The organism is Pseudomonas sp. NPDC087817 (assembly GCF_044742875.1).
Taxonomy (GTDB): Bacteria; Pseudomonadota; Gammaproteobacteria; order Pseudomonadales; family Pseudomonadaceae; genus Aquipseudomonas.
Genome location: NZ_JBIUVJ010000001.1, coordinates 113,731 through 162,043 on the forward strand (window position 1 = coordinate 113,731; position 48,313 = coordinate 162,043).

The 48,313-nt window shown below is 59.3% G+C and carries 31 protein-coding genes and 1 pseudogene (1 of these 32 cut by a window edge); 24 read left to right on the top strand and 8 right to left on the bottom strand.

Features of this window, described 5'->3' with window-relative positions; genetic code table 11:
- The 3 genes in view from ACIONG_RS00555 to ACIONG_RS00565 are tightly spaced (at most 4 nt apart) and all read left to right on the top strand, a layout consistent with a single transcriptional unit that may run on beyond the window.
- A protein-coding gene (locus ACIONG_RS00555) for an FUSC family protein (RefSeq protein ID WP_401295922.1) crosses the window boundary here: on the top strand, positions 1-1,994 show its 3' portion. 142 nt of this gene lie to the left of the window's left edge; 1,994 of the gene's 2,136 nt are visible here — the last part of the coding sequence; the start codon falls outside the window, past its left edge; the stop codon is at positions 1,992-1,994.
- Positions 1,984-2,184 (top strand): DUF1656 domain-containing protein, encoded by a 201-nt coding sequence (locus ACIONG_RS00560; protein ID WP_103304977.1) that lies wholly within the window; start codon positions 1,984-1,986, stop codon positions 2,182-2,184. Before ACIONG_RS00555 ends, ACIONG_RS00560 begins: the two co-directional genes overlap by 11 nt.
- Positions 2,185-2,188: 4 nt before the next feature.
- Positions 2,189-3,130 carry an HlyD family secretion protein gene (locus ACIONG_RS00565; RefSeq protein WP_315445341.1) on the top strand — a complete coding sequence of 314 codons (942 nt, stop codon included), beginning with the start codon at positions 2,189-2,191 and terminating at the stop codon, positions 3,128-3,130.
- Positions 3,131-3,243: 113 nt separating this feature from the next.
- Here ACIONG_RS00565 and ACIONG_RS00570 read toward each other — a convergent pair whose 3' ends face one another.
- From ACIONG_RS00570 to ACIONG_RS00585, 4 genes are all read right to left on the bottom strand, one after another.
- On the bottom strand, positions 3,244-4,665 hold the full coding sequence (locus ACIONG_RS00570; RefSeq protein WP_401295927.1) for an efflux transporter outer membrane subunit: 1,422 nt from the start codon (positions 4,663-4,665) through the stop codon (positions 3,244-3,246).
- On the bottom strand, positions 4,662-7,853 hold the full coding sequence (locus ACIONG_RS00575; RefSeq protein ID WP_315445343.1) for an efflux RND transporter permease subunit: 3,192 nt from the start codon (positions 7,851-7,853) through the stop codon (positions 4,662-4,664). The genes ACIONG_RS00570 and ACIONG_RS00575 overlap by 4 nt, the downstream gene beginning before the upstream one ends.
- Before the next feature lie 15 nt (positions 7,854-7,868).
- On the bottom strand, positions 7,869-9,122 hold the full coding sequence (gene mexE, locus ACIONG_RS00580; RefSeq protein WP_401295932.1) for a multidrug efflux RND transporter periplasmic adaptor subunit MexE: 1,254 nt from the start codon (positions 9,120-9,122) through the stop codon (positions 7,869-7,871).
- A gap of 273 nt (positions 9,123-9,395) precedes the next feature.
- Complete coding sequence (locus tag ACIONG_RS00585) at positions 9,396-11,135, bottom strand: dipeptidase (protein WP_401295935.1); 1,740 nt, start codon at positions 11,133-11,135, stop codon at positions 9,396-9,398.
- A gap of 309 nt (positions 11,136-11,444) precedes the next feature.
- Between ACIONG_RS00585 and ACIONG_RS00590 the strand changes: the two genes are divergently transcribed.
- Positions 11,445-12,644 (top strand): sugar transporter, encoded by a 1,200-nt coding sequence (locus tag ACIONG_RS00590; RefSeq protein WP_401295938.1) that lies wholly within the window; start codon positions 11,445-11,447, stop codon positions 12,642-12,644.
- Positions 12,645-12,701: 57 nt separating this feature from the next.
- Here the strand turns inward: ACIONG_RS00590 and ACIONG_RS00595 are convergent, their stop codons facing one another.
- Entirely contained in the window at positions 12,702-13,616 is a 915-nt protein-coding gene (locus tag ACIONG_RS00595) for a LysR family transcriptional regulator (protein WP_315445352.1), read from the bottom strand.
- Between the two features lie 269 nt (positions 13,617-13,885).
- Here ACIONG_RS00595 and ACIONG_RS00600 point away from each other — a divergent pair, with 269 nt between their 5' ends.
- The 4 genes from ACIONG_RS00600 (at position 13,886) to pgm (ending at position 20,114) form a co-directional block, all read left to right on the top strand.
- A complete protein-coding gene (locus ACIONG_RS00600; RefSeq protein WP_103304969.1) occupies positions 13,886-14,908 on the top strand; it encodes a zinc-dependent alcohol dehydrogenase family protein in 1,023 nt (340 codons plus the stop codon).
- A gap of 549 nt (positions 14,909-15,457) precedes the next feature.
- Positions 15,458-16,912, top strand: coding sequence for a hypothetical protein (locus ACIONG_RS00605; protein ID WP_315445353.1), 1,455 nt, complete (start codon positions 15,458-15,460; stop codon positions 16,910-16,912).
- 49 nt (positions 16,913-16,961) lie between these two features.
- A complete protein-coding gene (locus ACIONG_RS00610) occupies positions 16,962-18,362 on the top strand; it encodes a PLP-dependent aminotransferase family protein (RefSeq protein ID WP_401295943.1) in 1,401 nt (466 codons plus the stop codon).
- Between the two features lie 105 nt (positions 18,363-18,467).
- Entirely contained in the window at positions 18,468-20,114 is a 1,647-nt protein-coding gene (gene pgm, locus ACIONG_RS00615; protein ID WP_401295946.1) for a phosphoglucomutase (alpha-D-glucose-1,6-bisphosphate-dependent), read from the top strand.
- Positions 20,115-20,185: 71 nt separating this feature from the next.
- Here the strand turns inward: pgm and ACIONG_RS00620 are convergent.
- Positions 20,186-20,880 (bottom strand): annotated as a pseudogene (locus ACIONG_RS00620) (pirin family protein).
- Positions 20,881-21,159: 279 nt separating this feature from the next.
- Here ACIONG_RS00620 and ACIONG_RS00625 point away from each other — a divergent pair.
- Positions 21,160-23,634: a UvrD-helicase domain-containing protein gene (locus tag ACIONG_RS00625; RefSeq protein ID WP_401295949.1), complete on the top strand. Its 2,475-nt coding sequence runs from the start codon at positions 21,160-21,162 to the stop codon at positions 23,632-23,634.
- A 51-nt stretch (positions 23,635-23,685) separates the two neighbouring features.
- Here ACIONG_RS00625 and ACIONG_RS00630 read toward each other — a convergent pair whose 3' ends face one another.
- On the bottom strand, positions 23,686-23,958 hold the full coding sequence (locus tag ACIONG_RS00630; protein ID WP_103305046.1) for a DUF1652 domain-containing protein: 273 nt from the start codon (positions 23,956-23,958) through the stop codon (positions 23,686-23,688).
- Positions 23,959-24,221: 263 nt separating this feature from the next.
- On the opposite strand from ACIONG_RS00630, the gene ACIONG_RS00635 reads away from it, so the two are divergent.
- The 15 genes from ACIONG_RS00635 (at position 24,222) to ACIONG_RS00705 (ending at position 46,835) form a co-directional block, all read left to right on the top strand.
- Positions 24,222-25,037, top strand: coding sequence for a nuclear transport factor 2 family protein (locus tag ACIONG_RS00635; protein WP_103304963.1), 816 nt, complete (start codon positions 24,222-24,224; stop codon positions 25,035-25,037).
- A 52-nt stretch (positions 25,038-25,089) separates the two neighbouring features.
- A complete protein-coding gene (locus ACIONG_RS00640) occupies positions 25,090-26,496 on the top strand; it encodes an NAD(P)/FAD-dependent oxidoreductase (protein WP_401295953.1) in 1,407 nt (468 codons plus the stop codon).
- Positions 26,497-26,550: 54 nt separating this feature from the next.
- The gene (locus tag ACIONG_RS00645) at positions 26,551-26,895 is read left to right on the top strand and encodes a cupin domain-containing protein (protein WP_093431317.1); all 345 of its coding nucleotides are present in this window, start codon (positions 26,551-26,553) and stop codon (positions 26,893-26,895) included.
- A gap of 58 nt (positions 26,896-26,953) precedes the next feature.
- Entirely contained in the window at positions 26,954-28,039 is a 1,086-nt protein-coding gene (locus ACIONG_RS00650; protein WP_401295957.1) for a polyamine ABC transporter substrate-binding protein, read from the top strand.
- A gap of 467 nt (positions 28,040-28,506) precedes the next feature.
- Complete coding sequence (locus ACIONG_RS00655; RefSeq protein ID WP_315445365.1) at positions 28,507-29,970, top strand: serralysin family metalloprotease; 1,464 nt, start codon at positions 28,507-28,509, stop codon at positions 29,968-29,970.
- 93 nt (positions 29,971-30,063) lie between these two features.
- The gene (locus ACIONG_RS00660) at positions 30,064-30,486 is read left to right on the top strand and encodes an AprI/Inh family metalloprotease inhibitor (RefSeq protein ID WP_401295961.1); all 423 of its coding nucleotides are present in this window, start codon (positions 30,064-30,066) and stop codon (positions 30,484-30,486) included.
- Between the two features lie 208 nt (positions 30,487-30,694).
- Positions 30,695-32,473 carry a type I secretion system permease/ATPase gene (locus tag ACIONG_RS00665; RefSeq protein WP_315445367.1) on the top strand — a complete coding sequence of 593 codons (1,779 nt, stop codon included), beginning with the start codon at positions 30,695-30,697 and terminating at the stop codon, positions 32,471-32,473.
- Entirely contained in the window at positions 32,470-33,819 is a 1,350-nt protein-coding gene (locus ACIONG_RS00670) for an HlyD family type I secretion periplasmic adaptor subunit (RefSeq protein WP_103304955.1), read from the top strand. The genes ACIONG_RS00665 and ACIONG_RS00670 overlap by 4 nt, the downstream gene beginning before the upstream one ends.
- A gap of 2 nt (positions 33,820-33,821) precedes the next feature.
- Positions 33,822-35,183: a TolC family outer membrane protein gene (locus ACIONG_RS00675; RefSeq protein WP_401295965.1), complete on the top strand. Its 1,362-nt coding sequence runs from the start codon at positions 33,822-33,824 to the stop codon at positions 35,181-35,183.
- Positions 35,184-35,537: 354 nt separating this feature from the next.
- The gene (locus ACIONG_RS00680) at positions 35,538-38,489 is read left to right on the top strand and encodes an autotransporter domain-containing protein (protein WP_401295968.1); all 2,952 of its coding nucleotides are present in this window, start codon (positions 35,538-35,540) and stop codon (positions 38,487-38,489) included.
- A 238-nt stretch (positions 38,490-38,727) separates the two neighbouring features.
- Positions 38,728-41,814, top strand: coding sequence for an autotransporter domain-containing protein (locus ACIONG_RS00685; protein WP_401295971.1), 3,087 nt, complete (start codon positions 38,728-38,730; stop codon positions 41,812-41,814).
- Positions 41,815-41,878: 64 nt separating this feature from the next.
- A complete protein-coding gene (locus tag ACIONG_RS00690) occupies positions 41,879-43,567 on the top strand; it encodes a polyurethanase (protein WP_401295974.1) in 1,689 nt (562 codons plus the stop codon).
- Between the two features lie 215 nt (positions 43,568-43,782).
- Positions 43,783-45,636 (top strand): polyurethanase, encoded by a 1,854-nt coding sequence (locus tag ACIONG_RS00695; RefSeq protein WP_401296345.1) that lies wholly within the window; start codon positions 43,783-43,785, stop codon positions 45,634-45,636.
- Positions 45,637-45,876: 240 nt separating this feature from the next.
- A complete protein-coding gene (locus ACIONG_RS00700; protein ID WP_103304950.1) occupies positions 45,877-46,251 on the top strand; it encodes a hypothetical protein in 375 nt (124 codons plus the stop codon).
- A 230-nt stretch (positions 46,252-46,481) separates the two neighbouring features.
- Positions 46,482-46,835, top strand: coding sequence for a hypothetical protein (locus ACIONG_RS00705; protein ID WP_249412126.1), 354 nt, complete (start codon positions 46,482-46,484; stop codon positions 46,833-46,835).
- A 14-nt stretch (positions 46,836-46,849) separates the two neighbouring features.
- Here the strand turns inward: ACIONG_RS00705 and ACIONG_RS00710 are convergent, their stop codons facing one another.
- Complete coding sequence (locus ACIONG_RS00710) at positions 46,850-48,145, bottom strand: OprD family porin (protein WP_401295979.1); 1,296 nt, start codon at positions 48,143-48,145, stop codon at positions 46,850-46,852.
- Positions 48,146-48,313: the final 168 nt, after the last annotated feature.

Here is a 48,313-nt window from a genome sequence, read left to right on the forward strand (position 1 = left end):
TCATGGCCGTGGTCATTGTCAGTCAGCCGCTGGCCGGCATGGCGTTGGCACGCAGTTTTGGCCAGGTGATCGGCACCACGCTCGGTGCAGCGGTAGCGGTCTTGATCATGGCCATCTTTCCGCAGGCGCCGCTGCCGTTCATCACGACGCTGGCCCTGTGGCTGGCGCTCTGTACGGCGGGCGGCACGTTGTTGCGCTACACCAGTTCCCAGGCGTTTGTGCTCAGTGGTTACACCGCCGTGGTGGTGGCACTACTGGCCATTCCCGATCAGGACGGCACTTTTCTGCTGGCTGTCACCCGCGTCACCGAAACGTTGCTGGCCGTGGCCTGTGTCTGCGTGGTCAGCCTGCTCACGGCGCGTCCGGAAGCCGTCGCCAAAGGCTATTTCGCCAAGGTCGATCAGGTGATCAAACTGGTCGCCAGCCATTCCGCTGCGGTCATCCGCACACAAGAGAGCGAAGCCGACTTTCAACGTCGGCAAATGCAATTGCTTGGTGAAATCAGTGCCCTCGAAGGGCTGCGCCGTCACCTGTATTTCGATGCGCCACGGTTGCGCAGCGCCAATAACCTGGTGCTGTTACTGGGTAATCAGTTGATGCTTTTGACTTCGCGCCTGACCGCGCTGAGGCATCAACGCGAACTGCTGACCGAGCGCTGGGAGGGCGATTTGCCGCCCGACGTCCAGCGCCTGCGTGCCGATGAGCTGGCGCTTCTCGACCAGTTGGCGGAGCAGGGCCGCTCGCTCCCCGCCGAGCAACGGCATCACTTCGTGACGCTGCAACAGCAGTTCGAAGCCTTGGCTTATGAGGCCGAACAACTGACCGAAGATATGAGCGCAACCCTGCGTTCACTGGCGTGGGCATTACGCTGGGAGCAGGCGCGTCTGTTGCAGCAACTGGAACAGATCCTGGAACTGAGCGATGCCATTCAGGAGGGGCGCGAGGCCAGTTGCCTTTATCGTGGCCAGGCCAGCCCCTTGCATCTGGATTTCACTCTGGCTTCGATGAACGCCATTCGCGCCTTTACCGCGCTGCTGGTTGCCGGGTTGATCTGGATCGAAACCGCCTGGGACGGCGCACGGGGCGGGATGATTCTGGTGGGGATTCTCTGTTCGCTCATGGCGACGTTTCCGCGTCCGTTGATGGCGGCGCAAAGTTATGCCCGTGGGTTGGGATTGGCGCTGGTGGTATCGGCGCTTTATCAATTCATGCTGGTGCCGGCGATCAGTGACTTTGAGTGGCTGGCGTTGTTGCTGGCACCGCTGCTTTATGTGATCGCGGTCGGTCTGGCGAGCCCGGCGACGGCGGGGATCGGCATGGGGTTGGGGTTGTCGAGTTTCCTCATGCTGGGCCCGCAGAATGTCGGCACCGGGCAGAACACGGCGATCCAATGGTTCGAATTTGCCGGCGCCTATGTCAGCGCGGCAATGCTCGCCCTGATCGTCTACGCGTGGATTTTTCCGTTCCGCCCGGTCTGGCGCCTTCGTCGCTTGTACAACGAAGCGCGTGAACAGGTGTATGAGCTGACTAAAAAACCAGCCACCGATGAGCAGCAATTCGCTTTCGAAAGCCGCATGGTCGATCGCTTGACCAGCATGCTTGGCTTGCTGCCGGCGGCGAATGACCGCGCCATGCAGCAACTGTACGAAATCAGCCTGGCCAGCGTGGCACTGGGTGTGGCGATGCATCAGCTCAGGCAGCAGGCGCAGAACAATGCATTGCTCACCGACGTATTCAGTCAGCGCTTGTCCTCGGCCTTGCGCAAGACCGGGCGCTTTGTCGCCGGGCGACAGGATGCGCAACTGACGCCGTTGCTGTCCACGCTGCATGCACTGGGCGATGAGCTGGATGATCTGCACGTCGCCAGTCATGAACATCTTTGGTCGGTGTTCCGCATGCGCGTGGCGTTGCTGATCGTTGTGTCATTTCTGCAGCGCCACGGCGAGTACCTGCAACGTAATGCCCCGGAAGGAGAACCGGCCCTTGCCCATTGATTTCGAGATTGGCGGCGTTTATCTGCCACCCATTGCTCAGGCCCTGTTGCTGGCCATACCGATATTCATGCTGCTTGACTGGGGCTTGCGCCGCTTGGGCGTATTGCGTCTGGTCTGGCATGAGGCGCTGTTCGAAGGGGCACTGTATGCCTGCGTCTGTGCCACGCTGCTTTTGCTGATGGGAGCCTGATGCCTTGAAAGTGTTACTCGCTCGATCAATGACGTTGGCCGTGGTGGCACTGGCCATCGTGCTCGGCTGGTTTGCCTGGGAGCATTACACCCGTGCGCCATGGACCCGGGATGCCCGGGTGAGGGCGGACGTGGTGACGCTGTCGGCCGACGTTTCCGGACGTATCGTCAGCCTGGCTGTGCAAGACAACCAGCACGTTGACAAGGGGCAACTGCTGATGGAGATCGATCCGGCACGCTACCGGTTGGCGGTAGAACACTCGCGGCGCTCGGTTGAAGTGGCAAAAGCAACTCTGGGGCAGTCGCAAGCGGCCATCGTCGCCAGTGAAGCACTGCTCAAACAGCGTCAAAGCGAAGAGCGCCGGCGCCGTACGCTCAAGCAGGGTTTCGCGATCTCCGGGGAAGAATGGGAGAAATCCAGTACCGACGTGGCTGTGGCTCAGGCTGATCTGTTGCGCAATCAGGCCAATCTCGGCCTGGCGCAGGCGAATGTGCAATTGGCGATTGCGGCACTGACTCAGGCCGAACTGGATTTGCAGCGTACCCGTGTCGAGTCGCCGGTCAGCGGCTATGTCACCAATCTGCTGACTCGCGAGGGCGATTACGCAGTTGCCGGTGGCGCACTGTTGGCGTTGGTCGACAGTGATTCGTTCTACGTCAGCGGTTACTTCGAGGAAACCAAATTGCCACGGATCGAGGAGGGCGACCGAGTGCGAATTCAGTTGATGAGCGGGGAAACCTTCGGCGGTCGCGTGCAAAGCATTGCCTTCGCCATTGCGGACAGGGAAAACGCCCCGGGCAGTCGTCTGCTGGCGAATATCAACCCGAGTTACACCTGGGTGAAACTGGCACAACGGGTACCGGTGCGGATCGACATCGATAGCGACTATGCCGGCAAGAACCGCTTGCGCGCCGGCACGACCGCCACCGTCACTATCCTTGAATAAGGCAGCTCCAGGGGTAAGACACCAGGCACAAAAAAGCCCCGCGACCGAATGATACGCGGGGCAAAAAATTGGTTGGTTGCGGCCAACCAAAGGAGCTCTTTAAAAACTGGAAGTTACTTGCTGGCGACGGTCTCTGGCTGCCAGCCACCGCCAAGGGCCTTGTAGATCGCGACAATGCCGCGATAGAGATCGACTTCGGCCTGGGCCTGGCTGTCTTCAGCATTCAGACGCTCACGCTGTGCATCGAGCAGCACGAGGAAGTCAGTGGTGCCTTCGCGATAGCGAATCTCTGCCAGATCGGCAGCCTTGCGGCTCGATTCGCTCTGGCGGATCAGCGAGATCAGCCGTTGCTGACGTTTGCCGTAGTCGCTGAAGGCGTTTTCCGATTCTTCCAGGGCCAGCAGCACTTGTTGCTCATAGGTCGCCAGTGCGCCTTCGGCATCGACATCGGCGCCGCGTAAACGGGCACGGACGCTGCCAAGGTCGAACGCTGCCCAGGTAATGCTCGGGCCGAGCGCCCAGGCGTTGGCCGCCGAGGAACCGATCTGCGAACCGCGTCCGGCCGTCCAGCCGAGGAAACCGCTGAGGCTGACCCGTGGGAACAGATCGGCCTTGGCCACACCGATGCGCGCCGTGGCGGAAGCCAGTTTGCGTTCAGCGCTGAGGATGTCCGGACGACGTTGCAGCAGTTCGCCCGGGTTACCGATTGGCAAGGCCTTGGCGATTGCTGGTAGCTCCTTTGGACTCAGGTCGACGGTCAGTTTGTCCGGACGCTCCCCCAAGAGGGTGGCGATGCGGTTTTTCTGTCGGACCTGTTCCGCCTGCAACTGCGGCACGCTGGCTTCGACTGAGGCCAGACGCGCATCGGCACGTTCGACATCGAGCTGATCGCCAACGCCGGCATCACGCAGGCTGATGGTGATCTTGCGCGACTCCTGCTGGTTGTTCAGGTTGGCCACGGCGATTTTTTCGCGTAGTTGCGCGCCGCGCAGTTGGCCATAAGCATCGACCAGTTCGGCAATCATGGTGACTTGCAGTTGGTACAGATCGGCTTCGGCCGCTTGCTGGTCGGCGTCGCTGGCTTCCAGGTTGCGCTGGATGCGACCGAACAAGTCCAGTTCCCAGGCCATGTCCAGACCGAGGTCATAGCGTTCGCTATTGACCCGTTTGGTGGTCTGGCCAGGGATTTGCCCCTTGGCCAGATCGCTGCTGGCGCGGCTGGTGATGGTCGGCATCGCATCGTTGCTGACGTCGTCGCGGATCGCCCGGGCGGCTTTCCAGCGAGCGAACGCCACGCGCAGTTCACGGTTGCCTTGCAGCGATTGAGTCACCAACTGATTGAGGGTCGGATCGTCAAACTGCTGCCACCAGATGCCTTCGAATTTCGAACGGTCGAAGTTCTTTTGCCCGGCGGCGCCGTCGGTGGCGGTCGTGATGTTGGCCGCCTCCGTGGCTGGGGTCTTGTAGTCGGGGCCGACGGCGCAGGCGCTGAGGGCCAGCACCAGCAGACTCGGCAGGAAGACTTTCAGACTCATTGGTGCGCCTCCAGTGGCTTTTGAAGAGTGTGCGCCTTGGCCGCTTTACGCTGCTCGCTGCGTTCGACGAAGTTACGGATCAGTACGTAGAACACTGGTGTCAGCAGCAGACCGAAGAAGGTCACGCCGAGCATCCCGGAGAACACCGCCACACCCATGGCGTGACGCATCTCGGCACCCGCACCGCTGGAGAACACCAGTGGCACCACACCCATGATGAATGCAAAGGAAGTCATCAGGATCGGCCGCAGACGCAGACGGCAGGCTTCCAGTACCGCAGCAAGCGGGTCGAGACCTTCTTCCTGTTTGTCCTTGGCAAACTCGACGATCAGAATCGCGTTCTTACAGGCAAGTCCCACCAGTACGATCAAACCGATCTGGGTGAAGATGTTGTTGTCACCGCCCGAGATGATCACGCCGGTGATGGCCGACAGCAGGGTCATCGGTACGATCAGGATCACCGCCAGTGGCAGGCTCCAGCTTTCGTATTGAGCAGCGAGCACCAGGAACGCGAGCAGTACGCAGAGCGGGAACACGAACAGCGCGGTGTTGCCGGACAGAATCTGCTGGTAGGTCAGGTCGGTCCACTCGTAGGTCATGCCGTTCGGCAGTTCATCCTTGAGCAGTTTCTCGATGGCTTTTTCTGCTTGACCGGAGCTGTAGCCAGGGGCTGCCGCACCGTTGATTTCTGCGGTGATGAAGCCGTTGTAGTGCATCACGCGATCCGGCCCAGAGGTGTCGCTGACCTTGATGAAGGTCGCCAACGGGATCATTTCGCCTTTGTTGTTACGCACTTTCAGCTGGCCGATCTGGTCGGATTCGAGGCGGAACTGTTGCTCGGCCTGAACGTTGACCTGATAGGTGCGGCCGAAACGGTTGAAGTCGTTGGCATACAGCGAACCCAGGTAGATCTGCAGGGTGTCGAAGATGTCGCTGACGGCCACGCCGTGGGTTTTGGCTTTTTCCCGGTCGATGGCGGCATCGACCTGCGGCACGTTCACGGTGTAACTGGTGAACAGGCCTGCCAGTTCCGGCACGTTGTGGCTCTTGTTGATGATGTTCATGGTTTCTTTGTACAGCTCGTCGTAACCCAGGTTGCCCCGGTCTTCGATTTGCAGGCGGAAACCACCAATGGTGCCCAGACCTTGTACCGGCGGTGGCGGGAAGATCGCCATGTAGGCTTCCTGAATGTTCGCGTACTGGCCGTTCAAGGCACCGGCGATTGCACCGGCCGACATGCTCGGGTCTTTACGTTCGTCGAACGGTTTCAGGGTCACGAACACGATGCCGGCGTTCGGGCTGTTGGTGAAGCCGTTGATCGACAGACCCGGGAACGCTACGGCGCTTTCCACGCCTGGCTGTTTCAAGGCCAGGTCGGACATGCGCTTGATCACGTCTTCGGTGCGATCCAGGCTCGCGGCGTCCGGCAGTTGCGCGAAAGCCACCAGGTATTGCTTGTCCTGGCCGGGTACGAAACCGGTCGGCGTGTTGGAGAAACCGAAGAAGGTCAGCACCATCAGGCCCGCGTAGAGGAACAGAGCGATGCCGCTGCCACGGATAACCCGGCGCACGGTGCCGACGTAGCCATGGCTGGCACGGTCGAAAAAGCGGTTGAACGGACGGAACAACCAGCCACCGAAGATCTTGTCGAGCACCTTGGAGAAACGGTCTTTCGGTGCGTCATGGCTTTTCAGCAATACAGCGGCCAGTGCTGGCGACAAAGTCAGCGAGTTGAACGCCGAGATCACGGTCGAGATCGCAATGGTCAGGGCGAACTGTTTGTAGAACTGTCCGGTAAGGCCGGAGATGAACGCTGCTGGAATAAACACCGCGCACAGCACCAGCGCCGTGGCAATGATCGGGCCGGTCACTTCACCCATGGCTTTTTTGGTCGCATCGAAAGGGTTAAGCCCCAGTTCGATGTTCCGTTCGACGTTCTCCACCACCACGATGGCGTCGTCCACCACAATACCGATGGCCAGTACCAGGCCGAACAGCGACAGGGCGTTGAGCGAGAAGCCAAACAAGTGCATCACCGCAAACGTACCGATCAACGATACCGGCACCGCCACCAATGGAATGATCGAGGCGCGCCAGGTTTGCAGGAACAGGATCACCACCAGCACCACGAGGATCAGCGCTTCGAAGAGGGTGTGAACCACCGCTTCGATCGAGCCGCGCACGAAGATCGTCGGGTCATAGACGATGCTGTAGTCCATGCCTTGCGGGAAGCCTTTCTTCAGCTCTTCCATCTTGCCGCGAACTTCGTTCGAGATGTCGATGGCGTTGGAGCCAGGACGCTGGAAGATCGGGATCGCCACCGCCGGCTGATTGTTCAGCAACGAACGCAAGGCGTATTGGCTGGAGCCCAGTTCGACGCGAGCGATGTCTTTCAAGCGAGTGATTTCACCGTTATCGCCTGCGCGAATAATGATGTTTTCAAACTCTTCCTCAGTCACCAGACGGCCCTGAGTGTTGACCGACAGCTGGAAGCTCTGCGCATTCGGGGCAGGGGGCGCGCCCAACTGGCCGGCGGCCACTTGACGGTTCTGTTCACGAATCGCGGTGACCACGTCAGTGGCTGTCAGATTGCGCGAAGCGGTCTTGTTCGGATCAAGCCAGACACGCAGCGAGTAGTCGCCCATGCCGAACAGTTGCACATCACCGACACCACCGAGGCGAGCGAGCTCATCCTTGATGTTTAGGATCGCGTAGTTGGACAGGTAGAGCATGTCGTAGCGCTTGTCTGGCGAGGTCAAGTGCACAACCATGGTCAGGTCAGGCGACGCCTTGTCGACGGTGATACCGATACGCGTCACTTCCTCGGGAAGCTTCGGCTCGGTACGAGTCACGCGGTTTTGCACCTGCACCTGCGCGTTGTCCAGGTCAGTGCCCAGAGCGAAGGTGATGGTCAGGGTGATCTTGCCGTCAGCGGTGGATTGCGAGGACATGTACAGCATGTTCTCGACGCCGGTGATGGCCTGCTCCAATGGAGCTGCCACGGTTTCACCGATGACTTTAGGGTTGGCACCCGGGAAGTTGGCACGTACCACCACGGTGGGCGGCACGACTTCCGGGTATTCGCTGATCGGTAGCTGGAACAGCGAGATCGCACCGGCGATCAGGATCAACAGCGACAGCACCGCTGCGAAGATCGGCCGTGAAATGAAGAATTGGGAAAAATTCATCGGAGTTGTCGTCCCTTAACCGCGTGGGGTCGTAGCAGCCAGCTTCACAACCGCACCGGACGCGCCTTTGGCAGGGGCGACTTTAGGCAGGTTGCTGGCTTCCAGCGCTTGACGTTGTTGAGCGAGTGCCGCAATGGTTTGCTCGCTGGCCATCGGCACCACTTCAGGAGTGACCGGTGAGCCAGGACGTACCCGTTGCAGACCCTTGACGATGATTGTGTCGTCCTTGTTCAGGCCGGTACGGACGATGCGCAGACCTTCGATTTTCGGACCGAGTTCGACGGCGCGGTAAGCGGTTTTGTTGTCCGCGTCCATCACCAGTACGAACTTCTTGCCGAGGTCGGTGCCGACCGCTTCGTCGTTGATCAGCATGGCGTTGTAGGTGCCGCTGCCCACCAGCTTCAGGCGTGCATACAGACCCGGGGTGTAGGTGCCGTCGCTGTTGTCGAACACCGCGCGACCACGGATGGTGCCGGTTTTCGGATTGACCTGATTGTCGACGAAGTTCATCTGGCCCTGGTGCGGGTTACCGTCTTCGTTGGACAGGCCCATGTACACCGGCGTGGTGGCGCCGCGCTGACCCTGACGGGCGAGTTGAGTGTATTTGAGGAACACACGCTCGTCGGCGTCGAAGTAGGCGTAGACCTTGTCGGTGGAAACCACGCTGGTCAGCGGCGTGGTGTCGGCGGTGACCAGGTTGCCGGCGGTGATCTCGGCACGGCTGACACGGCCGCTGATCGGCGCGGTCACGCGGGTGAAGCTCAGGTTCAGTTTGGCCAGGTCCAGTTGCGCTTGCAGGGCTCCGACGGCGGCGCGGGCTTCTTGTGCAGCGCTGGTGCGCGAATCGGCCAGTTCGGCGGAAATCGCGTTGCTGGCACGCAGACGTTCGCCACGGCCAGCTTCGTTTTCACTGCGGGTGGCGTTGGCGCGGGACTGGGCTACCAGAGCTTCGAGGCGGCGCACCTCAGCCTGGAACGGACGAGGGTCGATCTGGAACAGCAGGTCGCCTTTTTTGACCAGCGCACCTTCAGTGAAGGCGACTTCGTCGATCTGGCCGGAGACTCGTGGACGGATTTCAACGGTTTCCGGGGCTTCAAGGCGCCCGGTGAATTCGTCCCACTCGTTGACCGGTTGTTCCAGCACTTTGGCCACGCTGACTTTGGCAGCGGGCATAGTGGCGGCAGTCTCCGGAGTCTTGCCGCAGGCGCTCATCACCAGTACGGCCAACAAGGCCAACGGGAAGCGCAAATGTTTGAGTGACTGTTCCATGGATGCATCCGCCAATGTATTGAAGATGGGCGGATGATGCTCGGCGGGGTGTGATGGCACGAATCGAATGAAGCAAAGGTAACTATCATTCGGAATGATATAAGACCCGAGCGAGCCCTCTAGCATGCACCTTTCGTTAGGGGGCTATCAATCTCTCTGGAGGCAATTCTGTGTTGCCCCGTGTGCAAAAGTCAGGAGCGAGGCTGCGCGGCGGGGATTACGTGACGATTAAAAAACTGGGACGAGGGAGCTTGCTCCCTCGTCCCAGTGACATCAGAGTTTCGGCAACTGGCCAATGCGGCCAATCATTTCCGTGACGATTTGCAGATCCAGCTGGAATTGCTCCACGGTCTTGAATTCACCGTCGGTGTGCCCGGTGTATTTCACGTCCGGCTTGGCCAGACCGAACTGCACGCCGTTTGGCAATTCATGCACTGAAGTTGCGCCGGCAGAAGTGCCGAACTCGTGTTTCATGCCGAGGTTTTCCGTGGCCACTGCCAGCAGCGCTTTCACCCATTCACCTTCTGGGTTGCGGTACATCGGCTCGGCGATCGAGTAGTCGAAAGCAACGCCAACATGGCTCTTCTTGCTCCACGCCGCCAGTTTCTCAGCGATCTCAGCCTTGAGCTTCTCTGGCGACTTGCCCTTCGGCACGCGCAGGTTGACCGCGAGTTTGAAGGCTTTGTCATCCATGCCGACATAGGTCAGTGACGTGGTCAGTGGCCCCATGAAGGAGTCGGAGAAACCGACGCCGAGTTTGTTGCCCAAATAATCCAGGCCCCAGTTATCAGCGGCGTAACGCGCGGCATCGGTAATGTGGTTGTGCTTGAAGGCGACCTTGCCATCAAGGCTGTTAATAAAGACCAACATTCGCGCGACCGGATTAACCCCTGACTCGGGTTCGGAGGAGTGCGCGGATACGCCCGTCACCGTCAGTTTGACGTCTTTACCGTCAACCTTGGCGCTCACCTGGAAATCGCCGCCACTGCGCTTGGCAAACTCGTCCCCGGCCTTCTGCAGACTGGCAGCCAGCTCCGCAGGTTTGTCGGTGATCAGGGTGGCGACTGAAACCGAAGGAATCTGGTTGGTCGCCAGGCCACCGGTCATAGCAATGATTTCCGCACCCTTGCCCTCAGCTTTGCGCTTGGCAAAGTTGGCCATGACCGTGCCGTAACCTTTCTCGGCAATCACCACCGGATAGCCACCATCCAGCGCCAGGTTGTAGTTGGGCGTCGGATTGCGTTCGAAGTAGTAGGGGATCGCATCGCCGGTGGTTTCTTCAGTGGTGTCCACCAACAGTTTGAAATTGCGTGCCAGCGGCAGCTTTTCATCCTTGATGACTTTCATCGCGTAGAGCGTGACGACGATGCCGTTCTTGTCATCCTCGGTGCCACGGCCGTACATGCGATCACCGATCAGCGTGATCTTGAAGGGGTCGAGGCGGGTGCCATCCTTCAATACCCAGTTTTCCGGCGTCACCGGCACCACGTCGGCGTGGGCATGAATACCAACGACTTCATCGCCGCTGCCTTCGAGCGAAATCTCATAAACGCGGTTGTCGATGTTGCGGAAATTCAGGTGGAAGGACTCGGCCAGGCTCTTGATCTTTTCGCCGATCTTGATGAATTCCGGATTGTCGTGCTGGGCTACGCCGTCCTTGCGATAGGTTGGGATCTCGACCAGCTCGCGCAGTGTCTCGGTGGCAGCGGCGCTGTATTTCACCCGGGCATAAATACCGAGCAGACGATAGATCTCGTTCTGCTGCTCAGCGGTCAGGGTTTTGTTGTCAAGGAACGCGCTGATGGTCGGGCCAATGTCGGCAGTTTTCGCCAGATCGCTCTTGGAGAGGCTACCAAGGAACTGACGGAAATCCGTAGTCGACTCGGCCTTGAAGGTTTTGAGGATTTCAGCGCTCTGCTGCGGGGTAAGGTTGGCCTGAGCCGGGGCGGTGAACGCCGACAGTCCAGCCAGCATCAAGGTTGCTGCGGCCAGTTTTTTGAAGGGGAAATTCATTACGAAGGGCATTCCTTTGCAGGGCAGTGAGTAAGGGGTGTCTCAGCGTTGAGACACATGCACTTACAAACTAACATCGTGCCAGAGCATTGCGGGAGTCCTGAAACGGGATCTGTCGCACAGAAATGCAAAAGCGACGCACAATCGAAAGTGATCCTGGCTCAGCCACCGATGTCTTCGCGGGTCGTCGACGAGCATTTCACTTTTTCTTTATAGTGCAGGCCCCAGCGGACCACCTGCCACCTGAGTTTTTCGGCAACGGGTAAGCAAAACCGCGCGCGATCTTCGACTGAGTAATACACCCCTTCAATGAGCGATTCTACAACTACAACCAACGGCAACTGGTACGCAGTGATTGCCTTGGCACTGGCTGCGTTTGTGTTCAACACCACCGAGTTTGTGCCGGTGGGGCTGTTGAGTTCGATCGGTAGCAGTTTCGATATGTCGACGGCGCAGGTTGGCCTGATGCTGACAATCTATGCGTGGGTGGTGTCGTTGACCTCGCTTCCCATCATGTTGCTGACGCGCAACATCGAGCGGCGCAAGCTACTGATCGTATTGTTTACGATGTTCATCGCAAGTCATGTCCTGTCGAGTCTGGCGAGCAGTTTCGCTGTTCTGATGGTGAGCCGCATCGGCGTGGCGCTGGCGCATGCGCTGTTCTGGTCGATCACGGCTTCTCTGGCAGTGCGGCTCGCGCCACAGGGCAAGCAGGTGCAGGCCTTGGGCCTGTTGGCAACGGGTACCTCCCTGGCGATGGTGCTGGGTATTCCTCTCGGCCGATTGTTGGGCGAGGCCATGGGTTGGCGTACCACGTTCATGGTGATCGGCGGATTGGCGGCTGCGCTGGTAATGTGCCTTGCCAGGGTTCTACCGTTGTTGCCCAGTCAGAACTCTGGCTCCCTGAGAAGCCTGCCGTTGTTGTTCAAACGGCCTGCACTGGTGGCGCTTTATATTCTGACGGCCATGGTGGTGACGGCTCACTTCACGGCTTACAGCTACATCGAACCCTTCGTTGAAGTGGTCGCGGGCATGAGTAGCGATGCGGTGACGCTCATCCTGCTGTTGTTCGGTGGCGCAGGTATTTTCGGATCGCTGCTGTTCAGTTGGCTGCACCGGTATAACCCGCATCGTTTTCTGGTCATCTGTGTGATGCTGCTCGTGGTGTGCCTGGCCTTCCTCTTGCCGTTGAACGGCAAAGTCTCCTATCTGGGGGCGCTGAGTGTTTTCTGGGGAATGGCGATCATGGGATTTGGGCTGGCGTTGCAGTCCAGGGTTCTGGTGTTGGCACCGGACGCTACCGATGTGGCGATGGCGCTTTTCTCGGGTATCTACAACATCGGTATTGGTGGTGGGGCACTGTTGGGGAGTTGGGTTGGTGGCCAGATCGGATTCGCTTACATTGGAATTTCTGGAGGCGTGCTGGCAGGTTTGGCGCTGATGATTTACAGCCTGACGATCTATCGCCTCACCAGCGCCCGAAGCCCGGGCCCGAAGTCGATGACGTGAGATCGCCCGGTGAGCAGAGGGCGCCTGGCGTTGTCAGGCTGCTCAATGCGATGGAAGCTAAAGGCTATCCGGATCGCCAAAGAACATCTGAATCCGCGATCTCAACCAACGCTCACCCGGATCGTTATCCTGCGACCCACGCCAGGCCATGTGCAGTTCAAACGTCCGCGTCGGCAACGGCGGATCTTCCGCCCTCACACCGCCAGCCGCCGTCAGCGCATCCGCCGTGTAATCCGGTACGGTTGCAACAATGTCAGTGCCCGCCAGCAACGTACTCAAACCGTTGAACTGCGGCACAGCCAGCACCACATGGCGTTTGCGCCCGAGTTTCTCCAGTTCCTCATCAATAAAGCCACTGAGGTCGCCCGCAAACGAAACCAGTGCATGCGGTCGCGCGCAGTAATCGTCGAGGCTCAACGGGCCAGGGACCGTGTCGGCGCGCAACAGTTTCGGCTGGCTGCGGCGCAAGACTTTGCGCTTGGCATTGGCCGGCAGGTCGGTGGTGTAGCTGACGCCGATCGAAATCTCACCGGAAGCCAGCAGGCTTGGCATCAGGATGTAATTGACTCGGCGCACTACCAGCACGATCCCCGGCGATTCGGCGCGCAGGCGTTTTAGCAGCATTGGCAGCAGTGCGAATTCGACGTCATCGGACAAACCGATGCGAAACACCGAGGTGCTGGTAGCGGGGTCGAATTCTGCGGCACGGCTGACGGCGGTCGAAATCGAGTCGAGGGCGGGCGAGAGCAGGGCGAATATTTCCACCGCACGGGCGGACGGTTCCATGCTCCGGCCGGTGCGCACGAACAAAGGATCATCGAACAGGCTGCGCAGACGCGAGAGCGCCGCACTGATTGCCGGCTGGCCAAGGAAAAGTTTCTCGGCGGCACGGGTCACGCTGCGTTCGTGCATCAATGTTTCGAATACGATCAACAGGTTCAGGTCGACACGACGCAGGTCATTACGATTCATCTGGAGTCCTGGCAGAGTCATCAAGCTTGACGAGGGCGGCCATATGAGAACAATGGCCGGCATGAATCTTACGGGGAAAGGCTGGTACTCTGCACCGGAAAATTCAGCTTTACTCACACGGGCGCAGCAGTTTTTCATGGATTTTGCCAATGCCGTCCATACTGCGGAATCAATGACAGGCATGTCGACTATTAATAGCCACTGATAGTCTTGGGTCAAAAGCCCAGATAGAGTTCTGGGCATTAGAGGTTACTTTGACGAGGTTTGCGATGTCCCGCACGATCCGTTTTCACAAGTTTGGTCCGGCCGAGGTGCTCAAATGCGAAGAGCATGCGGCCGCTCAGCCAGGTCCTGGCGAAGTGCAGGTGCGTGTCGAGGCAATCGGCATCAGCTGGTACGACACGCTCTGGCGTCAGAATCTGGCCTCGTCCCAGGCACGCCTGCCGTCAGGCCTTGGCCATGAAATGGCCGGTGTGGTCACGGCGGTCGGTGCCGATGTCGAAGATCTGTCCGTGGGTGACAAGGTCGCCAGTTTCCCGGCCGAAAGTCCAAACGACTATCCGGTCTATGGCGAGTCGATTGTACTGCCGCGTACAGCGCTGACCCGTTATCCGGATGTGCTGAGTCCGATCGAAGCCAGCGTGCATTACACACCGCTGTTGATCGCCTATTTCGCTTATGCCGATCTGGCACGGGTAAAACCTGGGCAGTTTGCGCTGGTCACGGATGCCAGTCATTGTGCCGGCCCTTCCTTTGTCCAACTGGGCAAGGCCATGGGGGTGCGGGTGATTGCCGCTACCAAGGACGCGGAGGAGCGCGAGTACCTGCTGTCGCTGGGCGCGGAGAAGGTGATTGTCACCGAAGAGGAAGATCTGTTGATGCGAATCAACAAGATCACCGACAACCGGGGCGTCGACGTGGTTTTTGACGGTCTCGGTGGCCCGCAGATGTCGCTGCTTGGCGATGTGCTCGCGCCGCGTGGCAGCCTGGTGCTGTACGGTTTGCAAGGTGGCAACCAGACGCCGTTCCCGGCCTGCGCAGCGTTCCAGAAGAATATCCAGTTCTTCGTGCACTGCATCGGTAACTTCACCGGCAAACCGGAACTGGGCATCACCCAGGATCACGTCGCCCTTCAACGTGCCTTGCGCGATATCAACCAGTTGACCGCTGATCGTGTGTTGGTGCCGCTCAAGACTCGTGTATTCCCGTTCAACGAGTTCGTCGAAGCGCATCGCTACATGGACGAATGCCCATGCCGCGAACGGGTCGCTCTGCAAGTCGAACCCGCCTGAAAATAGACCTCCATCAGAGTCCGTGGCCCCACGGACTCTTCTGCGTTTTTCCCCCTGCGAAAAGCCGATCTCACTGCCTGCATCCGAATCTGTTCAGCAACTGAACTGGTTTTTGCCTTCGATCTGTATCTTCTAATCGCAATGTAAGCCCTGATAATTGAATGATTACTTTCATCTCAAGGAATGAGTCATGGCTGTGCATTCAATTTGTCCCGCGCAACATCAAGCGGCTGGATCTGCTTGTCGAGAAAACTTCTGTTTAATTGTTGTAGGGCTATTCGCAAACTGCTTCTCTTTTTCTTGTACTCACTTGTCGTGGGACGTTGTGGGAAGTTTCCTAGGAATAATATTTTCTAGAAAAATACCAGCATTTACAGGTGCTTGAGGCTGTCTGTCAGTGACTTCAGGGCTTTTCAAAGCTCAAGTGTTTCAAATAACTACAGATTTGTAAGTGTTAGCATCTGAGCGTCTATTACTTATTGATGAATTGTCGTGCGATCGAGATTTCGGTCTGCGCGTCATGAAACTTTTTATACCGGGTAAATACCGATGAGCACGATCCATGATCAGGCAATGAATTATGTCTACCAACAAGTATTGCAGCGATTGCTGAGTTTCTTCTCCCGCGCGGAACGCACGGCATTGCAGTTATTGATCCAGCGGCTGGCCGTGGCCGCGGGCGGCATGGAGAACATCGGTCATTTCAAGGTGTTGGTGAACCAGACCGGTTCGCGCGACAGCTGTTACACGCTGGCCCTGCTCCGGGCGGCGCAGTTGAGCATCGCCGGACGTGCCCCCGCCACCTTCCAATTGCGGGTGGCCAATTTGCGCTGGAACGGCAACAGCCCAATGGCACTGCAAAACATGCACCGTAGCTACGGCGCACTGTTCCTTTACGACGATCCCCGTGTCGAGCTGGTGATGGTGGATCATCGTCAGGTCCTGCCATTCGACCATCAGGCGCCGGCCTGCGACGAGGGGCGTGAAGCCAACCGGATCAATCTGCTGCTCATTGGTCATCGTCGCAGCTTCAGTGAAGCGCTCGAATTGTGGGATGACGCCTATCTGGCCACCGCAGAGTTCTACGGTCAGGTTGCCCGCTGGAACAACGGCGTCGATGCAATGATCGGCAGTGAAAGTCCGAGCCGCCAGATTCATTTCCTCGAGGGCTTGAGTCGCGCCGTACAGAAAGCGGCTATTGCCGATCCGTTAGTGACTGCCGCAGGCTACGAAGCGCTGTTTCCGTTGCTCGACGGGCTAGGGGGGGATTATTACCGCGAGTTCTATACGGACGAAGAGCGGGTGACGTGGCGCCCCGAAGGTCAATTCGAAGCTTGTCGTCGCACTGGCTTCATCAACATCAACGACATGATTGTCGGCAGGCTCGAAGAACGCTGGCCTTTGCTCAGTGACTTTCTTGGCTTCCAGGCAGATGAGCTGACGCTCTCTCAGGGCGACGACGAATTCGCAGAGCCAATGGTGGCTGCACATTTGCGAGGATTGCAGGCGTGCTTCATCGAGGGGCGAACCTATGAGGCCGGAATCAGCGATTACCTGCAAAGCTGTTTGCTGAAGATGCGCCGCAAGCAGGTGCCTGAAACGGTGTGTGAACAATTGCTCGCCAGTTTCGGCAATCTGCAGGACCCCGATCTCCTCCGCCAGCAAGCGGAAGGCTGCCTGTTGGAAAATTTTGAACTCAACGAGATCCAGTTGGCGTGCCTGATGTTTGCACCGTTTATTGACGCCGGTGCGGGGCTGGAACGGTTTCTGCGCAATTGTCATCCAGGCATGTTGGTGGCCATGCCGGATCTGCATCGGGCGATGCAGGGCCTGCATGCCTCGGATCAGGTATTGAAATGGATGACGGATGTCAGTGGCTTGCCGGTCAAGTTGATTGTGCGTCTTTACGCCATGGGCCCGATCCGCATGCCCGTCCCTGGTGAAATTGCAAGTTCAGGCGAGGCGGGTGCTGGAAAGCACGTCGATCGGTCGGCGGAAGGCTGATCGTGAGCCACTTGCCAGAGCATGAATACTTGCCCACGGGGGCGGGCTTGTGAAAGCGTCACGGGAAAACGACTTCGTATATCAGGCGGTGTATCGCTATCTGACGCTGTTAATCGACGAGGCGGGGGGTGGCCCGGCAGTGCGCTTGCCCTCGTTGCGGCAATTGGCTGATCGACTCAATGTGTCTATATCGACCGTCCAGTACGCCTATTCGTTACTGGAAAAAGAAGGTCGCGTCTATTCAATCGCCAAGTCCGGTTACTACGCGCAAGCGCAGAACGCTCTGGAGTCGCCCGGTTGCGGCAGTGACTTGCTTGAAACTGTGTATGTCAACGCCAGGCGCCCTGGTATGTGTGTGTTGAGCGCCGACGACCCGGCCTCAATGCAACCGTTGGACAGTCCGCTACTGACACTTGAACGCGAACTGCTGCGCCAATATCCGCGACAGCCGCAGCTACTGGCGCAGCCTTGCGGCGAGCTGGAACTGCGTACGGTGCTTGCCGCGCGCTATACCTCGTCAACGGTGAATTGCTGGCATGCCGATGACGTCTATATCGGTGCAGATCTGCGTGGGGTGCTGGAAATACTGATCTCCGTGCTTGAGCTGCGTGGGGCCACCGTAGTGGTCGAATCTCCATGCGACTGGGTGATCTTGCGCCTGTTGGATGCTGCTGAAGTTCGTGTCATCGAGCTGCCGCTGCTGACGGGAGGAGTGATTGATCCCCAGCGGCTGGAGTCATTGCTCAAGAGTGAGCCGGTGCGCTTGATCCTGTTGTCTTCGGCGTTGAGCATGCCTCAGGGCAGCCCGCTGTCCCGGACCAATCGACAGGCGATCGCGCATCTGCTCGGATGCCATGGTACGTGGGTGCTGGAAAACGACTGTTATAGCGAACTCGATGAAGGCAACGACTCCCAGCGCTTGCGCGACTGGCTGGATCCTGATCGCTTGCTGGTGTTTTCCACGTTCGAGAAGTTCGTCGGTACAGAGGCGCCTTTCGGTTTTGTGCTGTCTCACCATTGGCGGAGTGAGTTGCAACGCCATTTCCTGTTGCGTGCGTTCCGTTTGTCGCCGATCCGCCAGAAGGCGATTGCCAGGTTGCTGGGCGGCGGCAGGCTGGATCAGCACTTGTCCGTGCTGCGCCGAATGCTCAAGGAGCGTCGCACGCAATTAATCGAATTATTGCGCGAGCGACTGGGTGAAGCGTTGGCGATCGACGAATCGCAGGGCGGGGCGACCATCTGGGTGCGCTCGTTACGACCGGTGAATATGGGCAACGTGTTTCACCGTTTGCTCCAGCAGCAGATCGTCATTGCACCTGGGGAGTTGTTCAGTCTGCAGGGCCTGCATGGGCACCATCTGCGATTGAGTTCGCTGACCCATGGTGAGCACGATCTGGCCGATGTCGTCGGGCTATTGGGTGACGCGTTGCGTCTGGCGCCCGATGATTAACGTTAAAAAACATCGGGAGAGTCTCGGATAGATCCCATCGCGCTGCGGTCAAACTGCCAGTAAACTGCGCTCTATTCCTGAACCACTCTATTTCAGAGGTTTTGCATGACTCTCAGTCCTTTTGCGGGCAAACCGGCACCGGCAGAATTGTTGGTCGATATCCCGCGACTGGTAACGGCTTATTACACCGGCCAGCCCGACGCTTCCATTTCCACGCAGCGCGTGGCGTTCGGCACTTCCGGTCACCGCGGCAGTTCCTTCGACTTGAGTTTCAATGAATGGCACGTTCTGGCCATCAGCCAGGCAATTTGCCTGTACCGTGAAGCCCAGGGTATTACCGGCCCACTGTTCGTCGGTGTCGACACCCACGCGCTGTCGACGCCGGCCGGAGCCAGCGCTCTGGAAGTCCTGGCGGCCAACGGCGTCACCGTGATGATCGCTGAAGGTGATGAATACACGCCGACACCTGCCATTTCCCATGCCATTCTCTGCTACAACCGCGGCCGTACCTCGGGCCTGGCCGATGGCATCGTCATCACGCCGTCGCATAACCCGCCGCAAAGTGGCGGCTACAAATACAACCCGACCAATGGCGGCCCCGCCGACACCCACATCACCAAGTGGATCGAAGCCAAGGCCAACGAGCTACTGGCCAACAAACTGGCGGGTGTTAAACGCATCAGCTACGAGCAAGCGCTCAAGGCCAGCACGACTCATCGCCACGACTACGTGAATTCCTACGTTGCCGATCTGATCAACGTGATCGATTTCGATGCCATTCGTGATGCCAAACTGCATCTGGGCGTTGACCCGTTGGGTGGAGCAGGGGTGCGTTACTGGTCGGCCATCGCTGAGCACTATCGTCTGGACCTGGACGTGGTGAACAAGGAAGTCGATTCGACCTTCCGCTTCATGACCGTTGATTGGGATGGTCAGATTCGCATGGACCCATCGTCCAGCCATGCAATGCAAGGCTTGATCGGCCTGAAAGAGCGTTTCGATGTCGCGTTTGCCTGCGACCCGGATCACGATCGCCACGGCATCGTCACGCCATCCGGTGGCTTGCTCGCGCCGAACAACTATCTGGCGGTGTCCATCGACTACCTGTTCCAGAACCGTCCGCAATGGCGTGCCGATGCGGCCGTGGGTAAAACCGTGGTCAGCAGTGGCTTGATCGATCGCGTTGCCAAGCGTCTGGGGCGTCGCCTGTATGAAGTGCCGGTCGGCTTCAAATGGTTTGCTGACGGTCTGTTCGACGGCTCGTTGGGTTTTGGTGGCGAGGAGAGCGCTGGCGCATCGTTCCTGCGCAAGGATGGCGGCGTATGGAGCACCGACAAGGACGGACTGATCCCGGCATTGCTCGCTGCTGAAATGACCGCGCGCACCGGTCGCGACCCAAGCCAGGCCTATCGCGCCCTGACGGACGAACTGGGCGAGCCGTTCTCGGTGCGTGTTGATGCCAAGGCCAACCCGGAACAGAAAGCGCTGCTGAGCAAGCTGTCGCCGGCGCAGGTCACCTCGACCGAACTGGCAGGCGAGAAGATTCAGAGCATTCTCAGCCACGCACCGGGCAATGACCAAGCGATTGGCGGTTTGAAAGTGATGACCGAAAACGGCTGGTTTGCAGCACGTCCTTCGGGCACCGAAGACATTTACAAGATTTACGCCGAAAGCTTCATCAGCGACGATCACCTCCAGCAACTGGTGGCCGAAGCGCAAACCCTGGTGGATGGTGCTATCAGCACTAAATAAGCCGCAACGACATCAGTGTTTGAATAAAAGGGGCAACCATACGGTTGCCCCTTTTTTTGCCACTGATGAAATCAGGCGAGATCCACCAGGACAATCTCACTGTCTTCAAGCGCCGTGACCGTCAATACCTGTTCATGCGCAATCGCCACGCCGTCTCGAGCTTGTGCCCGCAAGCCGTTGACTTCAATGACACCTGTCGCCGGCACCAGATACGCCCGACGGCCCGCCTCCAGTTGGTATTCGGCTGTTTCTCCAGCCTTGATGTTCGCCGCGACCAAGCGTGCATCGGCGCGGATCCGCAGGCTTTGATCGTCGCCGTCCTTGCCGCTGGCGAGGGTCACAAAACCTTCGCGCTGACCTTTCGGAAAGGGTTTCGCACCCCATGACGGCGGGGCGCCGGTTTCGGTCGGCAGAATCCATATTTGGAAAATCCTCGTGTCCTGCGCCTCCAGGTTGTATTCGCTGTGAGCAATGCCGGTGCCGGCGCTCATCACTTGTACGTCGCCCGCTTCGGTACGGCCCTTGTTGCCGAGATTGTCCTGATGGGTAATCGCGCCTTCACGCACATAGTGATGATCTCCATGTCGCGATGCGGGTGCTGCGGGAAACCGGTGCCGGGGGCAATCACATCGTCATTCCAGACCCGCAGGTTGCCCCAGTTCATGCGTTGCGGGTCGTAATACTCGGCGAACGAAAAATGGTGATGGGCATCCAACCAGCCATGATGGGCGCCGCCCAGCGAGCTGAAAGGTCTGAGTTCAAGCATGTTCGTCTCCTCAAAAGGCTCGTCGCGGGGATGCGATGGCCGCATCTGGCGCAAGTCCGGTGGTGTATGGCGTCGATCATCTATCAGGCAAGCATCGATAAAAAGCGTAAAAACTGCGGTATCAGCATCGAATAACTTGATAGAAAGTGGCGTCGAAACACTCTTGTCCCACCTTCAATTCATCGCCTAAACCAATGACCTGTAAGCATTTCGCTAGAACTCGACGGCAAATACAGACACCATAGCCCTCAACAGCCTTACACACTGGAGCCCGTCAGCGTGGCGCAACACACCCCCGAACTTCCTCCCGAACTTCGCCCTCTGGCCGAAATGCCATGGTTCAAGCGCCTGGCCGCACGCTTCTTCGGCCACGGTTTGACTCGTTTGCGTGCTCAGCATCGCGCGTCCTGGCTGCATGGTCAGGCTGACGGCTTTCGCAGCGGGCACACGGCAGGTGTCGAGTACGGCTACAAAGAGGGCAAACTCGAAGGTCTGGAAGAAGGCCGGCAGGTATTGTTGATTCGCGACAGCCGCAGCACCGAGCATCGTCCGCCGAGCATCGATAATCACTTGTTCGATGACTGGCGTCTGCCGCTGACGCCTGAATTGAAGAAACGCATAAAAGCCGATGTCGCCCGTTTACTGCCCGCACAGGCTCAGCCGAGCACCGCGCAGTGGAAGATGATTTTCAGCGAGACACCTTCGACCTCTGTAGTGGCCGGTGCCGGAGCGGGCAAGTCGACCACGCTGGTGTTGCGGATTCTGTTGCTGACCCATTATCTGGGTTTTGAGCTTGATTCGATGACCGTGGTGACATTCACCCGCGAGTCGCGCAAGGATTTCATCAATAAACTGATCGAGCTGTTCGCGCTCTGGGGCCATGCGTTGAGCTTGAAACAGGCGCGCGAGCTGGTGCGGACCTTTCACTCGCGCATCCTGCCGATGGTCCGCAGCCTGCCGGGTTTCGAACGTTTGCAGGCGTTTGAAAACCTCAGCCATCGCGCGCCGGGTGCTGACGAGGAGGTCGATAGCAATCCGTTCGATCTGCGCATCAATGACGCTCAACGCCAACAGCTCAACGCCTGCTATCACCGTTTATTCACTCAGGACGAGCGCTTCCGCCAGTTGATTCAGCCGCTGTCCAAAGCAGCCTTGCAGCTCAAGGAGCTGGAGCGTGATCACCCGGATGTGCAAAAGCGCATGGCAGTCACCGAACTCGCTGCCAAGCGCGACGAAGAACTCTGCGACGTCATCGAAGATCTGTGGTTTCGCGCCGGTGCCTGGCCGATCAAGGGCATTGAGCCGAACCGGCAGACTTTCGAGATCAATGGTGCGAAATTCCACGGTCATGGTTACATTCCCAGCCTCGACGCTTGGGTAGTGCTCGGTTTCGATCCACGAGAAAACCCGCAGCTCAACCGGCCCAATGCCAAGCTTTCCGTACGTGCGGAGTGGGCGGTAAAGCGCACCCTGTTTCAAGCTTTCTGTCGTAAGCCTTTGATATGGCTTGATAGTTACGACTCTTCAAAGCGCGTACTGGCCACTTTGGCGGGTGATGCCAGTGCAGGCCCGGGCTTCGATTACAAGGTCAAAGGCGAACTGGCGTCAGCGCCTTTGCTCGACTGTTTTGTTGCCGCCGCTGGTTTTATCGAGAACCTGGGGCTGGATGTACCCGACGCCGTCGGCCGTATGAGCTTCGCCAAGGATGACCCAGACCGGTTTTTCTTCGAGGCCTTAAGTCTGTTCTGGCGCGCACTGGAAGATCATCTGCTCGACCAAAAACCACCGGTCATGACCTATAACCGCATGTTTGCGCTGTTCAGCGAGCACTCACCGGAAAACCTCAAGTTGCTCAGCGATGAGCTGCTGCGACCGATGTCGCACCTGATGATCGATGAATTCCAGGACGTTTCGCCACAGATCGTCTCGTGGATTCGCGCCAGTCTCATCGAAATTCGTAGTCGTGGGCCGGCCATGCATGTCGGCCGGGGTGCGCAGCGTTCGTCGCTGCTGTGCGTGGGCGATGACTGGCAGTCGATTTATGGCTGGCGCGGCAGTTCGCCGAGTTATTTCATGGAGTTCACCAAGGAATTCCCGTCGCCGAGCACTACGCGGGTCATGCTCAGCGACAACTATCGCAGTCATCAACACATTATCGACGCGGCCGAACATATCGTGCGGGCAGCACCGGCGATTCCCGGGAAGAAGGCCAAAGCCAGCGGCGAACCGAAACCGTTACAGCCCGTCAACGTGCTGGAGCGTGACGACCAAGCCTTGGGGCAGCGTCTCGCCGATCACTACCGACGGGGCCACTCAATCTTGATGCTTTATCGAAAAAGCAGCGATAAGTCATTGATTGAAGAGCATATTCAGTCTGTAGTTAATGTTGATTCGAGCTTGCCGTACGAAGCCCGACGCATCAAACAATTGACCTATCACAGCGCCAAGGGCTTGCAGGCTGACGCGGTGTTTCTCCTCGGTGACTGCCAGCACCTGACCAGTTCGCCGTACAAGAATCAGGTCTATCGCATGGCCGGGTTGGGTAAAAGCGGCGACAGCGAGCCCTACGATAGCGCCCAGAAGGATGAAATTCTGCGCCTGGCCTACGTCGGCATTACCCGCGCAGTCAGTCATTGTTACTGGTACGTCGAGCCGCAGGATGTGCAGGCGGTGAACATGCCTCGGGCGTCCGATCGGGTGCCAAGGGGCAAGCCATTCTTCGCCGATCACCGACCCGAAAGGAAGATGGCATGAGCCAAAAAAAGCCCGCATCTCTGCGGGTTTTTTTTGTTGTAAATCAAATGTTTATGCGTAACTTCTAAGAGAGATTGGAGGAATGAATGCTTCCAGCTCATCCTCCACAGCCTCGATAATTCGCTCGACGTCCGCTGCATTCATCACCGTCGCGCACGGGATGCCGGCGATAGCGATCATGGTTTCGCCACTGGCGCGATCAAACAGGCGGGCGATCATGCTGCCCGGTGCGTCCATCGTTGCTTCGAAACCCATGGGATGAAAATGCCAACGCATCAGCTGGCATGCATTGGGGAACGTGACTTTGCTTGACCCTTTGTTCATGTGTTGCCCGCCTTCTTCATCGAGCGCTTCCTTTTGCTCACGGTAGGTGGGAAGAGCCTTCATTGGCTCAACCGGTGACTGCCATTAAAAATAGCATCTGGATATGAAATTTCTGTGCGATTTTTCAGTTCGTTTTGCGATTGCTTCGCATTTTTTGATGTAAGTCACGGACTACGTAATCGTCGCCAAAATGCCATGACGGATTAATCATTGCTGCCCGTGGTGAACTTGGGCAAGCTCGATTCTTTTTCGCCGAGCCCTTTATGCACGCCGACGATGACGGCCCAGACCAGACCCAGGCCACGGCTGCCACGGTCATGCGCTATCACTTGAGCTGGAAACACCGCGACCTCGACAGCGTCATGGCGCTGTACCACCCGGACATCCAGTACAACGATTTCTTCCAGAACCGCGTGCTCGGTCTCGACGAGTTGCGCGAGTACGTGCGGGTCAGCATGCCGAGGGAGTCCGACGAAGCGCTCGAGCATTGCGACCGGATTCGCGTGGACGGCAACACCGCGTTCATTCAATACGAAGTGACGCTACGCGGTGGTGACGGGCTGGTGTCGTTCCGCTCCAGTGAGGCAATCACCGTCAAGGACGGGCTGATCTGGCGAGTTAACGAATACGCTTCGCTGGTTCGCGCGCAAAGTGGCGACAACGAGAAAGCCAGCCAGCGCCCGGCGGTCAGTCGTCTGGGCCTGTCGCCGCGCCAATTGAGCTTTATGGCCGAGGACTTGCAGCAATATTTCGAACGACAGCAACCGTATCTCGATCCCGAGCTCGACCTGCAACGGGTGGCGAAGGAGTGCGGGTACAGCCGCAATCAGATTTCCTATCTGCTCAATCAGGTGCTGGGGCAGAGCTTCTATCGCTACGTCAATCAGGCGCGCCTGCAGCATTTGCTCAAATCCCTCGACGCGGCGACGCCGCCCGTGCGTATCGATGAGCTGGCCTTCGCGGCCGGGTTCAATTCGCTGTCGGCGTTTTACAGCTGTTTCCGTCAGCACACCGGGCAGTCGCCGAAGGCCTACGTCAAACAAATTTCTTTGCGGACACGCGCGCAAGACATTCCCTGAGCCCGCGCACTAGGATCGACGCCATCGAAGGTTTTCAGTGGCGGAGTCTTGCATGCCAGCATGGCGCACTATCAGTTTATGGATGGATCAACTCGACGAGCCGCTGATCGCGCGGCCTGCGCTTGAGCGGGATCTGGACGTCGATGTGGCGATTATCGGCGCCGGTTATACCGGGCTGTGGACGGCGTACTACCTGAAGAAACATGCCCCAGGCCTGGATATCGCCATCATCGAGGCGCAAACCGCCGGGTTCGGCGCCTCAGGTCGTAACGGCGGTTGGCTGATGGGCAACCTGCTCGGCGAGGATCGTTTGCTTGCCGGGTTGTCTCCGGAACAGCGCCGCGCTTCGTTTGACCTGCTGCACAGCATCCCCGACGAAGTGGAAGTTGTCCTCGAACGTGAAGGCATTGACTGCGATTACCGCAAGGGCGGCGTCCTGTACTGCGCGGCACGTTACCCGGAGCAAGAAGCCAGCCTGCGTGAATACCTGGCCAAACTGCATGCCCAAGGCCTGACCGACGACGATTACCGCTGGCTCAGCCCCGAGCAACTGGCGCAGCAGATCCGCGTCGCCAAACCCTACGGCGGCATCTATGCGCCGCATGTGGCGACCATTCACCCGGCCAAACTGGTACGTGCTCTGGCGCGCACCGTGCAAGGCATGGGTGTGAAGATTTACGAAAACAGCCCGGTCACCCATTGGCAGTCGGGCAGCTTGCGTACGGCCAAGGCCAGTGTGCGCAGTCGCTGGATCGTTCCGGCAGTGGAAGGGTATTCGGTGACATTGCCGCCATTGGGTCGCTATCAGTTGCCGGTGCAAAGCCTGATCGTCGCCACCGAACCGCTGTCCGCCGCCACTTGGGACGAGATCGGCCTCAGTCGTGGCCAGGCCTTCAGTGAATTCAGCCGTCAGGTCACCTACGGCCAGCGCAGCGCCGACAACCGTTTGATCTTCGGCGCACGTGGCGGTTATCAGTTTGCCGGCCAGTTGCGCCACAACTTCGACCTGACCCGTGATGAGGTCGAGCTACGCCGCTATCTGTTCGGCGAACTGTTTCCGCAACTGAAAAATGTGCAGATCACTCACGCTTGGGGCGGCAACCTCGGCATGTCCCGACACTTCAAGCCGCACATGCTCTGCGACCGTGCCAATGGCATCGCGTTGTCCGGCGGTTATGGCGGGGAGGGTGTCGGTGCCAGCAACCTCGGCGGCCGCACCCTGGCGGATCTGATTCTTGAACGCGACAGCGAATTGGTTAACCAGCCCTGGGTGCTGCCCGACGGTGGCATTCACGCTCTGCGCGCCTGGGAGCCGGAGCCGTGTCGCTGGCTCGGTTACAACGCGATCATCAAAAGCTTCGTCCATGAAGACCAGACCCTGGCCAACCCGGCGACCGCGCCATGGCGGCGCAAACTCGCCAGCCAAGTGGCCGGTTTCATGGAAGGTTTCATGCATTGAACGTCGATGCACTCCCAAAAAAGCCATCAACAAAGCCCCGAGACAGGTAACGCCATGAGCATCACCCAGTTCAAAAACACCGCCACGCTCCAGCTCGACGAGTCCAATCCGGTCGCCGTGCCCCTCGGCGAACCTGTCGCCATTGCCTCGACCACCAGCGTCGAGCGCGACGACGGCGTAGAAACCGGCGTCTGGGAATGCACCCCCGGCCGCTGGCGTCGGCAGATTACCGCGCAGGAGTTCTGCCATTTCATCTCCGGACGCTGCACGTTCACCCCCGACGGTGGTGGCGAAACCCTGCACATACAAGGTGGCGACGCACTGATGTTGCCGGCCAACACGCTCGGTATCTGGGATATCCAGGAAACCGTGCGCAAGAGCTACGTGCTGATTTTCTGATTGTTTGATCCTTTGATTGCCTGCCAACAAAAAAGAAAACCCACACAGGAATCGATCCATGATCCGCAAGACCCTCGCTCTGGCACCGCTGATGCTCGCCGTTTCCCTTGCTCAGGCCGCGGAAACGGTCAAGGTTTACAACTGGTCCGACTACATCGCGCCGGACACCACCAAGAACTTCGAGAAAGAAACCGGCGTCGGTGTCACCTATGACGTGTACGACAGCAACGAAACTCTCGACGGCAAGTTGATGACCGGTAAATCCGGTTATGACGTGGTGTTCCCGTCCAACCACTTCATGGCCCGGCAGATTCAGGGCGGGGCGCTGAAAAAGCTCGACAAGAGCCAGTTGCCGAACTGGAAGAACCTCAACCCGGTGCTGCTCAAAGCCTTGCAAACCAACGATCCGGGCAACGAACACGGCTTCCCGTATCTGTGGGGCAGCACCGGCATCGGCTACAACATCGCCAAGGTCAAAGCGGTGCTGGGCGATGACGCGCCGGTCGATTCATGGGACCTGATCTTCAAACCCGAATACATGGAAAAGCTGCAGAAGTGCGGCGTGGCGATCCTCGACAACGGTCCGGAACTGCTTCCGGCAGCGCTCAATTACCTGGGTCTGCCGCATCACAGCAAAAATCCCGAGGACTATAAAAAGGCTGAAGCGCTGCTGATGAAAGTCCGGCCGTACGTCAGCTACTTCCATTCCTCGAAATACACCAGTGACCTGGCCAATGGCGACATCTGCGTGGCGGTCGGCTTCTCCGGCGACATCCTGCAAGCCGAGAACCGCGCCAAGGAAGCAAAAAACGGCGTCGACATCGGCTACGCGATTCCCAAGGAAGGCGCGGCGATCTGGTTCGACATGGTTGCCATGCCCGCTGATGCACCGGACGAAAAGGCCGGCTACGCGTTCATGAACTACCTGCTGCGCCCGGACGTGATGGCGGGCATCAGTAACTACGTGCACTACGCCAACGGCAACGAACAGGCCGACAGCCTGATCGACCCGGCGATCAAGAACGACACCAAGGTGTACCCGAGCCCGGAGATGATGGGCAAGCTGTTCGCGCTGGAAGCGATGCCGCTGAATATCGACCGGATTCGTACGCGGGTGTGGAACAAGATTCGCACCGGTAGTTGATAACCGTATCGCTGATAAATCCCTGTGGGAGCGGGCTTGCTCGCGAAAGCGGAGGGTCATTCGACTTCAATGTTGACTGACCTGAAGCCTTCGCGAGCAAGCCCGCTCCCACATTGGTTTTCGAGTATTGAAATAGTTGATATCAATGCGCTGGCACGCACTAATAAAGTGCAGCGAAGTGAGACGCGCCTAACAAAAAACAACTTACCCATATTTAATAATTAAATAGAAAATCGTCAGACAATTAGGCAAAAAATCACCGTCTAAAACATTCTTCCCACAGCGCACGCTTTGTTTACGGGAGTTTCCCGGAACAGTTCAATTTGATCTCAAAAAAATCCTTTACGACAGATTTCAAATTGTGTCAGGTTTCTTACGCCTTCATTGGGCGAGTGATAGGACAATCTCGCCAGGGGTTGTCGCTATCGGACAAAAACTGTTCCATTGCTAAACAAGGAAGTGTGTTTATGTCGAAAGTTAAAGCTAACGCTATTGATACCGCCGAACAGGCTCTTCTGCTGTCGGCGGCGCCGCAATCTCTGGCTGCAACCAGCTCTGCCTGGAACCAGATCAATAGCTTCAGCCACCAATACGATCGTGGCGGCAACCTCACGGTCAATGGCAAACCGTCGTTCTCCGTGGATCAGGCTGCGACTCAGTTGCTGCGTGATGGTGCCCACTGGAACGACTTGGATCACAGCGGCAAGATCGAACTGACCTACACCTTTCTGACCGCCAAAACCGCTAACTTCAGCGGCCTCGGTGTCACCGGTTTCAGTCAGTTCAGCGCCCTGCAAAAAGCCCAGGCCGTGCTCGCCATGCAATCCTGGGCCGATGTCGCCAATGTGACGTTCACCGAAGCTGCCCGAGGCGGCGATGGTCACATGACCTTCGGTAACTACAGCGGTGGCCAGGAAGGCGCGGCAGCGTTTGCATTCCTGCCGGGCACCGAGCCAGGTTATGACGGCCAGTCCTGGTACCTGACCGGCAGCGGCTACGACGTCAACAAGACCCCAGGCCTGAGCAACTACGGGCGTCAGACCTTGACCCACGAAATCGGCCACACCCTGGGCCTGTCTCACCCCGGCGACTACAACGCTGGCGAAGGCAATCCGACTTACAAGGATGCTTCCTACGGGCAAGACACCCGCGGTTACAGCCTTATGAGTTACTGGAGCGAGAGCAACACCAATCAGAACTTCAGCAAGGGCGGCGTAGAAGCTTATGCCTCCGGCCCGCTGATGGACGATATCGCTGCCATCCAGAAGCTTTACGGTGCCAACACCACCACCCGTACCGGTGACACCACCTACGGTTTCAACTCCAACACCGGTCGTGATCACCTCAGCGCGTCGTCGTCGGCGGACAAGCTGGTGTTCTCGGTGTGGGATGCGGGCGGCAAAGATACTCTGGACTTCTCGGGTTTCACTCAGAACCAGAAGATCAACCTCAATGACGCCTCGTTCTCCGACGTTGGCGGCCTGGTGGGTAACGTGTCCATCGCCAAGGGCGCGATCATCGAGAACGCCATCGGCGGTTCGGGCAACGACCTGCTGATCGGCAACAGCGTGGCCAACGAACTGAAGGGCGGTGCCGGCAACGACATCCTCTACGGGGCTGGCGGTGCCGACAAGCTGTGGGGCGGCGCGGGTTCGGACACGTTTGTGTTCGCAGCCAGCTCCGACTCCAAGCCGGGTGCGATCGATCAGATCCTCGATTTCGTCAGCGGTCTGGACAAAATCGATCTGACCGGCATCACCAACGGCGCCGGCCTGCACTTTGTCAGCAGCTTCACCGGTGTAGCCGGCGATGCGATTCTGACTTCGTCGGGCGGCAACAGCCTGCTCTCGGTGGACTTCTCCGGGCACGGCGTGGCTGACTTCCAGGTCAGCACCGTTGGCCAGGCAGCGACCAGCGACATCGTGGCTTGATGTGAAACAGGGAAGCGGCGCGTGATGCGCCGCTTTCTTCGCTTGCATCGTCTGGCCCGGTAGGCAAGGCTAAGCGCCGGAGTGAAATTTCCTATGAGTCGAAACGTTTTTACCTACAAGACGCGGGCGTGGCTAATGGCGACGCTGATGATGGTTACCGGAGAAGCAAGCATGGCAAGCAGCCTCAGACTCGAAGAACCCTCGGTATTTGCCGGTCAATGGCAGGCGACGCTGAACACTCGCGAAGACACCGCTGAAGCGCAAAAGCTGCAAGACAAACCCTCCAATACCTGCGCTGTAGAACTGGCGCTGAACCAGACTGTCGGGGAGGGCGCCGATTGCCTCGCAGCCTGGCTGGAAGAAACGCCCATCGGTTGGTTTCCCGAACCGGACGGCATTTCCATCACTGGCAAGGAAGGCTCAAGAATCCAGTTCTTCAGCCGACAAGGTGACGGGCATTATCTGGCTACTTTGAAGTCGGGCCTGGTCATTATCTTGGAGCGCAAGGCGCCATAGTTGTAATTGCCAAGTAGGCGACAGGTTTTTATATAAGGCACTGCTGTGTGGTTATAAGCGGCTGTCTTCAAAGCAACTGCACCGCATTAAATCGTGCAAGTTGTTATGAAATTGTAAGTGCCCACAAAAAAGCAATTCCGGCATTGCCCGGATAACTAATTTGAAGTCTCGTCAATGATCGACGAGAGATATCTTTCAGGACGAATCAATGAAGATGGCGAAGGCCCCAGCCACCGCTCCCTTATTCAAGGCATTGGGCGACTATAAAAGCATTCTGATCAGCGTCGGCTGCTTTACTGCACTGATAAACGTGCTGATGCTGGTGCCGTCGATTTATATGCTGCAAGTCTATGACCGGGTTCTGTCCTCGCAGAACGAAACCACTTTGGCGATGCTGTCGCTGATGGTGGTCGGTTTCTTTGCCTTCATCGGCCTGCTGGAAGTGGTGCGCAGCTTCATCGTGATCCGTATCGGCAGCCAACTGGAGCGCCGTTTCAACCTGCGGGTCTATCAGGCTGCATTCGAACGCAACCTGTTCAAGGGCGAGGGCAACGCCGGGCAATCGCTGGGCGATTTGACCCACATTCGCCAATTCGTCACCGGGCCTGCGCTGTTCGCCTTCTTCGATGCGCCGTGGTTCCCGGTGTATCTGTTCGTGATCTACCTGTTCAACGTCTGGCTTGGCGTGCTGGCGACGGCGGGTGCGCTGTTGCTGATCGCCTTGGCCTGCCTCAACGAATACATGACCAAGAAGCCGCTGGGCGAAGCCGCCGGTTTCTCGCAGAAATCCAGCCAGTTGGCCACCAGCCATCTGCATAACGCCGAAACCATTCAGGCGATGGGCATGCTCGGTTCGTTGCGCAAGCGCTGGTTCCAGGTGCATTCACGCTTTCTGGGTCTGCAGAATCAGGCCAGTGATACGGGGGCGGTGATCAGTTCGCTGAGCAAAACCTTGCGCCTGTGCCTGCAATCACTGGTGCTGGGGCTCGGTGCGTTGCTGGTGATCAAGGGCGACATGACCGCCGGGATGATGATCGCCGGTTCCATCCTGATGGGGCGGGTGCTGAGCCCGATCGATCAGTTGATTGCCGTGTGGAAACAGTGGAGCGGGGCGAAACTCGCTTACCGCCGTCTCGATGCGCTGCTGCAAGCCTTCCCGCCAAGCGATGACGCCATGGCGCTGCCGGCGCCGAAAGGCCAGATCACCTTTGAACAGGTCAGCGCCGGCCCGCCGGGGCAACGCGCGGCGACCTTGCACATGGTCAATTTCAATCTGGGTGCGGGTGAAGTGCTGGGCGTACTCGGTGCTTCCGGTTCGGGTAAATCGACCCTGGCCCGTGTGTTGGTCGGCGTGTGGCCGACCCTCGGTGGCACGGTGCGACTGGACGGTGCAGATATTCACCGCTGGAATCGTGATCAGCTCGGGCCGTACATCGGCTACCTGCCGCAAGACATCGAGCTGTTCAGCGGCAGCATCGCCGAGAACATTGCGCGTTTCAGCGAGGCCGATCCGCAGAAAGTCGTCGCCGCCGCGCAGCAGGCCGGCGTCCACGAAATGATCCTGCGCCTGCCGCAAGGTTACGACACGCAGCTGGGTGAGGACGGCAGCGGCTTGTCCGGTGGCCAAAAGCAGCGCGTGGCACTGGCGCGGGCCATGTACGGCACGCCAAGCCTGGTGGTGCTGGATGAACCCAACTCCAACCTCGACACCGTCGGCGAAGCGGCACTGGCTAGCGCCATCGCGCAGCTCAAGGCCCAAGGCACCACGGTGGTGTTAGTGACGCACCGCTCTTCGGTGCTGGCCCAGGCCGATAAATTGCTGGTGCTCAACGACGGCCGTCTGCAAGCCTTCGGCGCCAGTCAGGACGTGCTCAAGGCACTGTCCGGCGCCGCCAACGAGCAACAACGCGAGAAACCTGCGCAAGCACCGGGCGGGCTCAGCATGAGCCGGCAGTACCAGCCCACGACAAGGAATTCGGGTGTATGAGCAGCGCAAGCATGAACACTGAAAACGAAGCGAGCATGGAACACGCCTACGTCACCGAACGCCCCGAGCGTGATGCGAAATTCTTCGCGCGCATGGGCTGGATTCTGGCGATCGTCGGCGCCGGCAGTTTCTTCACCTGGGCCGCGTTGGCGCCGCTGGATCAGGGCATTCCGGTGCAGGGCACCGTGGTGGTCACGGGCAAACGTAAAGCCGTGCAGTCGATGAGCAGCGGCGTGGTCAGCCGGATTCTGGTGCGCGAAGGCGAGATCGTGAAGCAGGGGCAGCCACTGTTCCGGCTCGATCAGACCCAAGTCGCCGCCGATGTGCAATCGCTGCAGGCGCAGTACCGCATGGCGTGGGCGAGCCTGGCGCGCTGGCAGGCCGAGCGCGACAACCTCAAGCAAGTGACCTTTCCCGCCGAGTTGAGTAATGACCCGGACCCGCGTCTGGCGCTGGTCCTGGAAGGTCAACGGCAGTTGTTCAGCAGCCGCCGTGAAGCGTATTACCGCGAGCAGGCCGGATTGCGTGCCAGCATCGAAGGCGCCACCGCGCAACTGGCCGGCATGCGCCGCGCACGCACCGACCTCAATGCCCAGGCAGACTCGCTGCAACAACAGTTGAGCAACCTGCAACCGCTGGCTGACAACGGCTACATCCCGCGCAACCGCTTGATGGAATACCAGCGCCAGCTCTCGCAAGTGCAGCAGCAACTGGCGGAAAACACCGGTGAAAGCGGTCGAGTGGAGCAAGGCATTCTTGAGTCGCGCCTGAAGCTGCAACAGCACGGCGAGGAATATCAGAAGGAAGTGCGCACGCAACTGGCCGACGCGCAGCTGAAGAGCGTCACCCTGTCCGAGCAACTGACCTCCGCCGGTTTCGACCTGCAACACAGTGAGATCGTCGCCACTGCTGACGGTGTCGCGGTCAACCTCGGCGTGCACACCGAAGGCGCCGTGGTGCGTCAGGGCGAAACCTTGTTGGAGATCGTTCCGCAAGGCACCACCCTGGAAGTCGAGGGGCATTTGCCGATCAACCTGATCGACAAGGTCGGTCCGCACTTGCCGGTGGACATCCTGTTTACCGCGTTCAACCAGAGCAAAACCCCGCGTGTACCGGGTGAAGTCAGCCTGATCTCCGCCGACCAGATGGTCGATGAGAAAACCGGCGTGCCGTATTACGTGTTGCGCAGCAGCGTTAGCGATCAGGCTATGGAAAAACTCAACGGTCTGGTGATCAAGCCCGGCATGCCCGCAGAAATGTTCGTGCGCACGGGCGAACGTTCACTCCTCAACTATCTGTTCAAACCGCTGCTCGACCGGGCCGGCTCTGCGCTGACCGAAGAATAAGGATGTTCGGCTGTATGAATAAGCTTTCCATGCTCGGAGCGGCATTGATGCTGCTCGCGAGTCACTCGGTAGTGGCGGCCATGGGGCCGTTCGAGATTTACGAACAGGCGTTGCGCAATGACCCGGTGTTCCTCGGCGCAATCAAGGAGCGCGATGCTGGCCTGGAAAACCGTGCCATCGGCCGCGCCGGGCTGTTGCCGCGCATCGGTTACACCTACAACAAGGGCCGCAACACGTCGAAAGCGACTTCCCTTGATGACCGCGCGCGCAATCGCACTGAAGACCGCAACTACAGCAGTTATGGCTCAGCCCTGACCCTGCAACAGCCGCTGCTCGATTACGAAGCCTATGCGGCGTATCGCAAGGGTGTGGCGCAGTCGTTGTTCGCCGACGAGAACTTTCGCGGCAAAAGCCAGGAACTGCTGGTGCGGGTGCTGGACAACTACACCAAAGCCTTGTTTGCCCAGGACCAGATCGACATCGCCCAGGCGAAGAAGAAAGCCTACGAGCAGCAGTTCCAGCAGAACGAGCACATGTTCAAGCAGGGCGAGGGCACGCGCACCGATATCCTCGAAGCCGAATCGCGCTACGAGTTGGCGACGGCCGAGGAAATCGAGGCGCGCAATGAACAAGACGCGGCGCTGCGGGAATTGGGCGCGCTGGTGGGTGTGCCAGCGGTGGATATCGCTGATCTGGCGCCGCTGGCTCAAAACTTCCAGACCTTCGCGCTGATGCCGGCCAACTACGACACCTGGCACGAAATGGCGATCAGCAATAACCCGAACCTGGCCTCGCAACGCCAGGCCGTGGAAGTGGCGCGTTACGAAGTCGAGCGCAACCGTGCCGGGCATCTACCGAAAATCAACGCCTACGCCTCGATGCGCCAGAACGAATCGGAAAGCGGTAACACCTACAACCAGCGTTACGAAACCAACACCATCGGCCTCGAAGTAAGCGTGCCGTTGTACGCCGGTGGCGGGGTGTCGGCTTCGACGCGGCAAGCCAGCCGCACCATGGAACAGGCGGAATATGAACTGGACGGCAAGACCCGCGAGACACTGATTGAACTGCGTCGTCAGTTCAGCGCCTGTTTGTCCGGGGTGAACAAGTTGCGCGCTTACCAAAAGGCGCTGACCTCGGCGGAAGCGCTGGTGGTGTCGACCAGGCAAAGCATTCTCGGCGGCGAACGGACCAACCTCGACGCGTTGAACGCCGAGCAACAACTGTTCACCACCCGCCGCGATCTGGCGCAGGCGCGGTACGACTATCTGATGGCGTGGACCAAATTGCATTACTACGCCGGGACCTTGAATGAGCAGGATCTGGCGCGGGTGGATGAGGCGTTTGGTGTTGCTCATCGTTGATGGGCAGGCCTTGAGACCGCCCCTCACCCTAACCCTCTCCCGGAGGGAGAGGGGACTGATTGGGGGATGCGTGAGAGATGCACCGACCTGAACGTACGGTGCTGAATCCATAATCGACCGGAATGTTCAGGTCGGCGAAAAACGCAGGACAGCGCGGTCGGTGAGGGAATGAATAGGAAAAGTTACACGGTCCTGAACGTGGTGCTGAATCCATAGTCGATTCGGTATTTCAGGTCGATGTATAGCGCAAGACACCGCGGTCGGCTCCCTCTCCCTCTGGGAGAGGGCTGGGGTGAGGGCTTCAGGCAACACCGTAGAAAAACCTGCATAAAACAATAAAAGAGAGTGGTGAACATGGAAGTGCGCATCAAGTCGATTTCGGTCGGCACCCTGTTGCTGGCAGTCTCCGTTTCCCAAGCCCAGGCGCAGTACCTGGAAGTCGGCAAACCCAGCGATCCCGCCAGCTGGCGCAGCGCCGAGTTCCTGCGTGACTGGGGTCTTGAGCGCATGCAGGCCGACCAGGCCTACGCCGCCGGCATCACCGGCAAAGGCGTGAAAATCGGCGCCCTCGATTCCGGGTTTTATGCAGCCCATCCCGAGTTCGCCACTGACCGCTATCACCCGGTGTTGACCAGCGGAAGTTACGTCGATGGATCACCGTTCAACGTCGACGGCACCCTCAACGCCAACAACGATTCCCACGGCACCCACGTCGTCGGCACCATGGGCGCGTCCCGCGATGGCACGGGCATGCATGGCGTGGCGTACAACGCGCAGATCTACGTCGGCAACACCAACAAGAACGACAGTTTCCTGTTCGGCCCCAATCCCGACCCGCGCTATTTCCAAGCGGCCTACGACGCACTGGCTGATGCCGGCGTCCGCGCCATCAACAACAGCTGGGGCAGTCAACCGCCGGATGTCAGCTATCGCACACTGGCCGATCTGCACGCCGCTTACGCCCAGCACTGGAACAAAGGCACCTGGCTCGACGCCGCTGCCGACGTGTCGCGGCGCGGCGTGATCAACGTGTTCAGCGCCGGCAACAGTGGCTACCCGAATGCCAGCGTGCGCTCGGCGCTGCCGTACTTTCAGCCGGATCTTGAAGGTCACTGGCTGGCCGTGTCCGGGCTCGATCAGAGCAATCAGCAGAAGTACAACCAGTGCGGCCTCGCCAAATACTGGTGCATCACCACGCCGGGGGCGAAGATCGACAGCACCATCCCCGACGGTGGCTATGCGATCAAGTCCGGCACCTCGATGTCGGCGCCACACGCGACCGGCGCGCTGGCGCTGGTGATGGAGCGTTACCCGTACATGAACAACCAGCAGGCGCTGGAAACCCTGCTGACCACGGCCACGCAACTCGACGGATCAGTCACTGACGCGCCCACCGAGCGGGTCGGCTGGGGCGTGGCCAACCTGAACCGGGCGATGCGCGGGCCGGGGCAATTGCTCGGCGCGTTTGACGCCAATCTGGCGGCCGGGCGGAGCGATGTCTGGAGCAATGACATCTCCGACAAGGCACTGCTTCAGCGCCAGAGTGAAGACCTCGCCGAACACTCAGCGTGGCAGCAGACCTTGCAAGACAAGGGCTGGCAAAACGGCGTTGCGGCCGGCGCCAGTCAGCAGGATCAGACCGATTACGCCATCGGCACGGCGCGTGATGCGGCAGCGGCGACGCGGGTTTATCAGGGCAGCCTGATCAAATCCGGCGCCGGACGCCTGTACCTCACCGGGGATAACACCTTCCGTGGTCCGACCACGGTCAATGGCGGCTTGCTGAGCGTCAACGGTGCGCTGGCTTCGGCGGTCACTGTCAATGACGGCGGAACGCTGGGTGGTTCCGGGCGGATCGCTGCGCTGACGGCCAACACTGGCGGTCGCGTGGCGCCGGGCAATTCCATCGGCACCTTGAACGTGGCGGGCGACGTTCACTTCGCGCCGGGTTCGACTTACGCCGTTGAGCTGTCGCCCATTAGCAGTGACCGCATCGTTGCCGGCGGCAGCGCCAGCGTCAGCGGCGCCATCGTCAGTCTGTCGCTGGAAAACAGCCCGACCTTGCTCAGCACCGCCGAGACGCAAAGCCTGCTCGGTCGTCAGTACAACATCCTGCAAGCGGCCGGAGGCATTCAGGGCCAGTTCGCTGCCGTGCTGCCGAACTACCTGTTCATCGGCGGCAACCTCGACTACACCGCCAACGGCATCCAACTCGATATCGAACGTAACGCGAGTACGTTTGCCAGCGTCGGCCAGACCCCGAATCAGCGTTCGGTCGCTGCTGCGGTCGAGGGCCTGGGCGCCGGCAACGCAGTCTACGAAAGCGTGCTGCTGTCGGCCGACGCCGCCTCCGCGCAGCAAGCGTTCCAGCAACTGAGTGGCGAGATCTACCCGGCTCTCGGTTCGATGCTGATCAACGACAGCCGTCAATTGCGCGATGCCGTGGGCGAACGCCTGCACGATGCCTCGGCAACGCAAAACAACGGCTGGATCAAGGCACTGGGCGCCTGGGGCACGACTGATTCGAGCCACGACACGGCGGGTTACAGCACCTCGCTTGGCGGCTTGCTGGCCGGTGTCGACGGCGCGCTGGACGAGCAGACCCGCATCGGTCTGGTTACCGGTTATAGCGACAGTTCACTGAGCATGGGCTCGGGCACGCACTCGTCGGCCAAGGTCGACAGTTATCACCTCGGCGCTTATGCCGGGCATGAAATCGGTGCCTGGCGCTTGAGCACCGGCGCGGCTTACAGCTGGCATCGCGCCGATGTGAAGCGTGATCTGCAATACGCCAACGTCAGCGCCAAACAGAAAGCCAAGGTCGATGCCGCCACGACCCAAGTGTTCGGCGAAGCGGCCTATCGACTGCACCTGCAACCATTGGTGCTGGAGCCGTTCGCCAATCTCGCTTACGTGCATGTGGACACTGAAGGCTTGACCGAGAAGGGCGACGCGGCGGCGCTGAAAAGCTCCGGCGATCAACGTGACGCGGTGCTGAGCACCCTCGGCGTGCGGGCGATCAAGACGTTCAACCTGGCGAATCAGCAGTCGCTGGATGTCAGCGGCCACCTCGGCTGGCAGCACAGCTTGAGCGACATCGAATCTGAACAGCATCTGCGTTTCGCCAGCGGCGGCGCGCCTTACAGCGTGGAGAGTTCGGCGCTGGTGCGCTATGCCGCGCTGGCCGGCGTGCAGGCCAGCCTGGCCTTGAGCAAAGACGTGCGGGTGAACCTTGATTACAACGGACAACTGGCCAGTCGCGAGAAGAGCCATGGCGTTGGGTTGAGCCTGAACTGGCAGTTCTGAACCACGGATTCACGGCTGCTCACATACCTGTGGCGAGGGGATTTATCCCCGATGGGGCGCGAAGCGGCCCCCTGCGGTCTCTCAAAATACCGAGTTGATTGATCGTTCCCACGCTCTGCGGGGGAACGCAGCCCGTGACGCTCCGCGTCACTGAACGCAGAGCGTCCCTGGAGGTATTCCCACGCGGAGCGTGGGAACGATCAGGATTTTTCGCAACATAACTAAGGAAGGTCGCTGGATGAATAACAATAAAACCCCCGCGCAAACGGGTGGCCGCTTTGCCCTCAAAACACTGACTTGCGCCGTGTTGTACGCGCTCACCACCTGGGGCACGGCACACGCCGCGCCTTACGTGGAAAACGGTCGTACGGGCGATCCGTCAAGCTGGCGCAGCGCCGAGTTCCAGGCTGACTGGGGCCTGGGCGCCATTGGTGCCGATCACGCTTACGCCGCTGGTTACACCGGCAAAGGCGTGAAACTGGGGATCTTCGACCAGCCGGTTTACGCCGCACACCCGGAGTTCTCCGGCAGCAACAAGGTCATCACCCTGGTCACCAGCGGGATCCGCGAATACACCGACCCGTACATCCCGGTCAAAGCCGGGGACGCGTTCCGTTATGACGGTTCGCCCTCGGTCGGTTCCGACGGCAAACTCGGCGCCCACGGCACCCACGTCGGCGGTATTGCGGCGGGCAGTCGTGACGGCGGGCCGATGCACGGCGTCGCGTTCGGCGCGCAAATCATCAGCGCCGACAACGGCGACCCGGGCCCGGAGGACGGCATCGTGCGCGGTAACGACGGCGCGGTGTACAAGGCCGGTTGGGATGCGTTGATCGCCAGTGGCGCGCGGATCATCAACAACAGCTGGGGTATCGGCATCACCGACCGTTTCGACCTTGGCGGTCGCGACCCGGCGTACCCGCACTTCACCGTCAACGACGCGCAGGTACAGTTCAACGAGATCCGCACGCTGCTGGGCACCAAACCCGGTGGAGCCTACGACGGGGCGATCGCCGCCGCGCGTAGCGGTATCGTCACGATCTTTGCCGCCGGTAACGACTACAACCTCAACAACCCGGACGCCATCGCCGGCCTCGGCTATTTCGTTCCGGAAATCGCGCCGAACTGGATCACCGTCGCCGCGTTGCAGAAGAACCCGGATCTGGCCAGTGCCAACCCTTACATCATGAGTACGTTTTCCTCGCGCTGCGGCTACACCGCGAGCTTCTGCGTCTCGGCACCGGGTACGAAAATCTTCAGCTCGATCATCGAAGGCACCAACGCCGACAACCTGACCACCGGCTACAAAAATTACAACGGCACGTCCATGGCCGCGCCGCATGTGGCCGGTTCGATGGCGGTGCTGATGGAGCGCTTCCCGTACATGACCGGCGAACAGGTCGCCACCGTGTTGCGCACCACCGCGACCGACCTCGGCGCACCGGGCATCGACGCTTTGTACGGCTGGGGCATGATCAACCTGCGCAAGAGTATTGATGGCCCGTCGATGTTCGTCACCGAGCAGGATATTCCCGAGGAATTCCGTGTGCAGGGTGCCTACGGCTCCGGGCAATTCGTCGCCGACCTGCCGGGCATCGGCGCGATTATCGATCAGGGCAAACCGACCGAGCGCGTGTGCACCGACATTACCTGCGGCCTCGACACCTGGCGCAACGACATTTCCGGGCACGGCGGTCTGACCAAACAAGGCATCGGCACCCTGGTGCTGACCGGCAACAACACCTACAGCGGCCCGACCCTGGTCAATCAGGGACGGCTGGCCATCAACGGTTCGCTGGCCTCGGCAGTCACCGTGAATGACGGCGGTATCCTCGGCGGCAACGGCCACATCGGCGCGCTGTCGGTGAGCAAGGGCGGCACCGTGGCCCCGGGCAATTCGATCGGCACGATGAACGTCGCCGGTGACGTGACCTTCGCGCCCGGCTCGACCTATGCGGTCGAACTGTCGCCGACCAGCAGCGACCAGATCATCGCTACCGGTAAGGCTGTGATTGAAGGCGCGACAGTCACCATGTCGCTGGAAAACAGCCCGACGCTGCTGACCACCAACGAAGTGCAAAGCCTGCTTGGCACCCAGTACAACATTCTGCAAGCGGCGGGCGGTATTGAAGGGCGCTTCGGGCAGGTGTTGCCGGATTACGCGTTCCTCGGCGGTACGCTGGCGTACTCGGCGAACGGCATTCAACTGGCGGTGGGTCGTAACGACGCCTCGTTCGCCAGCGTCGGCCTGACCCCGAACCAGCGTGCCGTCGGTGCTGCCGCCGAGCGTCTGGGCGCCGGCAATGCGCTGTTCGAAACCCTGCTGCTGTCGCCAAACGCGGCGTCGGCGCAACAAGCCTTCCAGCAACTGTCCGGCGAGATTCATCCGGCCATCGGCACAATGCTGATCAACGACAGCCGTTACCTGCGTGAAGCGGTGGGCGAGCGCCTGCGTGAGCGTGATCTGTTCGACGCCGGTGCGCCGACCGATGATCGCAGCAACGCTTGGGTCAAGGTGCTGGGCGCCTGGGGCAAGAGCGATGGCGGGCATGACAATGCCGACTCCAACAGCTCAATCGGTGGCTTGCTGGCCGGTGTCGACGGCTTGATTGCTGAAGATACGCGCCTGGGTTTCGTTACCGGTTATAGCGACAGCTCGTTGAGCATGGGCAGTGGCACGCATTCGTCGGCGTCCGTCGACAGTTACCACTTGGGTGCGTACCTGGGGCATGAAATCGATGCCCTGCGCCTGACTGCCGGTGCGGCGTACAGCTGGCATCGCGTGGATGTGAAACGTGACCTGCAGATTGGGGACATCGGCAGTAAACAAAAGACCAAACACGATGCAGCGACGACCCAAGTGTTCACCGAAGCGGCTTACGATCTGCGCCTGCAACCGATGAATCTGGAGCCGTTCGCCAACTTGTCGTACGTGCATTTGAACACCGAAAGCTTCACCGAAAAGGGTGATGCGGCGGCGCTCAAGGGCGGTGAAGACAACCGCGATGTGGTGCTGTCGACCCTTGGCGTACGCGCCAAGCGCACCTTCGCGCTGTCGGAAAAACATCAGCTGGAACTGGGCGCAAGCCTGGGCTGGCAGCACAACCTGAGCAGCGTCGATGCTGACAGCCACCTGGCGTTCGCCAATGGCAACAGCGCGTTCACTGTGCAGAGTGTGTCGATGGATCGTGATGCGGCGGTGGTCGGCGTGCGCGCCGGGCTGGCGCTCAATCGCGATGTCCGGGTCAACCTGGATTACAACGGACTGATCGGTAACAACGAGAAGGACCACGGTGTGGGTCTGACTCTCGACTGGCAGTTCTAAAGGAGGGTGCTGGCAGTTCCAGAAGGGACTGCCAGCACTGATTTGAAGGAAGAGAGAGCACAACATGGGACTGTTCGATTACAAAAATGCCGATGGCAAAGCGTTGTACAGCGATGCCATCGCCCTGACGCTGTATGCCTACACGCCGACCGGGCAAGCCTTGCCGGGCACCGCGTGGAAGCCGGTCAGTGCGACGGCGCTGGGTTATCAGGGCAAGGTCGGTGCGCAGGGCACGTTCTTCGGCGAGAAGGACGGCTTCACTAGCGCCGAGGCCGAAGTGCTCGGCAAGTACGATGCCGCCGGCAAGTTGATCGGCATTGGCGTGGCCTTTCGTGGTACCGGTGGGTTGGGTTACAGCGACACTTTCGGTGACATGAAGAACAATCTGCTGGCGGCCATCGGGCCGTCGGATTACGCGACTCAATACGCGAAAAACGCCTTCGACAATCTGCTCAAGGCAGTCGCGGCGTTTTCCCTCGCGCACGGCATCGCGGCCAAAGACGTGTTGATCAGCGGCCACAGCCTCGGCGGGCTCGGGGTCAACAGCGTGGCCGATTTGAGCGCGAGCAACTGGGGCGGCTTCTTCAAGGATGCCAACTACGTGTCCTTTGCCTCGCCGACCCAGAGCAGCACCGGCAACAACGTGCTGAACATCGGTTACGAGAACGATCCGGTGTTCCGAGTGCTCGACGGCACCACGTTCAGCACCGCTTCGATGGGCAAGCACGACAAGCCGCACGATTCGACCACTGACAACATCGTCAATTTCAACGACAACTATGCGTCGACTGCACAGAACCTCGTGCCGTTCAGCATCGTCAACCCGCTGAACTGGTCGGCGCACAGCTCGCTGGGTTATGCCGACGGTTTGAATCGGGTGATCGATTCGAAGTTCTACGGCCTGACTCACAAGGATTCGACAATCATCGTCTCCAACCTTGAAGAAGCGTCGCGGGTTAAAACCTGGGTCGAGGACCTGGGCCGCAGCGGCGAGCCGCACACCGGCAGCACCTTCATCATCGGCACGCAAAGCAGCGACTGGCTCAAGGGCGGGGCGGGCAACGACTTCCTCGAAGGCCTGGGCGGCGATGACCGTTTCCGCGATGACGGCGGTTACAACATCCTCCTCGGCGGTCAGGGCCACAACACCTTCGAGCTGCAGAAGCCGCTGCAGAACTTCAGTTTTGCCAACGACGGTGACGGCACGCTGTATGTGCGCGACGCCTACGGCGGCATCAGCATGACCCGCGACATCGGCGCGCTGGTGAGCAAGGAGTCGGGTTCGTGGTGGGGCAGCAAGGAAATCACCTGGGGCGTCACGGCCAAGGGTTTGACCAATGGCAGCGAACTGACTCAGTACAACCATTCGCTGAGCGGCGATGGCTACGGCAACGCACTGCACGCCAGCGCCGACGGTGACTGGCTGTTCGGTCTGGGTGGCGACGACAAGCTGATCAGTGACAAGGGCCATGTGACCTTTGTCGGTGGCGCCGGCAACGACGTGATGACGGCGGTGGGTGGCAACAACACCTTCCTGTTCAGCGGCGCCTTCGGTTTCGATGCCATCAACGGTTATCAGGGCAGCGACAAACTGGTGTTCATGGGCGTCGAAGGCGCGGGGCAGGGCTACGACTACAAGCAGCACACGTCGCAGGCCGGCAGCGACACCGTGCTGAAGATTGGCGAGTATGCCGTGACGCTGGTCGGGGTTGGCGTGGCTAACCTGTCGGATTCGAGTTTCGTTTTCGCTTAGTCACTCCTTAAGGCAAACCCTGTAGGAGTGAGCCTGCTCGCGATAGCGGTGAGTCAGTCTCCATCCATGTTGCCTGACACAACCTCATCGCGAGCAGGCTCACTCCTACAGTTAAAAAGCAAAGCAAGTAGTTTTGAAATGCTCCGGGGCGTCCCCGTGGGGCGCCCTGGCTGTGAGCTATCTCTGACAATTCCAACAAAAGAGAGGCAATGGCAATGGGTGTGTATGACTACAAAAACTTCAGTACAGCCGATTCCAAGGCGCTGTTCAGCGATGCCATGGCGATCACGCTGTATTCCTACCACAACCTCGATAACGGCTTTGCCGCCGGTTATCAGCACAACGGCTTCGGCATTGGTCTGCCCGCTACGCTGGTCACGGCGTTGCTCGGAGGGACTGATTCCCAAGGCGTCATCCCCGGCGTTCCGTGGAACCCCGATTCTGAAAAACTCGCGCTCGAAGCCGTGAAAAAGGCTGGCTGGACGCCGATCACTGCTTCGCAACTGGGTTACGAAGGCAAGACCGACGCCCGGGGAACCTTCTTTGGCGAGAAGGCCGGTTACACCACGGCTCAGGTCGAGATTCTCGGCAAGTACGACGCCCAGGGTCATCTCACGGAAATCGGCGTTGCCTTTCGCGGCACCAGCGGCCCGCGTGAGAACCTGATCCTCGACTCGATCGGCGACGTGATCAACGACTTGCTCGCCGCGTTCGGCCCCAAGGACTACGCCAAGAACTACGTCGGTGAAGCGTTCGGCAATCTGCTCAATGACGTGGTCGCGTTCGCCAAGGCCAACGGCCTCACCGGCAAGGACGTGCTGGTCAGCGGCCACAGCCTCGGCGGGCTGGCGGTCAACAGCATGGCGGATTTGAGCGGTGGTAAGTGGGGCGGCTTCTTCAAAGACTCCAACTACATCGCCTACGCCTCACCGACCCAGAGCAGCACCGACAAGGTGCTCAACGTCGGCTACGAAAACGACCCGGTGTTCCGCGCCCTCGATGGCTCGACTTTCACCGGCGCCTCGATCGGCGTACACGATGCGCCGAAGGAATCGGCCACCGACAACATCGTCAGTTTCAACGACCACTACGCATCAACCGCGTGGAATCTGCTGCCGTACTCGATCCTCAACATTCCGACCTGGATCTCGCATTTACCGACTGCCTATGGTGACGGCATGAACCGGGTGATCGAGTCGAAGTTTTACGACCTGACCAGCAAGGACTCGACGATCATCGTCGCCAACCTGTCGGACCCCGCGCGCGCCAACACCTGGGTGCAGGACCTCAACCGCAACGCCGAAACCCACAAGGGCAGCACCTTCATCATCGGCAGCGACGCCAATGACCTGATTCAGGGCGGCAGCGGCAACGACTACCTGGAAGGCCGCGCCGGCAACGACACGTTCCGTGATGGCGGCGGTTACAACATCATCCTTGGCGGGCAGGGCAGCAATACCCTCGACCTGCAGAAATCGGTGAACACCTTCGACTTCGCGAATGACGGCGCGGGCAACCTGTACATCCGCGATGCCAACGGCGGGATCAGCATCACTCGCGACATCGGCAGCATCGTCACCAAGGAGCCGGGCTTCCTCTGGGGGCTGTTCAAGGACGACGTGACCCACAGCGTCACGGCCAGTGGCTTGAAGGTTGGCAACAATCTCACCGCTTACGAATCCAGCGTCAAAGGCAGCAATGGTGTCGATGCACTGAAGGCGCAGGCCAGCGGTGACTGGTTGTTCGGTCTCGATGGCAATGATCACTTGATCGGTGGAGCGGGCAACGATGTGTTTGTTGGTGGCGCCGGTAATGACCTGATGGAGTCGGGGGGCGGGGCGGATACGTTCCTGTTCAACGGCGCGTTCGGGCAGGATCGGGTGGTGGGGTTCACGTCCAACGACAAACTGGTGTTTCTGGGTGTGCAGGGTGTGTTGCCTGGCGATGACTTCCGCGCCCATGCCACGGCGGTCGGGCAGGATACCGTGCTGAAGTTCGGCGGCGATTCGGTGACGTTGGTTGGTGTGTCGCTGGGGAGTTTGAGTGGCGATGGAATTGTGATCGCCTGATGTTGATGTGGCGCCTGTAAGGGCCTCTTCGGGAGCAAGCCCCCTCCCACATTGGATTTGTGATCGACACCGATCCAATGTGGGAGGGGGCTTGCTCCCGAAGAACGATAACGCGGTATCAAAAGTGACTCTGCAGCCATTCCCTGACTCAAAGCCTGTGCAAACAGGAAATGCGGCCTAAAGCCAGCACGTGCGCGCACGTTCTATAGCTAGCCGCCAACGAGTACAGGAGATTCAAACGTGAAAGGTTTCAAGAGGTTTATCGGGGTTGCAGGGCTGGCGCTGTTATCGGCCAATGCCAGTGCCGATCTGCCTCAAAGCTCGATTCTGAGCCGCTACGGAATCACCCCTGAGCAATTGCCGAGCCCGACCAAAAGCGAAGTGATCGAACCGGTTGAAGAAAAAAGCCGCTTTCAGATCCAGCCCGAACAACCGTTCGTGACGATTCGCCTGGGTGACGGCAAACAACCGCAAACCACCGGCAACCTGAGCATCGACCGCATGGCGCAGCAGGACTATGAACGTTGCCAGCGCCTGCAGGGCGAAGTAGCCCGGCGTGGCGGGCAATACCTGAGCTGCGACAACACCATCCCGGGCATGACCCTGGACCAATAACCCACTCCAGTCCAGGGTAGGAATTGCTGAAGGCTGTGATCTTTTGATCTGCAACAGCCTTCAGCCCTGTAATATCCGCTCACCCTGACAATGGACTGGCGGTGACCTACTTGAGAAAGACCACTCGACTTGTCGTGCTCTGCTGCACTTTGCTGACAGGCGCGAATGCAGCCGCATTGGCTTGGCTGTACTACGTGGTCACTTACGCCTCAGTGACGCGTGGAATGCCCATGATCAGAACCACGGAGCCGCTGCTGATCGGCGGGCCTGGCGGTGATGAAAACAGCTATGTGCTGCCAATGGGCACCACCCTCTATGAAGATCGAAGCTACCCGGAGGGATTTACCCGTTACCTGGTGTACTTCAATCACAAAGGTCCGATCGATTACCAGACAGTCACGATGGAGCCCAAGTACGGCGGCTCTCTGATTGATCCGCTGTGGCTGGAAAACATCGACGCCGAGACGCTGAAAGAGGTCTTCAAGCGGTTTCCCTTGTCCAGAAGCGATATCGCCGCGGCGATCAAGGCCAACGAAATAACCAAAGACGATCTGACCGAGATCATCCAGTCGATGCCAAAGTAAAAGGCTGGCTGCAATCAGAACCCCAGCGGGTACTGAACCACCACGTAGATCCGGTCAATGTCATCCCCCGCCTGAGCGCTATTCGCCCGATGCGAAACGTGCGACAGCTGCACGGACAAATCCTTCGCTGCCCCCGACTGCACGAGGTATTTCAAGTCGATGTCGCGCTCCCAGTGTTTGCCGCCATCCCCTTGCAGCGGCTGGAATTCGGCGCTGTCGGCAGCGAACGGGTTGTAGGCGCCGCCCTTGGGCGCGTGGGTGCCGTCGATGTGATTGCCGCTGACGTAGCGGGTCATGAAATTGAGACCGGGAATACCGAACGCACCGAGGTCGAGGTCGTAGCGCGCTTGCCACGAACGTTCACCGGCGCCGTTGAAGTCGGCGTATTTGATCGAGTTGGCGAGGTAGATCGAGTCGCCGCCGACGAAATCGAAGGGCGTGTCGCCGTCGATCCGCTGCCAGCCGAGCATTACCGCGTGTGGGCCAACGGTGTACTTGCCCGACAGGCTGAACGCGGTGTTGTCGATCGCACCGGCCAGCGCCCGGCCCGTATCGCGGGTGTGGTAGAGGTTGGCGTCGAGGAATATGCCGGCCTGCTTGAAGTGCAGGTTGCCGTAGTACTGATGCCAGGTGTCCGTCAGCTCGGACGCATACACAGCACCGCCCACAGGACTGTCGCCGAACAGATCGGCACCGAGAAAGCTGATTGAGCCGTGTTCGGTGTTGGCGCCGTAGCCGTAGAAATCGCCTTTGCCGGAAGCGCTGTCCTGATTCTTGAACGCCGTGAAATGCCCGGCCTGCAGATTGATGTTGTCGATCTCCCGGCTGGTGAGCAGAAAACCCGTGGCGTACTCCGGTTGCAGGCGTTTGTCGGCGGTGTCGAATACTGGGGTTTCCACGGTCATTTCGCCAAACGCCAACGTGCTGCGCGAGGCTTTCAACTTCAATGCGCCACCGGCACTGGAATAATCGTTTTCGCTGCGACCGTCGCTGTCTACCGGCAGCAAGCCAGTGCCGGAGTGACCTTTGCCGCCATCCAGTTTCAGACCGGCAAAGGCGTGAGCGTCGATGCCAAATCCAATCGTGCCGTCTGTGAAACCGGATGAGAAAGTGCCGATAAACCCTTGTGCCCATTCCTGTTTGTAGTTTTTACCGTTGGGAGAGGGTGAGCGGTAGTCGTTGCTTAGAAAGAAGTTGCGGCTGAGCACTTCGGACTTGGCATTGTCGAAAAAGCCGTCGGCGACAGCACTTTCGGTCAGCCCGCACAGTAGTAAGAACAGGGTGATACGCGATGGCGCGGATTCGATCATGGTCGGTGGCCAACAAGAAAAAAGTGGCTCTGATGATCGATTGATTGTGGGCGAGTGGATTGAGCGTATGTGCTCAGTTGGCGGGGCTGGAGTGGTGGGTCAGACATTCAGGATGTGAATGCGCTGACGCCATCGCTGGCAAGCCAGCTCCCACAGGTTTTGTGTGTT

What these genes read in the sequence shown, in the direction of transcription:
- ACIONG_RS00570 (WP_401295927.1), bottom strand. Translation starts at nt 4,665, where the DNA reads ATGAGTCTGAAAGTCTTCCTGCCGAGTCTGCTGGTGCTGGCCCTCAGC.
- ACIONG_RS00575 (WP_315445343.1), bottom strand. Translation starts at nt 7,853, where the DNA reads ATGAATTTTTCCCAATTCTTCATTTCACGGCCGATCTTCGCAGCGGTG.
- mexE (WP_401295932.1), bottom strand. Translation starts at nt 9,122, where the DNA reads ATGGAACAGTCACTCAAACATTTGCGCTTCCCGTTGGCCTTGTTGGCC.
- ACIONG_RS00585 (WP_401295935.1), bottom strand. Translation starts at nt 11,135, where the DNA reads ATGAATTTCCCCTTCAAAAAACTGGCCGCAGCAACCTTGATGCTGGCT.
- ACIONG_RS00590 (WP_401295938.1), top strand. Translation starts at nt 11,445, where the DNA reads ATGAGCGATTCTACAACTACAACCAACGGCAACTGGTACGCAGTGATT.
- ACIONG_RS00595 (WP_315445352.1), bottom strand. Translation starts at nt 13,616, where the DNA reads ATGAATCGTAATGACCTGCGTCGTGTCGACCTGAACCTGTTGATCGTA.
- ACIONG_RS00600 (WP_103304969.1), top strand. Translation starts at nt 13,886, where the DNA reads ATGTCCCGCACGATCCGTTTTCACAAGTTTGGTCCGGCCGAGGTGCTC.
- ACIONG_RS00605 (WP_315445353.1), top strand. Translation starts at nt 15,458, where the DNA reads ATGAGCACGATCCATGATCAGGCAATGAATTATGTCTACCAACAAGTA.
- pgm (WP_401295946.1), top strand. Translation starts at nt 18,468, where the DNA reads ATGACTCTCAGTCCTTTTGCGGGCAAACCGGCACCGGCAGAATTGTTG.
- ACIONG_RS00630 (WP_103305046.1), bottom strand. Translation starts at nt 23,958, where the DNA reads ATGAACAAAGGGTCAAGCAAAGTCACGTTCCCCAATGCATGCCAGCTG.
- ACIONG_RS00635 (WP_103304963.1), top strand. Translation starts at nt 24,222, where the DNA reads ATGCACGCCGACGATGACGGCCCAGACCAGACCCAGGCCACGGCTGCC.
- ACIONG_RS00640 (WP_401295953.1), top strand. Translation starts at nt 25,090, where the DNA reads ATGCCAGCATGGCGCACTATCAGTTTATGGATGGATCAACTCGACGAG.
- ACIONG_RS00645 (WP_093431317.1), top strand. Translation starts at nt 26,551, where the DNA reads ATGAGCATCACCCAGTTCAAAAACACCGCCACGCTCCAGCTCGACGAG.
- ACIONG_RS00650 (WP_401295957.1), top strand. Translation starts at nt 26,954, where the DNA reads ATGATCCGCAAGACCCTCGCTCTGGCACCGCTGATGCTCGCCGTTTCC.
- ACIONG_RS00655 (WP_315445365.1), top strand. Translation starts at nt 28,507, where the DNA reads ATGTCGAAAGTTAAAGCTAACGCTATTGATACCGCCGAACAGGCTCTT.
- ACIONG_RS00660 (WP_401295961.1), top strand. Translation starts at nt 30,064, where the DNA reads ATGAGTCGAAACGTTTTTACCTACAAGACGCGGGCGTGGCTAATGGCG.
- ACIONG_RS00665 (WP_315445367.1), top strand. Translation starts at nt 30,695, where the DNA reads ATGAAGATGGCGAAGGCCCCAGCCACCGCTCCCTTATTCAAGGCATTG.
- ACIONG_RS00670 (WP_103304955.1), top strand. Translation starts at nt 32,470, where the DNA reads ATGAGCAGCGCAAGCATGAACACTGAAAACGAAGCGAGCATGGAACAC.
- ACIONG_RS00675 (WP_401295965.1), top strand. Translation starts at nt 33,822, where the DNA reads ATGTTCGGCTGTATGAATAAGCTTTCCATGCTCGGAGCGGCATTGATG.
- ACIONG_RS00680 (WP_401295968.1), top strand. Translation starts at nt 35,538, where the DNA reads ATGGAAGTGCGCATCAAGTCGATTTCGGTCGGCACCCTGTTGCTGGCA.
- ACIONG_RS00685 (WP_401295971.1), top strand. Translation starts at nt 38,728, where the DNA reads ATGAATAACAATAAAACCCCCGCGCAAACGGGTGGCCGCTTTGCCCTC.
- ACIONG_RS00690 (WP_401295974.1), top strand. Translation starts at nt 41,879, where the DNA reads ATGGGACTGTTCGATTACAAAAATGCCGATGGCAAAGCGTTGTACAGC.
- ACIONG_RS00695 (WP_401296345.1), top strand. Translation starts at nt 43,783, where the DNA reads ATGGGTGTGTATGACTACAAAAACTTCAGTACAGCCGATTCCAAGGCG.
- ACIONG_RS00705 (WP_249412126.1), top strand. Translation starts at nt 46,482, where the DNA reads ATGATCAGAACCACGGAGCCGCTGCTGATCGGCGGGCCTGGCGGTGAT.
- ACIONG_RS00710 (WP_401295979.1), bottom strand. Translation starts at nt 48,145, where the DNA reads ATGATCGAATCCGCGCCATCGCGTATCACCCTGTTCTTACTACTGTGC.